The organism is Sphingosinicella soli, assembly GCF_014199685.1.
Taxonomy (GTDB): domain Bacteria; phylum Pseudomonadota; class Alphaproteobacteria; order Sphingomonadales; family Sphingomonadaceae; genus Sphingosinicella; species Sphingosinicella soli.
Genome location: NZ_JACHNZ010000008.1, coordinates 56029 through 100182, shown reverse-complemented (window position 1 = coordinate 100182; position 44154 = coordinate 56029). Strand labels below are relative to the sequence as shown.

The window sequence follows — 44154 nt, the reverse complement described above, 5'->3', positions numbered from 1 at the left end:
AGGCCTCACCCCATATGAATATGTCTGCAAAATATGGTCCGAGCAGCCAAAACGGTTTATCAGAGAACCGCACCATCAAAACGAGGGACTAAACAGATACAAAAGTCGCGAAGTCGCGGCGTGATGCCGCGCGCCCCATAGAGATGCCGATCGGCAAACCCCATGGCCTGTGAATGCCGGTCATGCGCGGCGTTCTCGCTGGCCGGCCGGGTCAGCGAGGCCAAGGCGCTGCTTGATGCGATCAACGTCGGCGGGCTGCTCGATGCGGGGCAGGGCGAGGATGCGCAGATGGCGGGGCGCGCCATTCTGGATGTCGTGCTGAAACGCCTGACCGACGGCGTCGAGGACGCGCGCCGGCTGCCTGCGTGCGGTGCGCTCAGCCGGGAGGACCGAGCGTCTTGAGATAGGCGACGAGGTCGTTGATCTGCTCGGGCGAAAATTCGAACGACGGCATGTCGCCGTGTCCGACGAAAACCCCCTCCGCGAACGCTTCGGCGATGTACTCGGGCGGATAGTTCGTGAACAGAGTCGCGAACGAAGGCGCCGAGGCATCGGCGCTTTTCTGCCCCGGCTGCGTGGCGTGGCAGCGCGTGCAGTTCGCTTCGGCGAGGGATTGGCCGCGCGTGATGGCGGGAACGTCGCGCGACAGCTCGGAGGGGGGCGGCGGGTTGCCTTCGGGCAGCCGCAGAGCGGGGGAGGGCTGCGGGATCAGCGGGTCGGCCGTCTCGCTTGTTTCGCTCGGCGCCGGAGGCTCCGGCTCTTTCTTCTTCTCGCACGCGGCAAGGACAAGCGTGCCCGCCGCCGCTACGATTGCAAGCCTTGCCGTAACGCCCCGAATTCCAAAACGCATACCTGTCTCCTCGCGCCTACAATGCCGTCTGCGCGCGCCGCGTCAACGGGGCGTTTGATATCGCCCGCGCTGAACCGCACCGGTCGCCGGACGGTTCGTCGCATCGCGCGGAACTCCCCGGACCCGGCCTCGTTGGTTGGGCACAGGAAAAGAAACGGAGGATTTCCATGCAGACAGCAACATCAGAAACCAACGACCTGATTTCTTCGGGAAAGGTCGACGGCACTGCGGTCTATGATCGCGAAGGCGAGCGCATCGGTTCGGTGAAATCGCTGATGATCGAAAAGCGCGGCGGCCGCGTTACCGACGCGGTTGTTTCCGTCGGCGGCTTTCTCGGAATCGGCGAAAAGTATCACAGCCTGCCGTGGCAGACGCTGAAGTACGATACCGATGTCGACGGCTATCGCCTCGATGTGACCGAAGACCAGCTTCGCAGCGGCCCGACGTTCGACGAGACGAACAGCGATTCGGCGCTCGATCGCGACTATCAGACCCGGGTCTATTCGCACTACGGCGTGAACCCCTACTGGTAAGCGCCGCAATGGACTGGAACAGTCCGTTGAAATGAACAGCGGCTCGCAGGCATCGCCTGCGGGCCGCTGTTTGCATTCGCGGCCGACGCCGCTTATTCCGCTGTCTCATGCGTGTTCCCGTCCTGCTGCTGCTCGCCATCGCCGCCTGCGGCAATACCGCTCCACCCGTCATCGAACCTGTTTCGATCGAAAGCACCGCCGTCCCCTTCGACGCGCGTGATGCTGCGCGCTTGGGGGAAGGGCGCCTGCGCTATGCGGGCGGTGTCGTGCTTCGGTCCTCCGCGTCGTGGTTCGGGGGCCTGTCCGCGCTTCGCTGCCCGGATCGCTGCTACGCCGTGGGCGACGTTGGCATCATGCTGAGCTTCGACCGCGTCGAGCGCGAGGGTCGGCTGGTGGGCATCGAGAATGTTCGCGGCGGCGCGCTTCTCGATCGCGACGGCGACCCCGGCGACAAGGCTTCGCGCGATGCCGAATCGCTCGTGCTCAGCCCCGGCGGGGCCGAAGCGCTTGTCGGGTTCGAGCGCACGAACGCGCTGTGGATCGTTCCGCTGGGTCAGCCGGAATGGCGCGCCCGGCAGGTGTATGCGCTGCCGGAAATGAAGGACTGGCCGAACAACGGCGGCCCCGAGACGCTCGTGATGCTGCCCGGCGGCGTTCCGCTCGTCATCGCGGAGGAAGCGGCGGACGGCGGCGACCGCCCCGGCATCGCCATCGGCGCGCTGAAGCGGCCGGACGGCACGCGCGCCAACCTCGCCTTCCGCTACCGCCCGCCCGAGACGTTCTCGCCGACCGACGCGGCGCTGCGCGACGACGCGCACCTCATCATCCTCAATCGCGCCTTCTCGCCGCTCACCGGCGTGGCGATGGCGCTTGTCGAGGTGCCGCTTGCCGACATCAGAGAGGGCGCCACCGTGCAGGGCCGCGAGATCGCCCGCCTGCGCCCGCCCGTCAGCATCGACAACATGGAAGGGATCGATATCCGCCGCGAGGGCGACCGGACGTTCCTCTACCTTGTCAGCGACGATAATTTCAACGCGGCGCAGCGCACGCTGCTGCTCAAGTTCGAGTTGCTGCCCGAATAGAAAAAGGGCCGGCGGAGTGTATCCGCCGGCCCTTTTCGAATGTCTGGAGAGCGCTGCTCAGGCGGCGACGGCCTCGGCGCTCAGCTTTTTCTTGATATCGCGCTTCAGGCGGCGCGCCTTCAGGCTCAGCTTCTCGTCACGGGTCTTGATCAGCCAGTTGTCGAGCCCGCCGTTGTGCTCGACAGAGCGCAGGCCGTGCGTCGAAACCTTCAGGCGGACGGTGCGCCCGAGCGAGTCGGAAATCAGCGACACGTTCTGAAGGTTGGGCAGGAACACCCGTTTGGTCTTGTTGTTGGCGTGGGACACATTGTGGCCCACCTGGCGACCTTTGCCGGTCAGTTCGCAAACGCGCGACATCGTTTTCGTCCTCGAATCTCGTGTTTCAGCCGTGGCTTGAAAGTGGGCACCTATAAGGTAGCGGCGGGAGGTCGTCAACCGCGCTCATCCGCCGCCGAGCTTCGAAAGCACGAAGGCGAACAGAAAGCCGATCACCGCTCCCCGGTGCTGTTCCGACATATCGCAGCGCGCGGCGAAAGTCTCGCGGGGCAGTGCGCGCGAAGCGCTCTTTCATCGCCCGCGCATCCGTTCTAGACGGGTGCGCATGCCTCTGTTCGCAATCCACTGCATCGACAAGCCTTCGAGCGGCGATCTCCGGGCGGCGACTCGTCCCGCGCATCTCGAGCACCTGGATCGCGCCGGCGACCGGATCCGCATCGCGGGCCCCCTGCTCGACGAGGAAGGCCGCCCGATCGGATCGCTGGTCATCATCGATTGCGGGGATCGCAGGGCCGCGATCCAGTATGCGGCGGATGATCCCTATGCGCTTGCCGGGCTGTTCGCTTCGGTGGCGGTGACGGCCTGGCGGCAGGTTCTTCCGAAATAACCGCCGCGCTGCGGGGCGGGGCCAGAGACGAATCGTGACGTCATGACGTTGACGCTACGGGCGCACTACGGCACATGCGCCCTATCTGGTCTGTAAGCGTTTCTCTTTCATCAGCCCCACGACGCAGCGGATCTTCATGGACGTCCTTCGTCATTTCGGTTTGAAGCACGTGCTGTTCCGGCAGGAACCGCACGGCCAGCTCTATCTGCATCATGCCTTTGAAACGGCGCTGTCCGCGATCGTGGAGTCCGTGCTGGCGTGCGAGGGGGTGGTCCTCTCCGGCGCGGCGGGTATGGGCAAGTCGCAGCTGCTCGCGGCGGCGTCGCGGGAACTGGCGGCGCGCGGGGTTTCAACCGTCAGCTTTGCAGGCCCGGCGCTTGCCGCGCAGGCCGATTTCACCAATCGCGACGCCGTGCTGATCGATGAGGCCGACGGCGCTGCGCCGCGCGCGCTCGATGCCGTTCTCGATCGCGCCGCGCGGCACCGCGCCACGGTGGTTCTGGCCGGGGTTGACGGTTCCCGGCTACCGCAGCAGGCGCGGAGCGTCCGTCTTGCGCCGATGGCGGCCCGCGAAGCTGCGGATTTCCTCGTCGATGCCTCCGCCGCGGCCGGACGCCCGGATCTGTTCACGGTCGCCGCGCAGGAAGCGATCGTGGAGGCGGTTTCGGGCAATCCGCGCGTGCTGAAGCAAATCGCGGGCGCCGCGCTTCTGGAGGCGATGTTCGAAGGCGGGCTCGTCGTCGAGCAGCGCCATGTGCTGGCCGCGATCGCCGGGCGCCTGCCGCTGCCCGCCGCCGAGCCTGATTATGTTCTCGATGCGCCGCGCCCCGCGCCCCGCGCCGCGCCGCCTCAGCCCATTGCGCTCGCCGATCCGGCGCCCGCGCCGCAATCGCCGCCGCAGCCGATGATGCCGTGGGTGGAGGCGAAGCCCCGCCGCCGTTTCGGCGCGCGCGGTTTCGTTGCGGCGACCGGCGCGCTCAGCCTGCTGATCGCGGCGGCGCTGGCCTATGCCGTCGATACGTTCGGCTGGGACCGGATCGCCGCCTTCCTGCATCTTCCCGACGTCGCGAAGCCTGCTGCGGTCGACCGGAGCCCGGTGATGGAGGGGGCGGTGATCGAGGGCCCCGTGGCCGGCTTCTCGGAGCCTGAACTCGCCGTGCTGCCCGAGGCCGCCGACATTATCGACGAGCCCGTTCCGCTTCCCGAGCCGCTCCCTGCGCTCACCGAGAGGTTTCCCGACGGCAGCGTCGTGGTGGCGCCGCCGCTGCCCGATGCTGCGACGCCGGGCTACCGTCCGCCCTCGGCCACACTCCCCACGATATCCGCAGCCGTCCGCGCGGGGATCGCCAACCCGTCCATCGGCAGGACGCCGAGCGCCGCCGCAGCGCTGCCCCGGGAAGGTCCGGCCATCGAAGGCCGCGAGTCGCTCGCCGATCCGGCCGGGCACGCGATCGAGGCCGCACCGCTCCCCGCGCTCGACGATTAGAAAAAGTTAACAAAAGGTAAATTTCGCCTTGGCCACCGCGATCGCGGTGGTATCAATGCACCATGCACATGCTGCACCGCGTCGGACGTTTTTTCAGGATCACCAACGGCTTCGAAGCGGGGGTCATCATCTATGCGCTCGCGCTCGGCGCGGCGATGCGCGGTGAAGCCTATCTCAAGACATATCCGGGCGGATTGGGCTGGGCGCTCTTTGCCGCCTGCCTGCTCGCCGTGCTCATGGCCGGTGCGGCGCTCGTCGATGGGGTTCGCGCGGCAAATCTGGAACTGGCCGTCGAGCGCCGGCTGCGGCGCGTGACGCGGTCTGCGCGCGGCCTACGGGGCTGATCGCAAGCCCGTCGGTTTTCCGCGCCAGCACGAAGTGAATGCCGCCGAGCGCGGGCAGCAGCCGTGTCAGCGGCCGGTCCAGCCATTTAAGTCCGCGCACCGGCGGCGCCACCAGCGCGGTTTTCCACGCGACCGGCTCGAACATCGCCTCGCGCAGCACCGCGCCCAGACCGTTTCGGCCGAACGGATGCCCCTGTCCGAACGGGGTCGATTCGAAGTGCGTCCACATGCCCGCGCGGTTCGGCACGATCAGGATGAGTTCGCCCGCAGGCGCAAGCACGCGCCAGAGTTCGCGCAGCAGCTTCGGCGCGTTCGTGAATTCAAGCGCGTGGACGAGCAGCGCCTGATCGAAAAGCGCCTCGACGAACGGCAGTTCGGTCTCGCGCGCGCTCACGGCGCAGGAAGGCCCGCGACGCGGCCACGCCCGCGCGCCCTGATCGGCGGGCATCACCATGCACAGGCGCTCGATGCGCGCGGGGTCGAGGCCCTGCAGCAGCGGCGCGGGATAGCCGAGCGCCAGCAGCCGGGCAGAGGCGTCGGTGCGCACGACAGGCGCGATGATCTGCGCGAGCAGCCGCGCCGTCCGGCGCCCGTCCGCTCCGCCGTAATAGGCCCTCAGCGTATCGAGGCCCGGTCTCATCGATCAGCGTCTCATCACGGTGTCGGCGTCACCGCTCCACGCACAGCGCGATGCCCATGCCGCCGCCGATGCACAGCGTGGCGAGGCCCTTTTTCGCGTCGCGGCGCTGCATCTCGTGGAGCAGCGTGGTGAGGATGCGCGCGCCCGATGCGCCGATCGGGTGGCCGATGGCGATGGCGCCGCCGTTGACGTTCAGTTTTTCGGGATCGAAGCCGAGTTCCTGCCCCACGCACAGCGCCTGCGCGGCGAAGGCTTCATTGGCTTCGATCAGATCGAGATCGCCGACGCTCCATCCGGCCTTCTCCAGGGCCTTGCGCGAAGCCGGAACCGGGCCGATGCCCATGAACGCGGGGTCGACGCCCGCGCTCGCCCACGATGCGACGCGCGCCAGCACCTTCGCGCCGCGCTTCGCGGCTTCGTCGGCCGACATCAGCACCAGCGCCGCCGCGCCGTCGTTGAGCCCGCTGGCGTTCGCCGCCGTCACCGTGCCGTCTTTCTTGAACGCGGGCTTCAGGCCCTGCAGGCCTTCGATGGTGGCGCCCGCGCGGATATATTCGTCCTCGCTCACCACCGTGTCGCCCTTGCGGCCCTTGATCGTGACGGGCACGATCTCGTCCTTGAAGCGGCCCGCCGCGCGCGCGGCTTCGGCCTTGTTCTGCGATCCCACGGCGAAGGCGTCCTGCGCGTCGCGGTTCACCTGATACTTCTCGGCGAGGTTCTCGGCGGTGATGCCCATGTGATAGCCGTTGAAGGCATCCCAAAGGCCGTCCTTTATCATCGTGTCGACGAATTCGATCGCGCCCATCTTCTGCCCGCCGCGCAGGTACTGCGCGTGCGGCGACAGGCTCATCGATTCCTGCCCGCCCGCGATCATGATGCTGCCGTCGCCGTTCTGGATCGCCTGCGCGGCGAGCGCGACGGCGCGGAGCCCCGATCCGCACACCTGGTTGACGCTCCATGCGGGCGTTTCCTGCGCGATGCCCGCAGCGATCGCGGCCTGCCGCGCCGGGTTCTGCCCCTGCGCGGCGGTCAGCACCTGCCCGAGAATCACTTCGGAGACCTCATCGCCGCCGACGCCCGCTTCGGCGAGCGCTGCGGCAATGGCGATGCGCCCGAGTTCGTGCGCGGGGGTGCTCGCAAAGCTGCCGAGAAAACTGCCGACCGGGGTGCGTTTGGCGGCGACGATGACTGCGTCCATGAGGAATCCTTTCCGATTTCCCGGCCTATGTAGTGCGCCTCAGCCTGTCAGCCAATCGGCGAGCGGTTGCCAGAGCTGCGCGCGCGCGTTTGATCCCACCATCATGCCGACATGCCCGGCGTCGATCAGCCGCGTCTCGCCGAAGGGTTCGACCGTGATCGCGGGCACCAGCCGGTCGGTTCGCGAGACGATGTTGAGCGTCGGTTTCACGGGCGGGCCGATGGTTTCCCCGCCCACGCGCCAGCCGCCTTCGATGGGCACGTTGGCGCCGAAGAAGTCCTCGAAGCATTCGCGCGCCGCCGGAATCGTCAGCGGCGCGCCGGTGTTCGCCCAGTCCTCCAGCGCGATGAACAGCCGCGCGGCCTCCGAATCGGGGTCGAGCGCGGCGAAGCGCTCGTACTTGGCGACCGCCCCGGCCGCATCGAGCGACCAGAATGCGGGCTGGATGAGATCCATCGGCATGCCGCGCAGCGCAGGCAGCGAAGGCGCGATGCCCTGCCAGTATGCCGAAAGCGCCTGCCGCCGCGCCGCCGGATAGCCCGCGAAATCCCAGGGTGCGGCAATCGTCGCCACGCGCCGCACCAGCGGGTGCGACGCGGCGGCAAGCGCCATCGTGCCGCCGAGGCAATAGCCGACGAGATCGAGCGGCTCGCCGATCGCGTCCAGCAGCGGCCGCAGCCGCGCGATCACGTAGCCGCCCACTGAAAGCGGGGCCTCCGCCGCGCCCGGCGCCTGCCAGTCCACGAGCAGCGGCCGCACGCCGCGCCCGGCCAGATGCCGCAGCAGCGAGCGCTGCGCCGTCAGGTCGAGCACGTCGGCGGTGTTGATGAGCGAGGGCACGAACACGGCAGGCCTGCCGCTGCCGCCGTAGTCGCGCAGCACGGCGCTGCCCGAGGATGCGACCACGGGCATGTCCGGCAGATCGCGCCGCCAGCGGGCGTTCTGGTAGGCGGCAAGCGCGCCGAGGAAGCGTTCCATGCGCGCCCGGTCCGCGCCGATCGCCTGCCGGGCATGGTCAAGGAACAGCGGCAGCGGGTGCGGTCCGCGCGCGCTCGATGCCGCGTGTTGCTGCGCAGCATCGCCGCGTGCTATGGATTTCGCACGCGCAGCATCGAGGTCGTTCATGTCCGACGAAGAATCCAAAGCCGACCCGATCATCATCAAGAAATACGCCAACCGGCGCCTGTATAACACCGGCTCGTCGAGCTACATCACACTCGATCACCTGGGCGAGATGACGCGCGCGGGCGTGGACTTCAAGGTCGTCGATGCGAAGTCGGGGGATGATATCACCCGCTCGGTGCTCACGCAGATCATCATGGACGAGGAAAATCGCGGCCAGACCATGCTGCCGACGCCGTTCCTGCGCCAGCTGATCTCGATGTACGGCGATTCGATGCAGTCGATGGTGCCGCCGTATCTCGAAGCGTCGATGGCCGCGCTGCGCCGCAACCAGGAACAGTTCCGCAAATCGATGGCAGGCGCGTTCAATCCCCTCGAATCCATCGCCAAACAGAACATGGCGATGTTCGAGGCCGCCGCCACCATGATGACCGGCAAGGTCGGCGCCGAGAGCGCAGCGCCTGCCGACGAGGCCTCCGAACTTTCCGACCTCAAGCGCGAAATGGCGGCACTTCAGGCCAAGCTGGACAAACTCGCCAAGTCTTAAAGTTCTCCTCCCCCTGGCAGGGGGAGGCCGGGTGGGGGTCGATGGCGCGGCGCCTGCCAGACCCTCCCCAACCCCTCCCTGACAGGGAGGAGCGAGGTGTTACCGCCCCATCGCCAGGAACTTCGCCCGCCGGTCGTCGCGCACGGCGTCCGCGCTGAGGCCGTCCATCGTGGCGAGCTGGGTTTCCACTGCATCGCCGAGCATCTTGATCGCCGCCTGCGGGCTCCTGTGCGCGCCGCCCACGGGTTCGGGAACGATCACGTCGATCAGGTTCAGGCCCTTCAGATCCTGCGCGGTCTGCTTCATCGCCGCCGCCGCGTCCGCCGCCTTGTCGGACGTGCGCCACAGGATGGAGGCGCAGCCTTCGGGCGAGATCACCGCATAGACGGAGTGTTCGAGCATGATGATGCGGTTTGCTGTCGCCAGCGCCACCGCGCCGCCCGATCCGCCTTCGCCGACGATCGCGGCGACCATCGGCGTGCCGAGCTTCAGGCAGGCTTCGGTCGAGCGTGCGATCGCTTCGGCCTGGCCGCGCTCCTCGGCGTGGATGCCGGGAAAGGCGCCGGAGGTGTCGACGAAGCTGATGACAGGCAGCCCGAAGCGGTCGGCCATGTCCATCAGGCGCACCGCCTTGCGGTAGCCTTCGGGCTTCGCCATGCCGAAATTGTGCTTCAGGCGGCTCGCGGTGTCGGAGCCTTTTTCGTGCCCCATCACCATCACCGGGCGACCTCGGAAGCGCCCGGGACCGCCGATGATCGCGCAGTCCTCGCCGAACTTGCGGTCGCCCGCGAGCGGCGTGAAATCGGTGATGAGCGCGGCGGTGATGTCTTTCAGGTGCGGCCGCGCCGGGTGTCGGGCGACCTGCGTTTTCTGCCACGGCGTCAGCTTGGCGTAGATCGCCTTCAGTTGCGCCTCGACCTTGGCTTCCAGCTTCTTCACCTCGGCATCGATGTTGACCGCGCCCTGGCCGGCCGATGCCTTCAGTTCCTTGATGCGCGTCTCCAGTTCGGCGACGGGCTTCTCGAATTCGAGATACGTAATCATCGCCCCCGCCTAATCGTCTTGGCGCGCGCCCGCAAGCGGATGCGCGCGGTTGACGAGTTCAACGAGATGCGCGGACTGAACATGCGTGTAGATCTGCGTGGTCGCGATGTCGGCGTGGCCCAGCATCGATTGCAGCGCGCGAAGGTCGGCGCCGCCTTCAAGAAGATGCGTCGCGAAGGCATGGCGCAGCACGTGCGGGCTGACCTTCAGGGGCGAAATCCCGGCGGCGGCGGCAAGGCGTTTCACGATCTGGAACAGCCGCACGCGCGACATGTGCGTGCTGCCCGAAGGGAACAGAAACTTCGCCCCCGGCGCCAGCGTCTTCGCCCACGCGTCCACGGCCTCTCCGGCGCGCGAGGACACGGGCACCATGCGTTCCTTGTCGCCTTTGCCTTTCAGCACAGCATAGGGCGTCCCCGGCTTGATCGCGGCGCGGGGGAGGGAGACGAGTTCGGTCGCGCGCAGTCCCGATCCGTAGAGCAGTTCGATGAGCGCCTTCTGCCGCAGTCCTGCCGGACCGGTCGCAGCCTCCTCCTCGACGACCGCGAAGATACGGTCCACCTCTTCGCGCGACAGCGTTTTGGGAAGCGGCCGGCCTTTGGCGGGCGCGCCGAGATCGCCTGCGGGATTGTCGGCGCGCAGCCCTTCGGAAACGAGGAACGCGAAAAAGCGCCGGACCGCCGAGAGCTTGCGGGCAAGGCTCGTTGCCGCAAGATCGCGCCATTCGTGGATCAGCGCTTCGAGCGCGCGGGCATCGGCCTCGGCGAATTTGCCGCCGAGCGCTTCGCTCGCCTGCGCAAGATCGCGGCTGTAGGCGGAAATCGTGTTGGCTGCCGCGCCCCGCTCGGCGGCCATCATGTCGAGGAACAGCGCAATCGCGCGCCGATCGTCGGGCAGGCTCAATTCCGCGTGACCGCCTCGACCGCCATCATCCGCGCCTCGCGCGCGAACCCTGCGCGGTTCAGCGCGCCGACGACGACCGAAAGCTGCGCGGGCGATACCCCCGCCCAGCTCGATTGTAGCCCGATTCCGGCCAGGATCGCCACCTCGCCGCGCCGTTTTTCAACGGCGGCGGAGGCGATCCGCCGCGTGTAGCGATTGTCGAGCGACCCGACACCGAGGTCTTCGGCAAGGCCGCTCCAGCCGCCGCCGGGTTGCAGGGCCTGCATGGCCGCAGCGAACATCGCGCCCTTGCGGTCGGCAGACTTGCCCGAAAGCGCACCGTGCCAGTCGCGCGCTTCGCCGACGTCGCCGTTCGCGATGCGTCCCGTGCTGTCGGCAAGCGCCAGATAGGGCCAGGCTTCGCGCCGCGCCTTCTCCGGGCCGTTCGCCAGCACCGGCCACCATGCGAGCGCCTGGCGTATATAGCCGGCGGAGAGCATCGATTCGATCAGTTCAGGCGCATCGTCCGCCTGCGCGGCGGCGGGCGGAATGCGCGCGGCGGCGGCTGCCGTGCGCACAAGCGCGCCGTAGCGCGCCTGCGGTGTTTCCGCGGCCTCCCAGATGCGCCGCATCGCGGCGATGCGCTCCTCGGCGTTCCGTCCCGCATAGGCGGCGCGGATGTCGGCGATGGCATCTTCGCCGTCGGCGCCCGGCTCGATCGCGGCGATTCGCGCGGCGGCGAGGGCGGCAAGCTCGCGCGCCGATGCGATGCCGTAGGCGGCGGCGATCGGTGCCGCCTCGGAACGCTGCGCGATCGAAAGCCCCGGCGCGCGCATCATCCAGCCCGCAAGCATGGCGGAGGGGCGGGCCAGCAAGGGCTCGGGAATTGCGATGCCTGCCCCTGCGGCAAGGCCGAATCGATAGGCGCTCAGCGATTTCGCCTCGTCCCAGTCGATATTGGCGCCGCGACCTTCGCCCGACACCACGGTTGCTGCGCGCTCGGCGAGCACGATGTCGATCATCGGCATGGCGCGGCGGGCGCGCAGCCGGTCGAACTGCGCGGCGGCGGTGATGTCGTCGCCTTCAAGGCCGGCGCAGATCGCGTTCGCGGCGTCCCAGAACGGCAGCTTCGAAAACGCCCTCGCATTCGGCGCGAGCGGGCACAGCGCGGGAATGTCGGCGGCGGCCAGATGCACCTGGCTCGCCACCGCATACAGCCGGGGCGTGTAGCGATCGAGCGGCAGCGCATCGACGAGCAGCTTGGCGCCGTCCACCTCGCCCATGCGCAGCAGCAGCAGCGCGCGCTCGGCGAGCCAGTCGGCGGGGCGCACGCCGTCGGGCGTCGGCACGCGCGAAAGCAGCGCGCGGCGCAGAACGATATGCCCCCAGCGCGAGGCGAGGGGCGGCCTGGTGCGCTGCAACAGCCCGTTCAGAAAGCGCCCGTCGCTGCCCTCGAACGCGCCCATGCCATAGCCGCCGAGCCGCGCGGTGAGCGGCCCCGCGATATCGAAGCTGCCGGCCCGCGCAGGGCCGCTGGCGAACGGATCGACAGTCGCGGGGGTTGCCGCGATCGGAAGCCCGGCGGCTGTTCCGTCGGGGTTCTGCTGCGGCGTGTCTCCGCCGGGCGTGTCGGCCTGTGTGTCCGCCGGACGCGGCGGCGGCGGCGCTTCGGGCGGCGCGGCGCCGAATACGTCGGGCAGCAGCGATTTCGGTGCGTCCTGTCCGAAGGCCGCCGTTGCCGCCAGCGCGGCGAGCGCGCCGCTAAAGACCCAGGGTTTCATTCGAAACCGGTTGCTCTACGCGCTGTGTCTGATGGGGAACATCGATGAACATCAGAATGGCGCCGCCGATGACGACGATGGCGGCAATGATGACAAACAGCCAGAATAACAGGCGGGACAATCGCATCTCCGGGGCAGTCGCGTTGGTTTCATTCCGCTGCAGGCCTGAACGCGGCGGAGCGCGCTTGGCCTTCGGCGAGGCGCCTGTGTATAGCGAGTGCGATGAACGCTTGCGAACCAAAAAACGCCGCCCCGTCGCAGGGTCGCCGCAGGCGCGGTCTCAGCCGTTCGGTTGTGCTCGTGGGGCTGATGGGCGCGGGCAAGACCACGATCGGCCGCCGCCTTGCCAAGCGTCTGGGCCTCGATTTCGTCGATGCCGACGAAGCGATCGAAGAGGCTGCGGGGCTTTCCGTGTCGGAAATTTTCGCGCGCTACGGCGAGGCGCAGTTCCGCGAAGGCGAGCGCCGCGTGATCGCGCGGCTGATCTCCGGCCCGCCCAAGGTGATCGCGACGGGCGGCGGCGCGTTCGTCGATGCCCAGACACGCGCGCGCGTGCTCGAAAGCGCGATTGCAGTCTGGCTCGATGCCGACATCGACACGCTTGTCGAGCGGGTTTCCAAGCGCGATCATCGCCCGCTGCTCCGGGACAAAGACGCCGGGCAGGTGCTCCGTGATCTCGCGGCGGTGCGCAATCCCTTCTATGCGCAGGCGCAGATCCGCATATCGAGCGAACCGGCGCCGCATCATGTTGCTGTCGATGCCATTGTGGCGGAACTCCGCCGTCTGGGGGAATCCGCGTGAAGGAAGTGGTTCGGGTCGAACTGGGCGCGCGCGCCTATGATATCGTCATCGCGCCGGGCATCCTCGCCGATGCGGGGCGGGAAATCGGGCGTCCGAAAAGCGGTCGGCCGCAGCTTGTCGTCACCGACGAAACCGTCGCCGCCGCGCATCTGGAACGGCTGGCTTCCGCTCTGGATCGCCCGCTCGATCCCGTCATCTTCCCGGCGGGCGAGGCGACGAAAACCTGGCGCTCGCTCGAATCCCTCGTCGAGCGCATCCTGTCGGCGGGCGTGGAGCGCGGCGATGCCGTCATCGCCTTCGGCGGCGGCGTCATCGGCGATCTCACCGGCTTTGCCGCAGCCGTGGCGCGGCGCGGCTGCGAATTCGTGCAGATTCCCACCACGCTGCTCGCGCAGGTCGATTCGTCGGTGGGCGGCAAGACGGCGATCAACGCGGCGGCGGGCAAGAACCTTGTCGGCGCCTTCCACCAGCCCTCCCGCGTGCTCATCGATCCCGAACTGCTCGACACGCTCGGCCCCCGCGACATGCGCGCGGGCTATGCGGAGGTCGTCAAATACGGCCTCCTCGGCGACGCAGCGTTCTTCGCTTGGTGCGAGGCGAACGCCGCCGCGCTCCTCGCCGGAGACCGCGCCGCGCAGGTTCACGCCATCGCGCACAGCTGCCGCATGAAGGCCGCGATCGTTGCGGAAGACGAGCGCGAAACGAGCGGCCGCCGCGCGCTCCTCAACCTCGGCCACACCTTCGGCCACGCCTTCGAGGCGGAAACCGGCTTCTCCGATCGGCTGCTGCACGGCGAAGCCGTCGCGATGGGCATGGTCATGGCCTTCGCCTTCTCGGCGGAACGCGGCATCTGCAGCGCGCAGGACGCCGCCCGCGCGCAGGCCCACCTCGCCGCGTCAGGATTGCCCGTCAGCCCGGCAGGCTTCGGCTTCACCGTCGAAGCGCTCGTCCACCACATGCAGCAGGACAAGAAAGCCGCAGGCGGCACCACCCCCTTCGTCCTCGCCCGCAGCATCGGCGACGCCTATCTCGACAAAACCATAGCGCTGGCGGACGTGGAGGCCTTCCTCGCGCCGAGGCTGTAGGAGAAATGCAACAGCAATAACCGTCACCCTGAACTTGTTTCAGGGTCCATACGGCGGTTCAGCGGCGCTGCCCTATGGATGCTGAAACGCGTTCAGCATGACGGTGACGGGGAACGACGTCTGCGCTGTCACTCCAGCGCCTCCCGTCCTATTTTGCAAGCCCCGTCACGCCATCCGGTTCGTGCCCGGCCGCACCGTCGCGCTGTGCGTCGCCGCGATCGCTGTCGATCGCGTTCGGATCGTGTCGAGGAAGTGCCAGTCGCACTGCGCGGCATCGGGCGTCAGCGATAGCGTCATGTAACCCCGGCGTTCCGTCTCGCACCATTTGAGTTCGGGGTTCGCGGCGACAAGTGCCGCTGCAACGTCGCTGGGCGCCGCGCCGCGCATATAGCTCTCCATGCCCGGAGAGGTCACGCCCTGCACGCCGAACTCGACGCCCGCAGGCGATCCGTTGTTGGCAAGGTCGAAGGCCCAGGCGTTGTGCGTGTCTCCGGCGAGGTTCAGCAGGTTCGCGCCCGCCGCCTGCGCTGCGCCGAGATAGCGCGCCCGCGCCGCCGGATAGCCGCCCCACGCGTCGAAGTTGAAGGGCAGGCCGATCTTTCCGGCCAGAACGCCCGCATCGAAACGCTGCTTCACATAGTCGGACGGCGTCCCGCCGAGCCACGACGCGTTCGCGCCCGCAGGTGTCTTCGTTTCGCCCGCCAGCACTTGCTGGGCGACCACCTGCCACCGCGTGCCCGCCTTCACCGAACGGCCGAGCGTGTCCCCGAGAAACGCTTCCTGCGGCGCGCCGAGCAATTGCCGCGCGGGGTCCGCCCAAACCGTGTCGCGAAACGCCGCGAGCGCCTTGGCCGGATCGTCCGCCAGCGTGAAGGCGTCGGCAAGCTCAAGCTGCCGGTCGCGGCCCTCGACGCGCGTATCGAGCCGGATCAGCGTCGCGAGGTCGCCGATCTCATAGGCTTCGTAAGCTGCGTCCGACATCGGCAGCCAGTGGCGGTACGCAGCCTTCGCCGCCGCCTTGCGCGTTTCCCAGGGGCCTTCGGTTTCGCTCTGGTGGTTCTCCGCGCCGTCCTTCCACGCGTCGTTCGTGAACTCGTGGTCATCCCAGATCGAGATCATCGGAAAGCGCTGGTGCAGCATCTGAAGATCGCGGTCGCGGCGGTAGGCGGCGTAGCGGGCATGGTAGTCGGCGGGCGTCACGATTTCGCCCGCCGGGTCGATGATGCGTCCGGGCATCGCTTCGGAAGCGCTCGGATAGGTGCCGCGCGCGTATTCGTAGATATAGTCGCCGAGGTGGACGACAAGGTCGATGTCCTGCCGCTCCGCCGCGTGCGCATAGGCGTTGAACAGGCCGAAGGGCAGGTTTGAGCAGGAAAAGACCGCGATGTTGAAGCGCCCCGTGCGCCCTGCGGGCAGCGTCCGCGTTCGGCCCGTCGGGGATGTTTCGCTGCTCGCCGTGCGGAATCGGTAATAATACCAGCGCCCCGGCTCCAGCCCTTCGGCAAGCGCGCGAACGCAGTAATCGCTCGCCGCGTCCGCAACCGCCTCGCGCCGCGCGACGATCCGCGTGAAGCCCGAATCCTCGGCGATTTCGGCGGTCAGTGCCGCAGCGTCGCCCGCAGGCACATAGCGCGTCCACAGCAGGATGCTGGTCTGCGAGGGCTCGCCGCTCGCGACATTGTGCGTGAAGCCGCGACTGAGCGCTGCGGCCCAGGCGCGTCCCGGAAGCACGGCGCCTATACCGGCGATGCCGGTGAAGAGATCACGGCGGCGAAGGTGGATGCTCATGGTGGCGCGTTCCCCTATGGCGGTCGGCAGCCTGTTAGGCCCGGAATGTGACAGGCAGATCACGGTATCCAAGCTCCGAAACCTGCTGGCTTTGAATTCCGGCCGTGCTGGGGCACACTGCGCAAAAGGCGAACGTGCCGGGGAGAGAGAGAATGGCCACCGCGATCCAGATGCCGTCGGTGCAGAGCACGGTTTCGGATGAAGAATGGAATGCCCGCGTGGATCTTGCCGCGGCATACCGCCTCGTCGCGCTTTACGGCTGGGACGACATCATCTTCACGCATCTGTCGGTGCGCGTGCCGGGGCCGGAACATCATTTCCTCATCAACCCGTACAATCTGATGTTCGAGGAGATCACGGCATCGAGCCTCGTGAAGATCGACATTCACGGCAACGCCGTAGGCGATACGCCCTACATCACGAATCCGGCCGGGTTCGTGATCCACTCGGCGATCCACATGGCGCGCGAGGACGCGAAGGCCGTGGTGCATCTCCACACGCCCTACGGGCAGGCGGTTTCGGCGATGGAATTCGGCCTGCTGCCGCACACGCAGACCGCGATGGCCGTGTATCACGATATCGCCTACCACGACTATGAAGGCATCGCGACCGACCTCGAGGAACGCGAACGGCTGGTCGCGGACATCGGCACGAAGAAGGCGATGATCCTGCGCAATCACGGCACGCTCACCGTGGGTGAAACCGTGGCCGATGCGTTCATGCGTATGTATATTCTCGAACGCGCCTGCGAGGCGCAGGTCCACATGCTCTCGGCGGGCCGGGAGAACCTGAACGCGCCGCCGCAGGGCACGCCCGAGAAGGTGAAGGGCCAGTCGAGCGGGGAGGGGATGACGATGCTCAACCGGATGCTGGCGTGGCCTGCGCTGCTCAGAAAGCTGGACCGGATCGACCCGTCCTTCCGGAACTGACGCTGCGGCGTTGAATGCGGGGCCCGCGCCCCATAAGGTGCGCCCGGCATGGACAATCTCACACACTCGCTCGCCGGATGGGCGCTCGGCGAAGCGGGCCTGAAGCGCAAGACGGGGCTCGGCGTCGCCACCCTCGTCATCGCGGCCAACCTGCCCGACGTTGATATCATCGGGCTCGCCTTCGATGAAAATCTGGCGTTCCGCCGCGGCATCACCCACGGGCCGCTGGCATGGGTCATCATGATTCCCGCCCTGGCGCTGGCCATGCAGGCTTTCGATCGCTGGCAGACGCGGCGCGGCACACGGCCGGCCGCCCGCCCGCCCGTGCATTTCGGCTGGCTGCTCGCGCTCTCGGCCATCGGCGTGCTGTCGCACCCGGCGCTCGATTTTCTGAACGTCTACGGCATCCGATTCCTGATGCCGCTCACCGAGCGCTGGTTCTACGGCGACACGCTGTTCATCATCGATCTCTGGGTGTGGATCGCCCTCGGCCTCGGCGTGTTTCTGTCGCGGCGACGAAAGCGCGAAGCCCCGGCGCGTGCGGCGCTCGTCGCGGTCGCGCTCTACATCGGGTTCATGGGCTACGGCAGCCATGTCGCCGAGCAGCGCACGGCCGTCGCGGTGCGTGAAGCGGGCTACGGTTCGACCCGGCAGGTGGTGGCGAGCCCGCCGCCGATCAATCCGTTTCGCCGGGATATGATCTACGACGTCGGCGGTCGCTACGGCCACGGAGAGGCGAACCTTCTCCCGTTCAGCCTGTCGATCGACGCGCCGTTCGAAACGAACATGGATGATCCGGCGATCGCTGCGGCGGCGCGCACCAGCAAGCAGGCTGCGGATTTCCTTTACTGGTCGCGCCTGCCGTTTGCCGAGGTGACGCGCAGCGACGGCACGGCGCGTGTCACGCTCGGCGACGCGCGGTTCACCGATCAGCGCGGCACGAGCATGTTTCGTGTCGAGGTGGACGTGCCGGAAGACGCGCAGTGACGGAACTGCCGCCTGTCCCGCTCGGCCCCGTTGTGCTGTGGGCCGATCTGGCAGGCATCTTCGTCGCGGCGCTGGGCGGGGCGCTGCTCGCCGTGCGGCACAAGCTCGATGTGTTCGGCGTGTTCGTTCTGGCGATCGTGACCGGCCTTGCAGGCGGCATGGCGCGGGACGTGCTGATCGGCGCGACGCCTGTTGCCGCGCTCTCGCACCCCGGCTATCTGCCCGCCGCGCTTGCCGCAGGGGCCGTGGTGTTCTTCGGGCACCGGCTGATCGAACGCGCGAGCCAGCCTGTCATGCTGTTCGATGCGATGGCGCTCGGCTTCTTCGCCGTGGCGGGCGCGCGCAAGGCGCTGACGTTCGGCCTCGATCCGCTGGCCGCCGTGCTGCTCGGCGTGCTCACGGCCGTCGGCGGCGGCGCACTTCGCGACGTTCTGCTCGCCGAGGTGCCGAGGGTGCTGAAAGTCGGGGAGCTCTACGCGCTCGCCGCGATGTTCGGCGCGGCGATCGTCGTCGGGGGCGATGCGCTCGGCCTGCCGTCCGCCGCCGTGGGGATCGTCGGCGCGCTGGCGACCTTTGCGCTGCGCATGGTGAGCGTCCGCTTCGGGGTCACGGCGCCGCGTGCGCCGGGGAGCGAATAACGTCCGGGCCACCAAGATTTAGAGAGGGAGGCGAGCGTGCGGAACATCGATTTCAGTTCGTGGGAAAGCCTGCTCGTAACGCTGTTCGGGCTCGCGATCGTCACGCTCCTGGGCGTCGGCATCCGGCTCCTGATGATGGTCACGATCCAGCAGCGCCGGGAGCGCATGAACCGGCAGATCAACGAGCGTCTGCGCACATTGATCGCGGCCTACAAAGTTCTCGGTGGGTCGTTCACGGGCACGCTGACCGTCGATCCGGCGCATCTGCGCGAGCTGCGCAATCGCGAAGGCGCCGATGCAACCGGCGGGTCGGACCGCGCGCGGCGCATTCGCGATGCCGTGGAGGCCGCGCTGTCGGATATCATCCTGCTCGGCACCGAAGACCAGGTCGGCCTTGCCGAGCACGCGGCGCGCGAGCTGGTCGCCGGACGCCCCGTTCACACGCATGATCTTGTCGTATCGCTTCGGAGCTTTATCCGCGAGGCGCTCGACCTTGATGCCATTCCGGCGGGGCTTGTCATCCCGATGCAGGGCCCCGCGCGCCCATCAGGCTCCGGCGGGCGCGGCGGCAAGGATGGCGGCGGACGCGGCGGTGGCGGCGGCGGAGGGATGGGCGGCGGCGGCCTTGCCGACGACACGCCTGCAACCGGCGACCCGTCCCGAACCTGAACCCGCCGCAGCCTTGTCGCCTAATCGGCGACCTTCACCACGGCCTTGCCGAAATTCCTGCCCTCAAGAAGCCCGATGAAAGCCTCGGGCGCGTTCTCCAGGCCTTCGGTTATATCCTCGCGGTAGACGAACGGCGTCTCGCTCTGCCAGCGGGTCATGTCGGCGGCGAATTTGGGCATGGTTTCGGCCCAGTAGTCGCTGACGATGAAGCCTTCGAGGTGGAGGCGCTTCACGAGCACGGCGCGCATCAGTTCGGCCATCAGGATATCGCCGGAAAGCTCATCGCGGCTTGCGGCGTTGTAACCGGCGATGAGGCCGCAGACGGGGACGCGAGCGAAGTCGTTCAGGCGCGGGAGCACGGTTTCCCAGACCTTGCCGCCGACGTTTTCGAAATAGATGTCAATGCCCTTGGGAGCGGCGGCTTTCAGGGCGGCGCCGAGGTTCGCGTCGTGGTGATCGAGGCAGGCGTCGAAGCCGAGTTCGTTCACCGCGAAATCGCACTTCGCCTTGCCGCCCGCGATGCCGACGACGCGACAATCCAGACGCTGCGCGATCTGTCCCACGACCGATCCGACAGCGCCCGAGGCGGCGGCGACGCAGACGGTTTCGCCCGCCTTCGGTTGGCCGATCCGCATGAGGCCGGTGTAGGCGGTGAGGCCGGGCATGCCGAGCAGCCCGAGATGGTAGGAGAGCGGGAAGGGGCCTTTGGGCAGCGCGCGCAACTCGGCGGCGGGGAGCACCCAGTGCGATTGCCAGCCGGAGCGGCCCGCGACGATGTCGCCGGGCTTGAAGCGGCTGTCGCGCGATTCGATGACCTCGCCGACGGTTTCACCCTCCATGACACCGCCCACCGGCACCGGCGCGGCGTAGGAGGCGCCTTCGGACATGCGACCGCGCATGTAGGGATCGAGCGACATCCACAGCGTGCGGGCGAGCACCTGGCCATCGGTCGGCGCGGAAACCTCGGCCTCCACCAGCCTGAAGTTCTCTGCCGTCGGCGCGCCTTGCGGGCGGCTGGCGAGTGTCCATTGCTGCGAGATGGTCATGGCGGGTCTCCCTAAGGTGTTCGGGGCACCGTAGCGGAATTCGCCGCGCCTCGCCGCTAGCGATTTTGACGCCTCAGGCGCGCAGGAAATGCCAGATGAGAAGCGCCCAGCCCGCGATCATCAGCACGCCGCCGATCGGCGTCACCGCGCCGAGCCAGCGCGGGAGGCCGAGCGCCATCAGGTAAAGCGTGCCCGAAAAGACGATCGCGCCGGCGGACATCGCCCACGCGGCGGTCGGCGCGCGGGCCATCACGGTGAGCGCGGCGGCGGCATGGCCAAGGCCGTAGAGCGCGCCGGTCGCCACCCACGCCTTCGCCTGCGCGTCGGTCATGGCATGCGCGCCGAACGCGCCGACGATCACCGCGAGGAGACCGTTCAGCGCCGCCAGCGCGCCGAGCATCAGTTGGCGGCCCGCATCAGCTCGCGCGCGATGACGACGCGCATGATCTCGTTGGTGCCTTCAAGGATCTGGTGGACGCGCAGGTCGCGGTACAGCTTCTCGATCGGATAGTCCTGCAAATAGCCGTAACCGCCGAACATCTGCAGCGCGCGGTCCACGACCGACATGCCGGTGTCGGTGGCGAAGCGCTTCGCCATTGCCGAGAACTTGGTCTTGTCGGGCGATTTCGCCGTCACCTTCGCGGCGGCGGCGTAGAGCAGGATGCGCGCGGCTTGAAGCTCCGTCTCCATGTCGGCGAGGCGGAACTGCGTGTTCTGGAAATCGGCGATGGCCTTGCCGAACTGGCTGCGCTGACGTGTGTAGGCGATCGCCTCGTCGATCGCGCGCTGCGCGCCGCCCAGGCTGCACGCGCCGATGTTGAGGCGGCCGCCGTCGAGGCCCGCCATCGCGATCTTGAAGCCGTCGCCCTCGCCGCCGACGAGGTTTTCCACCGGCACGCGCACGCCGTCGAAATTGACCTGCGCGGTCGGCTGCGCGCGCCAGCCCATCTTCTTTTCGTTCGCGCCGAAGCTGACGCCCGGCATGTCCTTCTCGATGACGAGGCAGGAAATGCCCTTGGGCCCCTCGCCGCCGGTGCGGACCATCGTGACGTAAACCTCGTTCTCGCCCGCGCCCGAAATGAAGGCCTTCGATCCGGTGACGACATAGTGGTCGCCCTCGCGCACCGCCTTGGTCTTCAGCGCCGCCGCGTCCGATCCCGAACCCGGTTCGGTGAGGCAATAGCTCGCGATCCGGTCCATCGAGACGAGGCTCGGCAGATACTTCGCCTTCACGGTGTCGCCGCCGAAGCCGTCGATCATCCACGAGGCCATGTTGTGGATGGAGATGAAGGCGGAAACGGCGGGGCAGCCATAAGCCATCGCTTCCATGATGAGCGCGGATTCGAGGCGCCCGAGGCCGATGCCGCCGGACTCTTCGGACACATAGATCGCCGCGAAACCAAGCTCGGCTGCGGATTTGATCGTGTCGCGCGGGAAGACGTGGTCTTCGTCCCACTTCGCCGCGAAGGGCGTGATGGCGTCGGCGGTGAAGCGCTGCGCCATTTCCTGGATCGCGCGCTGGTCGTCGGTGAGGTCGAACTGGGTCATAGGCTGGTTCCTATAATGGCCTCGGCCTCGATTTCCACCTTCCATTCCGGGCGCAGCAGCGCGGCGACCACGACCATCGTGGAGGCAGGGCGGATATCGGAGAAAACGGCCCCGTGAGCGCGGCCCACGGCATCGGCATCGGCGGCATCGGTAAGGTAAATGCGCGTGCGCACGACGTCCGCCGCACTGCCGCCGAGCTGCTCGATCGCGGCAACGATGACCGCAAGGCAGCGCGCGGTCTGCGCCTCCGCGCCGCCCGGCGTGGAACTGCCGTCGGGCTCGACGGGCGCGGTCCCCGAAACGAGAATGCGGTCCCCCACGCGCACGGCGCGGGAGAAGCCGATCGTGGCCTCGAAGGGAGAGCCTGAGCTGGCTTTGGTTCGTATCGTCATGGTTCCTCGCTTGCCCCTCTCCCCGGCGGAGAGAGGGAGCCTTCTACTTCCCCCTCGCCCCTTTGGGGAGAGGGCCGGGGAGAGGGGGCTCAGGGCTTACCCCATCGTGGGGATGACGAAGGCGTTGCTGCCGTCGGGCGAGCCGTCGGGCCAGCGCTGGGTGATGGTTTTCACCTTGGTCCAGAATTTCACGCCTTCCATGCCGTGCTGGTTGGTGTCGCCGAACGCCGAGCGCTTCCAGCCGCCGAACGTGTGGTAGGCGACCGGCACGGGGATCGGCACGTTGATGCCGACCATGCCGACGTTGACGCGCGCCGCGAACTCGCGCGCGGCGTGGCCGTTGCGCGTGAAGATGGCGACGCCGTTGCCGTACTGGTGCTCCGCCGCGAGCGCGAGCGCGTCTTCGAAGCCGTCGGCGCGGACGATCTGCAGCACGGGGCCGAAGATTTCCTCCTGATAGGTGCGCATGTTCGTCTTCACGCGGTCGAACAGGCTCGGCCCGACGAAGAAGCCGTCCTCGTGGCCCTGCAGGCTGAAGCCGCGCCCGTCGACGACAAGCTCCGCGCCTTCATCGACGCCCATCTGGATATAGTTCTCGATCTTCGCCTTGTGCGCGGCGGTCACGACCGGGCCGTAGTGCGCCTCGGCATCGGTGGAAACGCCGACACGCAGCGCGGCGATCGCCGGGAGCAGCTTTTCGCGCAAGGCCCCGGCGGTCTTCTCGCCCACCGGCACCACGACCGGAAGCGCCATGCAGCGCTCGCCCGCCGAGCCGAAGGCAGCGCCCGCGAGATCGTTCACGACCTGGTCGAGATCGGCGTCGGGCATCACGATGCCGTGGTTCTTCGCGCCGCCCATCGCCTGTACGCGCTTACCGGCGGCCGCGCCGCGCTGGTAGACATAGTGCGCGATGTCCGACGAGCCGACGAAGCTGACCGCGTGAATGTCGCTGTGGTCGAGGATGGCGTCCACCGCGCTCTTGTCGCCGTGAACGACGTTGAGCACGCCCGCCGGAAGCCCGGCTTCCATCATCAGCTTGGCGAGTTCCACCGGCACCGAGGGGTCGCGCTCCGAGGGTTTCAGGATGAAGCTGTTGCCGACCGCGATGGCGACGCCGAACATCCACATCGGGATCATGCCCGGGAAGTTGAACGGCGTGATGCCCGCAACGACGCCGAGCGGCTGGCGCATCGAATAGACGTCGATGCCGGGGCCTGCGCCCTGCGTGTATTCGCCCTTCAGTGCGTGCGGGATGCCGCAGGCGAATTCGATGACCTCGAGCCCGCGCTGGATATCGCCCTTCGAATCGGCGATCACCTTGCCGTGCTCCGACGAGAGCAGCTCGGCGAGACGGTTCATGTCGCGCTCGATGAGGCGCTTGTATTCGAACATCACGCGCGCGCGGCGCTGCGGGTTGGTCGCGGCCCAGCCGATCTGCGCGGCTTTCGCCACCTCGACCGCGCGGGCGATCTCGGCGTCGGTCGCGAACTGCACGCGCGCCTGCACCTTGCCGGTGTTGGGGTTGAACACGTCGCCGAAGCGGCCGCTGGTGCTGCGGACGCTCTCGCCGCCGATGAAAAGGTCGATTTCGCGCAAGGTGCCGGACATGCTGTTTCCCCAAGGATAGGCCGTAAGTGGCGTTGGCGCGCTTATCCGCCTTCGGCCTTCGTGGAGCAATTCCCCAGATTCGCATTACGCCACTGCGATTTTGCAGTATGGATGGATAGTGAACTGGGACGACCTGCGCATTTTCCTGTGCGTCGCGCGCACGCAGCGGCTGAACGCGGCGGCGCGCGAGCTGGGCGTCGACGCGACCACGATCGGCCGCCGTCTGGCGCGGCTGGAGCGCGACGTTGATGCGACCCTCTTCGAGCAGGGCCCGGCGGGCTATGTGCTGACGGAGCGCGGCCGCGCGCTTGTCGAGCACGCGGAATCCGCCGAGCAGGCGGCGCTGCGCTTCGGCGGCGATGTTTCCGGGGAAGCCGGGCCGGGCGGCACGGTGCGCGTCAGCGTGGTCGAGGGTTTCGGCACATGGATCGTGGCGCGCGCGCTGCCTGATTTCCACCGCCGCCATCCGCGCATCGTCATCGATCTCGTTGCGGGCAGCGGCGTGCTGAGCCCGTCGCGGCGCGAGGCCGATGTCGCGATCATGCTCGCCCGCCCGCAGCACGGCCCGCTGGTGGCGCGCAGGCTCACCGATTACCGGCTCGGCCTCTACGCAAGCCCGTCCTATATCCAGAGCGCGGGAATGCCCGCCGCGCGCGCCGATCTCCTCGATCACAGCATCGTGGGCTATGTGCCCGATCACATCTTCACGCCGGAACTCGATTATCTCGGCGAGGTGCTGCCCGGCCTTGAGCCCGCGATCCGCAGCACCAGCATCAACGCGCAGTGGGAAATGGTCGCGGGCGGCGGCGGCATCGGCGTGCTGCCGCGCTTCATGGCCGCCGAAGACCCCCGCCTCGTACCCGTCCTCGCACAGGACGTTTCCATCCGCCGCAGCTTCTGGCTGGTGATGCACCGCGACATGCGCCGCTTCGCCCGCATCGCAGCCTTTTCGGCATGGATCGACGAGGTGGTGGCGCGGCGCCGGGACGTGCTGCTGTAGGGCGTGTGGGGATTCAGCCCAGGACGGGCTGCAAACGGCGGCTTTCTCCGCTTCCGGTGCTCACGTACCCTCAGGTACGCTGCGCGCCGGTTCTCGAAATCCACCATTTTCGCTCCGCCCTGAACTGAATCCCCACACACCCTGGAACGAGGCTTTTCGCGGCGGCTGCCGATTTGACGTTCCGATCAAGGCTTCTATCGGGGCGCGGGAAGGTCCGCGCGCCCTCCGCCGAGGGGGTGGTTCCGCGTGTAAAGCCGGATGTAGAGCCGGCCTGCCGCGAGATCGGCGCGGGCGCGGGAATCGAGTTGCAGTTCGGAACGGCCCTCGCGCTCACCGGGGCGCAGCAGGCCGGCGATGACGGGGCCGGGTTTCCCGTCCTCGGTGCGTTGCAGCGTCAGCGCGACGGGCGCATCGCCGTTCAGCCTGCCGAGGCGGGCGTCGTAGATCAGCCGTGCGGTCAGCGGTTCGAACGTGAAGGAAACGTCGGCGCGCGGACCGTCGCCTGCGGTCCGCACCTTGAAATGCACCGGCGTCGGCGCCTTGCCGCCCGCGAGCGGCGGCGTGCTGAACGGCGCCGTGCGCGGCTGCGCGGCCTGTTCCCAGCCGTAGGCGATGCCGAGCAGCCTTGCCTCGTCGAAGGGTTTGCCGAGCAGATCGAGCCCCACGGGCAGTGCGTTCACGCTGAGCCCCAGCGGGATCGACAGCGCCGGAAGCCCCGTCACCGCGCTCATCGCGCAGGTGCCCGTCCCGAACATCTCCGCGCCCCAGATCGGCGGCGGCTGCAGCGCGCTTGGATAGGCGAGCACGTCGACGCCGGCCTTCGCCATCGCATCGAGCAGCATGCGCCGCGCTTCGGCGCGTTTCGCGATCGCTTCGGCATAGGCTTTTTCGTCGCGCGCCTCGGCGGGGTTGCGCAGCTTCAGGCGGGCATCGACCGCCTCGTGGACGAGGCCCTTGCCGGTGATATCGGAAACCGACGTGATCGGGGCGCCGGGATGGCGCGCAAGATAGTCCGCAAAATCATACCGGAATTCGTGCGCGATCACGCTTGCCGCTTTCAGCACCGGCTCGATGTCCGCGATCGTCACATCGACAAGCGCTGCGCCTTCGGCCTTCATCGCCTCGAGTGCGGCAAGCGTTTTGTCGCGCATCGCCCCGTCCATCAGTTCCGTGGTCATCAGCGCGCGCAGCACGCCGATGCGCGCACCCTTGAGTTCGGGGCGGAGCCCTGCGCGATAGGCGGGGGCGGGGCGGCCGGTCATGGCCCCTGTCACCGCGTCCGCCGGATCGGCGCCCACGGTTGCATCCAGCATGATCGCAAGGTCGGTGACGCTGCGCGCCAGCGGTCCCGCCTCGTCCTGCGTCGAAGACAGCGGCATCACCCCCGAGCGGCTCGAAAGACCCGCCGATCCGCGCATGCCGAACAGGCTCTGATACGCGGCGGGGATGCGGATCGATCCGCACGTGTCGCTGCCCATTCCGGCGGCCGCGAAGCTCGCGCCGATGCCTGCGCCGGTGCCGCCGCTCGATCCGCCCGGAGAGCGGCGCGGATCATAGGGATTGCGCGTCTCGCCGCTCAGTGAAGAGACGTTGGTGACGCTCATGGCAAGCTCGTGCATCGCCGTCTTGCCCAGGATCACCGCCCCCGCCTCGCGCAGGCGGCGGACCTGAAAGGCGTCGGCGGTCGCGCGGTAGGTGGCGAGCGCGAGCGTTCCGTCGGAGGTCGGCAGCCCTGCGACGGCGAAATTGTCCTTGATGAGCACGGGGATGCCGTGAAGCGGCCCGCGCGGGCCTTTTTCGGCGCGCTCGCGGTCGAGCCGGGCGGCATCCTCCAGGGCGTCGGGGTTGAGCGTGATGACCGCGTTCAGCTTCGGGCCCTTCCGGTCGTACGCCGTGATCCGGTCGAGATAGGCCTGAACAAGCGCGCGCGCCGTGGTGCCGCCCGCCGTCATCGCCTCCTGCAGTTCGGAAATCGACTTTTCCGCCACTTCGAATCGGGCGGGTTCCGCGGTCGCGGGCGTAGCGGCGAGCAGCAGTGCGCCCAGCGCGGGGATAAAGGTCTTCATCGTGCCGAGCCCCCCAGCAATGTCATCAGCGTGCGACGATAGCCCGCGCCGCGCGCATGTCATCAGCCGGGCTCATGCTTTCTTGTGATTGACACATCCTGACAAGAAAATGATGATCCCGATCAGGATAGCCGCTTGGGCTTGAACGGGGAGGCGGCGATGAAGGCAGCATTGGTGTTGGGCATGGCGCTTGCGGTCGGTTTCGCGCCGGTCGCGCAGGCGCAGGAGTCGCCCGCCGGCAAGGTCGACATGCGCTGGGGCGAGCGGATCCCGCTGCGCGACGGCGTCAAGCTCAGCGCCACCGTCTATCTTCCCAGGGGGCAGGCGGCCGCCGCGCCCTGCATCTTCACGCTGACGCCGTATATCGCGCAGAGCTACCATGATCGGGGCATGTATTTCGCCGCGCACGGCCTGCCGTTCCTCACCGTCGATACGCGCGGGCGCGGCAACTCCGAAGGCGAATTCCGCCCGCTCATCCAGGAAGCGCAGGATGGTCACGACGTTGTCGAATGGCTTGCGAAGCAGCCCTATTGCAACGGCAAGGTTTCGATGTGGGGCGGGTCGTACGCGGGTTACAATCAATGGGCGGCCGCGAAAGAGGGGTCCGCGCATCTCGCCACGATCGTTCCCGTCGCCTCGCCCTATCCGGGCGCCGATTTCCCGGCGCGCAACAATATCGCGTATCCGTATCTGATGCAGTGGCTGACGTTCACCGACGGCAAGACCTCGCAGGGCAATATCTTCGGCGATTCCGATTTCTGGACATCGATTTCCCGCGAGCGCTTCGAAAAGGGCGAGGCGTTCAGCACGCTACCGCGCATTCTGGGCGGCGAGCAGAAAACGCTGGTCGAATGGATTTCGCATCCCGAGGTTGATGCCTGGTACGACAGCTTCGCGCCCACCGACGCCCAGTTCCGCGCGTTCGACATACCGATTCTCTCGATCACGGGCAGCTACGACGGCGATCAGCCCGGCGCGTTCGCGTTCTACAAGCAGCACATGAAGCTCGGCTCGGCGAAGGCGCGCGCGAACCATTATCTCATCGTCGGCCCGTGGGATCACGCGGGCACGCGCACGCCCAGAGCCGATGTCGGGGGGCTCACGTTCGGCCCGGCGAGCCTTGTCGATCTGCCGAAACTGCATGTCGAATGGTACAAATGGGCGATGGCGGGCGGCGCGAAGCCGGACTTCCTGAAAAAGCGCGTCGCTTACTACGTCATGGGCGCCGAACGCTGGCGTTATGCCGATACGCTTGAAGCCGTGACGGCGGAGGAAAAGCCCTTCTTCCTCGATTCCGTCGCCAACGCCGACCGTGTCATGGCATCGGGATCGCTCTCTCCGGCTGCGGCGGGCAAAGGCGGCGCAGACAGCTATGTCTACGATCCGCGCGACGTGTCGGGCGCGGCGCTCGAAGCGAGCCTCGACCCGAGCCGTCTGAACGATCAGACGCTCGTGCTCGCCCGGGACGGCAAGCAGCTCGTCTATCACAGCGCGCCGTTCGACAAGCCTACGGAAGTCTCCGGCTTCTTCCGCCTTTCGGCGTGGATCGCGATCGACAAGCCGGACACGGATTTCCAGGCGGCGGTCTACGAGATCACCAGCGACGGCGGCAGCATCATGCTCACCAACGATGTGCTGCGGGCGCGCTATCGCGAGTCGCTGCGCGAAGCAAAGCTGGTCACGTCGAAGGCGCCGCTGCGCTACGATTTCGACAAGTTCACCTTCGTTTCACGGCAGATCGCGAAGGGCAGCCGCCTGCGTCTCGTGGTGGGGCCGATCAATTCGATCCACATGCAGAAGAACTACAACTCGGGCGGCGTCGTCTCGGATGAAACGATGGCGGACGCGCGGCCTGTCACCGTGAAGCTGCTCCACGACAAGGCGCACCCGAGCGCGCTCTACATTCCCTTCGGCCAGCCCGAATAGGGGGTCAGCGCGCGTTCTGCCTGGCGAACCACGGTTCCAGAAGGGCGATCGCGCGCTCCACCCGGTCGGTTGAAACGGCAAAGCTGATGCGCATGAAGTGGTGGCCTTCCACCGGATCGAAATCGATGCCGGGCGCGGTGGCGATGCCTGTGTCTTCAAGGATGCGCATGCAGAACGCCATGCTGTCGTCGGTCAGGTGGCCGATGTCGGCATAGATGTAGAATGCGCCGTCGGGCGGGGCGATGCGGCGCAGCCCCATTTTCGGCAGCGCTTCCAGCAGCAGCGCGCGGTTGCGGGCGTAGGTGGCGATATGCCCGTCCAGCTCGTCGCGGCATTCGAAGGCTATGAGGCCCGCGTGCTGCGACAGCGACGGTGGCGTCAGGAACAGGTTGCCCATGCGCGCGCGCGCCGCGCCGATCAGGTCCGGCGGCACCACCAGCCAGCCGAGCCGCCAGCCCGCCATGCTGAAATACTTGGAAAAGCTGTTGACCACGAGCGTATCGGCGGAAAATTCCAGCAGCGAACGCGCCGGGCCGACATAGCTTATGCCGTGATAGATCTCGTCGGAAATGATGCGGATGCCCCGGCGGCGGCAAACCTCTGCAATCGCGGCGAGTTCGTCCGGGGGGATGATCGTGCCGGTCGGGTTGGCGGGGCTTGCGACGATCAGGCCGTCGGGCGCCGGGTCGATTGCCTCGATCGCGGCGGCCGTCACCTGATACCGCTCCGCCTCGCCGCAGGGCAGCTCCACCGGCACCATGTGCAGCGCTTTCAGCGTGTTGCGGTATGCGACATAGCCGGGCCGGGCGAGCGCGACGCGCGCACCGGGGGCGAACAGGCACGACAGCGCCATCACGAAGGCGGGTGAGGCGCCGTTCGTCAGGATGATCTGCTCGGGGTCGAGCGGGATGCCGTACGTTTCCTGATAGTGGCGCGCGATGCGCGTCTTGAGCGGGATGCTCTCCCAGTATCCCATGCCGTCCGTATCGAGGATGCGGTGCGCCCCGGCGATCGCCTCTGCGGGCGCGCCGGTCGAAGGCTGGCCGAACTCCATATGGATGACCTCGCGTCCCTCCGCCGAAAGGCGGTGGGCGAGGCGGCTGACGGCAAGGGCGTGAAAAGGATCGATTTCGGCGGTCATGGCTGCGGGTTAGAGAGGCGCGGGGATACGCGCAAGGGGGAGGGTGTCGTGCGCCCTTCTCTCCGGCTAAGGTGTTGTTGAACAATGTGCGCCATGAACCCGGATGGTTGTGGCGGAGACGGGAATCGGTGTTGGAAGATCGAGTGGCGCGAACCAGCGGTATCGACGGGGGCAATCGGTGAAACAGGCGATCCTCGGCTCCCTGCGCACGCTCGGCGGTTTCGCGGCGGCGCGCGCGCTGACGGCGGGCAAGCTGCGCATTCTCTGCTACCACGGGCTGTGGACGCTGGATGCGCCGCCGTTCGGCAACCGTCTGTTCATGCCGCATCGGCAGTTCGCCGATCGCATGACGTGGCTCGCGGGCTCGCCGTATCCGGTGTTGCCGCTCGGCGAAGCGGTCGACATGCTTGCCGACGATGCGCTGCCGAAGGGCGCGACCGTCATCACCATCGACGACGGCTGGTCCTCCACCTACACGCACATGCTGCCTGCGCTTGAAGCCTGCGGGCTTCCCGCGACCGTCTATGTCTCGACCTATTATGTCGAAAACGACGGCCCGGTGGCGAACGTGGCCGCCAACTATCTCGCCGAGCGCGCGCCTGCGGGCACATACGACCTCGCCGGTGTCCTTCCGGGCCTCGACGCGCCGCTCGTGCTCGGCGACGCCGCGAGCCGCGACCGGGCGGGAGACCTGCTGCGCACCGCCGTGGACGATGTCGGCTTCCAGCCGCGCATGGTCGGCCTCGCCGAAGTGGCGAACCGGCTCGGCGTCGGTACGGAGCCGTGGTGGTCGCAGCGCCAGTTCCACCTGATGCGCCCCGAAGAGGTGCAGGATGCCGCCCGCCGGGGCCTCGATATCCAGCTCCACACGCACCGCCACAAGGGCCTGCACCGCTACATCGACGCCCTGCCGCAGGAGCTTGCCGACAACCGCGCCTCGCTCGCCGCCATGCTCGGCGGCGCGCATCAGGACCATTTCTGCTACCCGAGCGGCGGTTTCGACGCGCGCGGGGAGGCGATGCTCGCCGAGGCGGGGATCAAATCCGCAACGCTCGTCACCGAAGGCTTGAACGCGCCGGGCACGAACCCATATCGCTTGCGGCGGTTCCTGGACGGCCGGACGGTGAGCGAAGCAAGCATCGACGCCTATCTCTCCGGTATCCTCGACATCGCCGAGCGGCTGCGCTAGACGCGCGCCAAATCCGAAAGATCAAGTGAGAAGGCGCCGACGGCATGGCATCCTACCAGTACAGTTATGTGATGAAGGGCCTCACGAAGACCTTTCCCGGCGCGCCGAAGCCGGTTCTGAAAGACATCCACCTGCAGTTTCTGCCGGGCACCAAGATCGCCATCATCGGCGTGAACGGCGCGGGCAAGTCCACGCTGATGAAGATCATGGCGGGCTACGACAAGGAGTATCAGGGTGAGGCCTGGGCCGCCGAAGGCGTGCGCGTCGGCTATCTGTCGCAGGAGCCGCAGCTCGATCCGACGAAGACCGTGAAGGAAAACGTCATGGACGGCGTCCGCCCGGTCGCCGACATGATGGACCGTTTCAACGAAATCTCCACGATCATGGCCGATCCGCCCGAAGACGCGGATTTCGATGCGCTGATGACCGAAATGGGCGAGCTTCAGGAAAAGATCGACGCGGTCGACGGCTGGACGCTCGACAACCAGCTCGAAATCGCGATGGACGCGCTGCGCTGCCCGCCGGGCGATGCGGGTGTCGAGAACCTCTCGGGCGGCGAGAAGCGCCGCGTGGCGCTGTGCCGACTGCTTCTTGAAAAGCCCGAAGTGCTGCTGCTCGACGAGCCCACGAACCACCTCGACGCCGAAAGCGTCCAGTGGCTGGAACGGCATCTGATCGACTATGCGGGCAACGTCATCCTCGTGACCCACGATCGCTACTTCCTCGACAACGTCGTCGGCTGGGTGCTGGAGCTTGATCGCGGTCGCGGTCTGCCGTTCGAAGGCAACTACTCCAAATGGCTTGAGGCGAAAGCCAAGCGCCTGGAGCAGGAAGACCGCGAGGACGAGGGCCGCCAGAAAGCCATCAAGGAAGAGCTGGACTGGATCCGCCAGTCGCCCAAGGCGCGCCAGACCAAGTCCAAGGCGCGCATCAAGGCCTTCGACGAACTCGTCGAAAAGCAGAACGATCGTCGCCCCGGCGCCGCGCAGATTCTCATCCAGGTGCCGGAACGTCTCGGCAGCACGGTGATCGAAGCCAAGGGCCTCACCAAGGCCTACGGCGACAAGCTGCTCTTCGAAAACCTTGAATTCACCCTGCCGCCGGGCGGCATCGTCGGTGTCATCGGCCCCAACGGCGCCGGCAAGTCGACGCTGTTCAAGCTCATCACCGGTCAGGAAACGCCCGACGGCGGTTCGATCAAGGTCGGTGATACGGTGAAGCTCGGCTACGTCGACCAGAGCCGCGATCATCTCGATGCGAGCAAGAACGTCTGGGAAGAAGTCTCCGGCGGCAACGAGCGTTTCTATTTCGGCAAGCACGACATCTCGACGCGCGCCTATGTCGGCGCCTTCAACTTCAAGGGTGTCGATCAGCAGAAGAAGGTCGGCCAGCTTTCAGGCGGTGAGCGCAACCGCGTTCACATGGCGAAGATGCTGCAGAAGGGCGGCAACGTGCTGCTGCTCGACGAGCCGACCAACGATCTCGACGTCGAAACCCTGCGCGCGCTCGAAGAGGCGCTGGAGAACTTCGCAGGCTGCGCCGTGGTCATCAGCCACGACCGCTTCTTCCTCGATCGCCTCGCCACGCACATCCTCGCGTTCGAGGGCGACAGCCACGTCGAATGGTTCGAAGGCAATTTCGAAAGCTACGAAGAAGACAAGCGCCGCCGCCTCGGCGACGAAGCCGACCGCCCGCACCGCATGAGCTACAAGAAGCTCACGCGGTAAGGACGATTAGGCGCAGGCCTTGATATCGCCCGCGCTGAGGCCGGTGGTGTTGGTGATGTTCTTGAGCGTCAGTTCGCGCGCGATAAACGCCGACGTGTAGGTGATGTCGCGTTCCACGAAGATCGGCGCGATGCTTTTCAATATACTGTTGCTGACGGGAAAGAACCACGGCGTGTACCGATAGGTCACTTCGGCGACCAGAATATTGTTCGGATCGGTGACCATCATCCCGTTCACGTCGTCGATCGAGGCATCGTCCTTGCCTTCGCCCTGGTCGCCGATCTCGCTCGCCCGGGCGAGCTGGCCTTCGCAGCGCTGCCAGCGGATCCAGTGTCCATCATCGTCACTGTTGCGCGTAATCGAGCTGAGAACGATTCGTCCGTTCGTATCGAAATCGTCGAACGATGCGGACATCTGCGAGCCCATGAACAGTGCGTTGATGTTCGCTTCATCGATGCTGGAGCGGTAGCGGGCCGCAAGGTCCGCAGTGGAGGTCGCGATCCGCGAAAGCTGCTGGTGCGTGAGCGCGAGATGCACAAGCTCAAGACCGCCGAGCAGCGTCACCATCAGAAGCGGCAACGCGAGTGCGAACTCCATGAACGCCACGCCCGATTCATCGTCGCGAAGGTTTTTGGATGTTCTCCGTAGGGCACGAATCCGTTTCGTCGTCATGACGGAATGCAGACCTCTTCGGGCGGGGGAATCTCGATATTGCTGAAGGGCTCGTTCTTGATCACGGCGTTCGCCTGGATGGTCATGTTGTCTTTGCCCCCGTTGATAATGGAGGAGGTCAGCTTGAAGATCATCGGGTAGGTAACGGTGACGCCGTAATAGAGAATGTCTTCGGCGTTGCCGAGGCCGTCGGAACCCATATCCGCGTCCCAATTGCCGTTGCCGTTGATGTCGAGAAAACAGTCGCCGGGACCGGGGCTTTCGCCGTCTGGAATCAGCGTCGTCGGCGGCTCGGGCTGCCCTACGGCACCGAAGGCGGTATAGCTCTTTCGTTCGATCTCTGCCGAGGCGCCTTTGATCTGGCCGATTTTGCTGTTCAGTATCGCGTCGAGTTCTTCAGCCGTTGAGCCGCCGGTCGCAGCCAGACGCGAAACTTCACGCAGCGATCCCTCCACGTTCGATTTCGCATAAGCCAGATAACCGAGTTCGATGCCGCCCATCAGCAGCGTCATCATCGGCAGGCTGAGCAGCGCGAACTCGATGATGTAGCTGCCGCGCTCATCCCGGCGCAGGCGACGAAGCGGATTGGGCAGATGCTTCATGGCGCGGCCTATTTCGACACGCGCAGATAACCGATGTTCTGCGCAATCTTCTGGAAGGCCTCGTTCAGATCTTCGGCGGTCTCCGCGACATAGTAATCGTCTTCCGAAGTTGCGCAGTCGCGGATCGCGTTCTTGTCGGTCGTGCCGATCGAGGTGGAGAAGGCTACGGTCGAAACTTTGACGCCCTGCTTCTTGGCCGCTTCGCAGATCATGCGGAAGCGTGCGCGATGCTCGACCTTGGGTTCGGTTGTGTTGGATCGCGTTCTGTGATCCCACAGATACTGGCCATAAGCCGAATAGCTGATGCCGGGATCGATTTCGCCATCGGACATGAAGACGATGTAGCGGTTGACACCCCGTTCCTCGCCCGTGTGTCCGGGCGCAAGGTAAGTGCTGTCGTTGGGGAACGGCGCGCCGGGGCTGATAAGCGCCAGACCCCAGTACATGCCGAGTTCGTGATAAGTGCCGCCGGCAGGTTCGAGTGCGTCGAGATAGCTGCCCAGCGCCGTTACGCCGTCGGCATCGATCTGCGTAAGCAGCTTGGCCTCGTTCGGGCAGTTCTTGTTGGGCCCGGTCGTGGCCACGCCGTCCTTGTAGTGGCCTGCCGTTGTCAGGCTCGAGTAGCTCGTATCATAACGCACAGCCTTGCTCGTGTAGGTGCTGCTGTCGTTCTGCATACGCCAGTTGAGGTTGGCCCAGGGTTGCTTCGTAATGTCCATGAACGTCGCGTTCGGCCGATACTTGTTGCCGGTCACGGTAACGCCGCCGACTGAGGAACTCGCCCAGGGCGGCGCGAAGTACGGTCGCCATTTCGGTGCGACCTGTCCTTCTACTTCTACTCCCGGCGCGGCGTCGATGACATCCCATGCACCCTCAGGGATGGTGTTGTAGGGGGCGCTCGATGCGTTGATGGTCTTAACCGTGCTGCGGGCCTCGACGCAACCTTTCCACGCATAGGGGTTGGTAGGCGTCGTTTCAGCAAGCCCGGCCGAGACGAACGCGTCCAGGTGCAGATTTTCATCGTCGTAAGTGCCCGTCACGGCATAATTCTTCCAGGCGTATTTTCCGCTCACGGTCGCCATGTAGGGCTCGCCGATATTCGTAGAATACGGTTCACCCGAATAATCGATGTAGTCGGGGTCTTCAGCGTAGAGCAGCTTGCCGACGTTGACGCCCTGCGAATAGGGAACGATGCCGACGCGCACGCGAAGCCCGCTGCTGCTCAGCTGATCTTGAAGATCTTTGAGGATATCGAGAAATTCCTTGGAGGCGTCCCGCAGCGCGATCATGCGCTCATCGTCGCTTCCGCTGTTTTTATCGACGTCCCACCGCATCGATCCGGTCACGTCAACGACGAGCACCACATCGACGTTCACGCCCGACCGGCGCGCCGAACATTCGGCGTTGAGGTTCATCGACTGGATGCCGGTGATCTTCAGAAGCTGCGTCGGCATTGCCGTCGCCAGCGTAATGGTCAGTTCGCCTTCGTCGTCGATCTGGGCTGTACGCGTGATCTCGCCGGTGTCGAACTTGCCTTCCGGAAAGTTGTAATCCAGGAACTTCTGGATTTCCAGATCCGCCGTCGAACCGGAAATCACGGATCCGCCGCCGTCCGTGTCGTCCTTCATCATCACCTTGCGCCCCGCAAGCGCGGCGGCATCGCATGCCTGCGCGAGCCTTGCCTCGGCCATGTAGGCGCGGGTGAGGTCTACGCCGCCGCCGATCGCGCCGACGAGGGGAATGATGGAAGCCGCCACGATGGCGAGTGCATTGCCTTTCTGGTTGCGCGCAATGCGTGAAAGAAAGGTCGACGACTGCATGGCATTCATGCGATTGCCCGGCGTATTGCTGCCCAGCGACATAGTGTTCACCCCCGAAGTGCGCAGCTCGCAAAAGTGCGCATGACCAAGGATGCATAACGGGAAATGCCTAAGAAGCTGTTGAGACGGCTGGTTAATGGCTGATCAAACCGGCGGAAATCCGCGCGTTGCCGAAACGACTTCCGAAATGGAAGCAATTGTGCGGACGGAAGACCGGGATCGGTACGTCGCGACGCTGTTCGCTCCGGCCGCCGCGAGGCCGGGTCTGTTCGCGCTTCACGCCTTCGATCTCGCGCTCGCCGAGGTGGTGCGCACCACGACCGAACCGCAGATCGGCATGATCCGGCTCGCCTGGTGGCGGGACAGCGTGCAGGGCGTTCGCGAAAACCCGGTCGCGGGGCAGCCCGTCCTCGCCGCTGTTGCGGCTGCGGCGCTGGATCCGGCGCTGCTCGCGGCGCTGGCCGAGGCTCATATGGATGCGCTCGACGGCGCGGGCCTCGGCGAAAGCGGCGCGCGGCTTTTCGGCTGCGGAGCTGCGCTGCTCGGCGCGGAAGATGTGGGCGGGCTCGCCGAAGCGGGTCGCTTCTGGGCCCACGCGAGCGCGCGCCGCCGGGGGGCGGAAGCCGACCTTCCCGCTCTTCAACGATGGTCGTTTGCGCCCGTCGTGCGGCCTGTCACGGCGCTTGCGGCGGTTGCCCGGCGCGATGCTGCGGGCAAGCGGGAACCGCGCGGCGCGGCGGGGCGGCAGTTCGCCATCCTGCGGCATGTGCTGACGGGCCGGGTCTGACAGTGCGAGCGTGACAGGGTCGAAACGAACCCGCTAGGCTAAGGCTTCGAATCGCATCGAGGGGGCAGGGATGACGATGGTTTGGCGCTGGGCGGTCGGCGGAATCGCGGTGACATTGCTTGTGGCGGCGGCAGTCGTGGTGAGCGGGGAGGACGAGCCTGCAACCGCGCCGCTTCCCGAAGCGCCGCCGGCCGTTGCCGCCGCTGCGCTGCCCGAACCCCCGCAGGCGAGCGAGGCGACGCGCGAGGAAAAACGCTTCCGCCGCTACGACCGCGACCGCAACGCCAGCGTCAGCCGCGAGGAGTATCTTCGCGCGCGTCGGCAATCGTTCGACAGGTTCGATACGGACGGCGACGGCGTGCTCAGCTTCGCGGAATATGCGGTGAAGCAGAACGCGCGCTTCGATGATGCCGATGCCGACAGGTCCGGCGAACTCACGGCCGCGGAGTTCGAAAAGACACGCACGGTGCGGGCCGCCGCGAAGCCCAAGCCGGAATGCAACTGCGCGGATTAGGGTGCGGCGATCCAGCCATCGAGATCGGCAAGCGCCCGCTCCGCGTAGGCAGCCTTGCGCGACTTCTTGGGAACGCGCGCGTCGAACGGCGGGAACAGGCCGAAGTTCACGTTCATCGGCTGGTACGTCTCGGCCACCGCCTCGCCGGTGATGTGCGCGAGCAGCGCGCCGAGCGCGGTCGTGCGCGGCGGCAGGTCCGGCGTCTGCCCGAGCGCGTCGGCGGCGGCGAAGCGGCCCGCCAGCAGGCCGACGGACGCGCTTTCGATATAGCCTTCGCAGCCGGTGATCTGCCCGGCGAAGCGGATGCGCGGATCGGATTTCAGGCGCAGCATGCCGTCGAGCAGCACGGGGGACTTGATGAACGTGTTGCGGTGCAGCCCGCCGAGCCGCGCGAACTCGGCGTTCTCCAGCCCCGGTATCGTGCGAAAGATGCGCACCTGCTCGGCATGGCGCAGTTTGGTCTGGAAGCCGACCATGTTCCACAGCGTGGCGGAGGCATTGTCCTGCCGAAGCTGGACGACGGCATAGGCCTTCTTGCCCGAACGCGGATTGGTGAGGCCGACCGGCTTCATCGGCCCGAAGCGCAAGGTTTGCGGGCCTCTTTCCGCCATCACTTCGATGGGCATGCAGCCTTCGAAATAGGGGGTGCTGGCCTCCCATTCCTTGAACACGGTCTTTTCGCCGGTCATCAGCGCCTCGATGAAGGCGCCGTACTGCGCTTCGTCCATCGGGCAGTTGATGTAGTCCTTGCCGTCGCCCTTGTCGTAGCGCGACTGGAACCACGCCGTCTCCATGTCGATGCTGTCGCGGTGCACGATCGGCGCGATCGCGTCGAAGAAGGCGAGGGCGTCCTCGCCCGTCTGCGCGCGGATCGCTTCGGCGAGCGGCGCGGCCGTCAGCGGCCCGGTGGCGATGATCGTCTGGCCCCATTCGGGCGGCGGCAGACCGTCCACGCGTTCGCGGCGGATTTCGATCAGCGGTTCCGCTTCGATCGCGGCGGTGACGCGCGCCGAAAAATCATCCCGGTCCACGGCAAGCGCCGAGCCCGCAGGCACGCGCGCGGCATCGCCGCAGGTGAGGATCAGCGAGCCGAGCCGCCGCATCTCCTCGTGCAGCACGCCCACCGCGCTCGCATTCGGGTCATCCGATCGGAAACTGTTCGAGCAGACGAGTTCGGCAAGCCCGTCGGTATGATGCGCGTCGGTCCCCTGCACGGGGCGCATTTCGTGGAGGACGACGGGAACGCCCGCACGGGCGAGCTGCCATGCGGCCTCCGAACCGGCGAGGCCGCCGCCGATGACGTGAACGGTTTTCAACATAGCGCGGGGATATGGAGAAGGCGCGCCGACGTCCAGTGTTGCGTGGCGGGCCGCTCTTTGCGATGAGCGGCACAATGTCGCGCCGCATCCTGATCGTCACGGGCCTGTACCCGCCAAACGCGCCGACCGCGACGGTGCGCGCGCCGAAGTTCGCGCGTTTCCTGCTCGATCGCGGTCACGACGTTCGCGTGCTTTCCGGGCAGAACCTGCAGTTCCCGGCGGCGGTCGATCCCGAGATTCCCGCCGGGCGCATCACCGCCGTGCCTTATGTGCGGCGCGGGCGGGCGGCGCCGATGACGGAGGCGGATCAGCCCGTGCCGGGCGCGAAGGCCGGTGAGGAAACCGCCGCGCAGCCGGGCGGGCTGCGGCGGCTGATCTGGCAGCTTTCCTACCTCCCCGATCCGCATATCACGTGGATCGACCCGGCGGTTGAAGCCGCGCTGGCGTGGGACTGGAAGCCCGATGCGATTTTCTCCACCGGCCCGCCGCATTCGAGCCATCTGGCGGCGGCGAAGCTGTCGCGGGCATGGGGCGTGCCGTTCGTCGCCGAGCTGCGCGACCTGTGGGCCGACAACATCTACCAGAACGAAAGCGTCATCGCGAACCGCGTGAACCGCTGGCTGGAACGCCGCGCGCTTGCGAAAGCGGCGGCGCTGGTCGCAGTGACCGAGGGCAGCGCCGCGATTCTGGCGCGGCGCTACGGCAAGCCGGTGGTCTGCGCGGCGAACGGCTACGATCCCGCCGATTTCGAAGGACTGGAGGACGTGCCCGCGCTCGATCCCGAGCGGCTGACCATCGTGCATGCCGGTTCCACCTACAACGGCGGGCGCTCGCCCGAGCCGCTGCTCGCCGCGCTCGCGCTGCTGAAGCCCGATCCCGCGAAGCTCGCGGTGCATTTCTGGGGCGAAGACAGCCACGTGCCGATGGCGATGGCCGAGCGCACGGGCGTCGCGCATCTGGTGCAGGCGCACCCGCCCATCGGGCGCGGCGAGGTGCTGCGCATCGAGCGCGCGGCGGACGTGCTGCTGCTGCTGCGCTTTTCCACAGAGGGCGAGAAGCACGTCGTCGCGGGCAAGCTCTACGAATATGTCGGCGCCCGCCGCCCGGTGCTGTGCCATGGCCAGCAGGAAGGCGAGGCGGCGGACATCATCCGGCGCACGGGGATCGGCCTTGTCAGCAACGATCCGGCAGCGGTTGCCCAGTGGCTGTCGCAAAAGCTGGCCGAACGCGCGAACGGTCGTCTCCCCGACCTTCCCACGGGCGCGGCAGACGGCCTGACGCGCGCGGCACAGTTCGAGAAGGTGGAGGCTATTCTTTCCGTGCTGGCTTGATCTGTCATGATTTGTCATGATACATCTTCCTGACGGAGAAAGATCATGTCGACAATCGCTCGTGAAAAATTCGCTACGCAGGTCAACACCGAAATCCTGTCGGAAGTGCGCGAACTTGCGCAGCGCGAGGGCCGCCAGATTCAGGCGCTTGTGGATGAGGCGTTGGCCGATCTTGTGGAAAAGCATAATCGCGCCAAGCCGCGCGCCCATGTGATGGCCGCCTATCAGGGCAGCCATGCCCGCTTTGCCGAGCTTTACAAGAATCTTGCGAAGTGACCGATTATCTGACGCTGGCCGATGTGCTGGCGATGCATCAGGATCAGGTCGAACGCTATGGCGGCGCTCACGGGCTGCGCGATCCCGGCCTGCTCGAAGCGGCGCTGTTTCGTCCGCAAACCGGCTATTACGCCGATCTGATAGAGGAAGCGGCGGCACTTTGGGAAAGCATGGCGCAAAACCACCCCTTCGTGGATGGAAACAAGCGTACGGCTTTCGCGGCGATGTACACGTTCCTCGCGATCAACGGGGCGAATTTGAACGCCGAAGCCGATGAAACCTTCCGGTTCATCAGCGGGCTCTACGAAACGGGCACCTTCCGCTTCGAGGAGCTTGTGGTGTGGCTGCGCGCGCATGTCGCGCAGCCATAGTCACCCAATCGTAACGCTGGCCTTCATGCGCGCGCGCATGTAGAGACTAACGGCATAACCCTATAAAATCCCCTAGAGCGTACAGGAAACCGAGTGGACGCCCCAGAGACCAGCGGCGCCGAGCCGTCCGATATCCGCCCCATCTCGATCGTTGAGGAGATGAAGACGAGCTATCTCGATTACGCGATGAGCGTGATCGTAGCGCGCGCGCTGCCCGACGTTCGCGACGGTCTGAAGCCCGTCCATCGCCGCATTCTCTACACCGCCTACGAAAACGGCTTCACGTCGAACAAGCCGTATCGCAAGTCGGCCCGCATCGTCGGTGACGTGATGGGTAAATACCACCCGCACGGCGACAGCGCGATCTACGACGCCTTGGTCCGCATGGCGCAGGATTGGTCGCTGCGCGTACCGCTGATCGACGGACAGGGCAATTTCGGCTCGATGGACCCGGATGCCGCCGCCGCGATGCGCTACACCGAATCGCGCCTCGCCAAGGTCACCGACGAGCTGCTGACCGATCTCGACAAGGATACGGTCGATTTCGTCCCGAACTACGACGGCTCCGAGAGCGAGCCTTCGGTGCTGCCGGCGCGCTTCCCGAACCTGCTGGTGAACGGCGCGGGCGGCATCGCGGTCGGCATGGCGACCAACATCCCGCCGCACAACCTCGGCGAGGTCGTGGCGGCGGCGGTGGCGTTCATCGACAATCCGGCGATCACCGTCGAGGAGCTGATGGAGTTCGTGCCCGCGCCGGACTTCCCCACGGGCGCGATGGTGATGGGCAGGGGCGGCCTGCTCAGCGCTTACACGACCGGGCGCGGCTCGGTGATCATGCGCGCGCGCAGTATCGTCGAGGATCGGCGCGGCGACCGCCGCCAGATCGTGCTCACCGAAATCCCCTTCCAGGTCGGCAAGGCGGGCCTCGTCGAGAAGATCGCCGAAGCGGTGAAGGACAAGCGCATCGAGGGCGTGTCCGACATTCGCGACGAATCGAACCGCGAAGGCGTGCGCGTCGTCATCGAGCTGAAGCGCGACGCGACGCCCGAGGTGGTGCTCAATCAGGTCTACCGCTTCACACCGGCGCAAACGAGCTTTTCGTTCAACATGCTGGCGATCCGCGGCGGCAGGCCCGAGCTGCTGAACCTCCGCGACATCATCGCGGCGTTCATCACGTTCCGCGAAGAGGTCATCACCCGCCGCTCGAAGTTCGAGCTGAACAAGGCGCGCGACCGCGCCCATATCCTGCTCGGCCTCGTCGTCGCGGTGTCGAACCTCGACGAGGTCGTGCGCATCATCCGGGGCAGTTCCAACCCCGCAGAGGCGCGCGAAACGCTGATGGCGCGCGAATGGGCGATGGGCGAAATACGCCCCTATCTGGAACTCGTCGAGGCCGTGGAAGGCGCCGTCTACGGCGACACCTACCGCATGAGCGAGACGCAGGTTCGCGCCATCCTCGATCTCCGCCTGCACCGCCTCACCCAGCTCGGCCGCGACGAGATCGGCGCCGAGCTCAAGGAGCTGGCGGTTTCGATCGCCGAACTGCTCGCCATCCTCGGCGACCGCGCGAAGCTCTACGCGGTGATGCGCGAGGAACTCGTCGCCGTCTCGGAAAGCTACGCGACGCCCCGGCGCACGGAAATCGTGCCCTACCTCGACGATATCGATGATGAAGACCTCATCGAGCGCGAGGAGATGGTCGTCACCGTCACGATGGGCGGCTACATCAAGCGCACGCCGCTCGATAGCTTCCGCGCGCAGCGGCGCGGCGGCAAGGGCCGCTCGGGCATGAACACCAAGGATGAAGACGCGATCACGAACCTGTTCGTGACGCTGACGCACACGCCCGTGCTGTTCTTCTCCACGGCGGGCAAGGTCTATCGCATGAAGGTGTGGAAGCTGCCCGAAGGCGCTCCGCAGGCGCGCGGCCGCGCGATGGCGAACCTGCTGCCGCTTGCGGACGGCGAAGTCATCTCCACCGTGCTTCCGCTCCCCGAGGACGAGGCGGAGTGGGGCAAGCTCCACGTCATGTTCGCGACCGCGAAGGGCACCGTGCGCCGCAATTCGATGGATGCGTTCACCAACGTCCCCTCGAACGGCAAGATCGCGATGCGCTTCGACGAGGGCTCGGACGACCGCCTGATCGGCGTCGCGCTGCTCACGGAGGACGACGACGTGCTGCTCGCCACGCGGCAGGGCAAGGCGATCCGCTTCGAATCGACCGCCGTGCGCGAGTTCCAGAGCCGCACGTCCACCGGCGTGCGCGGCATGACGCTGAAAGGCGATGACGAGGTCATCTCGCTCTCCATCCTGCACGGCTTCCCGGCGACCCCGGACGAGCGGGAGGCGTATCTCCGCGCTGCGCCGTGGAAGGAAAACGAAAACGAACCGACGCTCCCGCCCGAGCGCATGGCCGCGTTCGCAGAGGCCGAGGAATTCATCCTCACCGTCTGCGCGAACGGCTACGGCAAGCGGACGTCTGCCTACGAATACCGCCGCACGAACCGGGGCGGGCAGGGCATCGGCAACATCGACAACATCGCCCGCAACGGCCCCGTCGTGGCGAGCTTCCCGGCGCATGACGGTGAGCAGCTCATGCTCGTCACCGATCAGGCGAAGATGATCCGCCTCGGGCTCGACACGCTTCGCGTCATCGGCCGCAACAGCGCGGGTGTGCGGCTGTTCAACGTGGCGGACAACGAACATGTCGTTTCCGCCGCGAAGATCGAAACCGACGGCGAGGAAGACGAAGCCGAAGCCGAAACCGAAGCGGAATCCGCACCCACGGCGGAATGAGCCCCACCGCCTTCAAGATCCTCACGCAAGAGGAATGGCAGCGGCTGAACGCCGAAGGCACATTCGAAGGCACGCCCGTCGATCTGGCGGACGGCTACATCCACCTGTCCGCGCCCGATCAGGTGGCGGAAACCGCGGCCAAGCACTTCGCGGGGCGAGACGATCTCGTGCTCGTCGAAGTCGATCTGGCGAAACTGGAAGGCGTAAAGTGGGAACACTCGCGCGGCGGGCAGCTGTTCCCCCACGTCTACGGCGCACTCCCTCTCACCGCCGTGATACGCGCAGAACCGCTATAACCCCCTCGCCCCACCCGGGAGAGGGCCGGGGAGAGGGGGCAAACAAAAACCGTTACCGCTCCTCGGCGTCCAGCGTCTGCCGAACCCCCACGAATATCAGGATCTGCCCCGCCGCGTAGAGCGGCCAGATGAAGAGCGCGGCCTGATCCGGGTCCATGCGCCCGCCGAGGCGCGCGAAAATGAAGGCGTCGGAGACGAGGAACAGAATCGCGCCGATCCCCGTGCGATAGCGCGAGAAGCGGCTTGTCCACGCCGCAGCGGCCATTGCCGCGAGCAGGGCGCTGTAGAGTGCGATCCCCGCGTTCGCCGCTGGCCCGGCGATCAGGTAGAGGAACGGCGCGCAGAGCAGCAGCGCAAACGCCGCCCCGCGCTGGCTCAGCGGCATCGGCGCGCCGCGCCGGTTGCGCAGGTAGAGCCAGATCGCGAACACGTGTCCGG

General features: G+C 66.8%; 46 protein-coding genes (1 of these 46 only partly in view). 24 read left to right on the top strand and 22 right to left on the bottom strand.

The window, feature by feature from the left end:
* Nucleotides 1-162: 162 nt before the first annotated feature.
* Nucleotides 163-402 carry a hypothetical protein gene (locus GGQ98_RS05060; RefSeq protein ID WP_184066063.1) on the top strand — a complete coding sequence of 80 codons (240 nt, stop codon included), beginning with the start codon at nt 163-165 and terminating at the stop codon, nt 400-402.
* Here GGQ98_RS05060 and GGQ98_RS05055 read toward each other — a convergent pair.
* A complete protein-coding gene (locus GGQ98_RS05055) occupies nt 377-850 on the bottom strand; it encodes a c-type cytochrome (protein ID WP_184066061.1) in 474 nt (157 codons plus the stop codon). The genes GGQ98_RS05060 and GGQ98_RS05055 overlap by 26 nt on opposite strands.
* A 167-nt stretch (nt 851-1017) precedes the next feature.
* On the opposite strand from GGQ98_RS05055, the gene GGQ98_RS05050 reads away from it, so the two are divergent.
* Nucleotides 1018-1383: a PRC-barrel domain-containing protein gene (locus tag GGQ98_RS05050; RefSeq protein WP_184066058.1), complete on the top strand. Its 366-nt coding sequence runs from the start codon at nt 1018-1020 to the stop codon at nt 1381-1383.
* 107 nt (nt 1384-1490) lie between these two features.
* Nucleotides 1491-2465, top strand: coding sequence for an esterase-like activity of phytase family protein (locus GGQ98_RS05045; RefSeq protein WP_184066055.1), 975 nt, complete (start codon nt 1491-1493; stop codon nt 2463-2465).
* 57 nt (nt 2466-2522) lie between these two features.
* On the opposite strand, the gene rpmB is transcribed toward GGQ98_RS05045, so the two are convergent.
* Entirely contained in the window at nt 2523-2822 is a 300-nt protein-coding gene (gene rpmB / locus GGQ98_RS05040; protein WP_184066052.1) for a 50S ribosomal protein L28, read from the bottom strand.
* Nucleotides 2823-3066: 244 nt separating this feature from the next.
* Between rpmB and GGQ98_RS05035 the strand changes: the two genes are divergently transcribed.
* From GGQ98_RS05035 to GGQ98_RS05025, 3 genes are all read left to right on the top strand, one after another.
* Nucleotides 3067-3348 (top strand): YciI family protein, encoded by a 282-nt coding sequence (locus GGQ98_RS05035; RefSeq protein ID WP_184066050.1) that lies wholly within the window; start codon nt 3067-3069, stop codon nt 3346-3348.
* 136 nt (nt 3349-3484) lie between these two features.
* Nucleotides 3485-4834, top strand: coding sequence for a hypothetical protein (locus GGQ98_RS05030; RefSeq protein ID WP_184066047.1), 1350 nt, complete (start codon nt 3485-3487; stop codon nt 4832-4834).
* A 62-nt stretch (nt 4835-4896) separates the two neighbouring features.
* A complete protein-coding gene (locus GGQ98_RS05025; RefSeq protein WP_341534138.1) occupies nt 4897-5178 on the top strand; it encodes a hypothetical protein in 282 nt (93 codons plus the stop codon).
* Here the strand turns inward: GGQ98_RS05025 and GGQ98_RS05020 are convergent.
* From GGQ98_RS05020 to GGQ98_RS05010, 3 genes are read right to left on the bottom strand one after another with little or no spacing between them, the layout of a single operon-like run.
* Nucleotides 5069-5818: a class I SAM-dependent methyltransferase gene (locus GGQ98_RS05020; RefSeq protein ID WP_184066044.1), complete on the bottom strand. Its 750-nt coding sequence runs from the start codon at nt 5816-5818 to the stop codon at nt 5069-5071. The genes GGQ98_RS05025 and GGQ98_RS05020 overlap by 110 nt on opposite strands.
* A gap of 28 nt (nt 5819-5846) precedes the next feature.
* Complete coding sequence (locus tag GGQ98_RS05015) at nt 5847-7016, bottom strand: acetyl-CoA C-acetyltransferase (RefSeq protein ID WP_184066041.1); 1170 nt, start codon at nt 7014-7016, stop codon at nt 5847-5849.
* Between the two features lie 39 nt (nt 7017-7055).
* Entirely contained in the window at nt 7056-8141 is a 1086-nt protein-coding gene (locus GGQ98_RS05010) for an alpha/beta fold hydrolase (protein ID WP_184066020.1), read from the bottom strand.
* On the opposite strand from GGQ98_RS05010, the gene phaR reads away from it, so the two are divergent.
* A complete protein-coding gene (phaR, locus tag GGQ98_RS05005; protein WP_184066017.1) occupies nt 8140-8685 on the top strand; it encodes a polyhydroxyalkanoate synthesis repressor PhaR in 546 nt (181 codons plus the stop codon). The two genes, GGQ98_RS05010 and phaR, sit on opposite strands and share 2 nt — an antisense overlap.
* A 99-nt stretch (nt 8686-8784) precedes the next feature.
* Here phaR and GGQ98_RS05000 read toward each other — a convergent pair whose 3' ends face one another.
* From GGQ98_RS05000 to GGQ98_RS04985, 4 genes are read right to left on the bottom strand one after another with little or no spacing between them, the layout of a single operon-like run.
* On the bottom strand, nt 8785-9729 hold the full coding sequence (locus GGQ98_RS05000) for an acetyl-CoA carboxylase carboxyltransferase subunit alpha (protein ID WP_184066015.1): 945 nt from the start codon (nt 9727-9729) through the stop codon (nt 8785-8787).
* 9 nt (nt 9730-9738) lie between these two features.
* Nucleotides 9739-10626, bottom strand: a complete 888-nt coding sequence (locus GGQ98_RS04995) for a tyrosine recombinase (RefSeq protein ID WP_184066089.1) — start codon at nt 10624-10626, stop codon at nt 9739-9741.
* Nucleotides 10627-10628: 2 nt separating this feature from the next.
* Nucleotides 10629-12392, bottom strand: coding sequence for a hypothetical protein (locus GGQ98_RS04990; RefSeq protein WP_184066013.1), 1764 nt, complete (start codon nt 12390-12392; stop codon nt 10629-10631).
* Nucleotides 12373-12513, bottom strand: a complete 141-nt coding sequence (locus GGQ98_RS04985) for a hypothetical protein (RefSeq protein WP_184066010.1) — start codon at nt 12511-12513, stop codon at nt 12373-12375. Before GGQ98_RS04985 ends, GGQ98_RS04990 begins: the two co-directional genes overlap by 20 nt.
* A 101-nt stretch (nt 12514-12614) precedes the next feature.
* Between GGQ98_RS04985 and GGQ98_RS04980 the strand changes: the two genes are divergently transcribed.
* On the top strand, nt 12615-13193 hold the full coding sequence (locus GGQ98_RS04980; protein ID WP_184066007.1) for a shikimate kinase: 579 nt from the start codon (nt 12615-12617) through the stop codon (nt 13191-13193).
* Nucleotides 13190-14278: a 3-dehydroquinate synthase gene (gene aroB, locus GGQ98_RS04975; protein ID WP_184066004.1), complete on the top strand. Its 1089-nt coding sequence runs from the start codon at nt 13190-13192 to the stop codon at nt 14276-14278. Before GGQ98_RS04980 ends, aroB begins: the two co-directional genes overlap by 4 nt.
* A gap of 165 nt (nt 14279-14443) precedes the next feature.
* Here aroB and GGQ98_RS04970 read toward each other — a convergent pair whose 3' ends face one another.
* On the bottom strand, nt 14444-16066 hold the full coding sequence (locus tag GGQ98_RS04970) for an alkaline phosphatase D family protein (RefSeq protein WP_184066001.1): 1623 nt from the start codon (nt 16064-16066) through the stop codon (nt 14444-14446).
* Between the two features lie 152 nt (nt 16067-16218).
* Between GGQ98_RS04970 and GGQ98_RS04965 the strand changes: the two genes are divergently transcribed.
* Genes GGQ98_RS04965 through GGQ98_RS04950 form a run of 4 tightly spaced genes read left to right on the top strand, consistent with a single transcriptional unit; the run spans nt 16219 to nt 19289 of the window.
* Nucleotides 16219-16995 carry a class II aldolase/adducin family protein gene (locus tag GGQ98_RS04965; protein ID WP_184065996.1) on the top strand — a complete coding sequence of 259 codons (777 nt, stop codon included), beginning with the start codon at nt 16219-16221 and terminating at the stop codon, nt 16993-16995.
* Between the two features lie 48 nt (nt 16996-17043).
* Nucleotides 17044-17982 carry a metal-dependent hydrolase gene (locus GGQ98_RS04960; RefSeq protein ID WP_184065993.1) on the top strand — a complete coding sequence of 313 codons (939 nt, stop codon included), beginning with the start codon at nt 17044-17046 and terminating at the stop codon, nt 17980-17982.
* A complete protein-coding gene (locus tag GGQ98_RS04955; protein ID WP_184065990.1) occupies nt 17979-18620 on the top strand; it encodes a TRIC cation channel family protein in 642 nt (213 codons plus the stop codon). Before GGQ98_RS04960 ends, GGQ98_RS04955 begins: the two co-directional genes overlap by 4 nt.
* A 36-nt stretch (nt 18621-18656) precedes the next feature.
* Nucleotides 18657-19289, top strand: a complete 633-nt coding sequence (locus GGQ98_RS04950) for a hypothetical protein (RefSeq protein ID WP_184065987.1) — start codon at nt 18657-18659, stop codon at nt 19287-19289.
* Nucleotides 19290-19309: 20 nt separating this feature from the next.
* Here GGQ98_RS04950 and GGQ98_RS04945 read toward each other — a convergent pair whose 3' ends face one another.
* The 5 genes from GGQ98_RS04945 to GGQ98_RS04925 all read right to left on the bottom strand — a co-directional run bounded on the left by GGQ98_RS04945 (nt 19310) and on the right by GGQ98_RS04925 (nt 23883).
* Nucleotides 19310-20335: an NADP-dependent oxidoreductase gene (locus tag GGQ98_RS04945; RefSeq protein WP_184065984.1), complete on the bottom strand. Its 1026-nt coding sequence runs from the start codon at nt 20333-20335 to the stop codon at nt 19310-19312.
* A gap of 73 nt (nt 20336-20408) precedes the next feature.
* The gene (locus GGQ98_RS04940) at nt 20409-20735 is read right to left on the bottom strand and encodes a DUF423 domain-containing protein (protein ID WP_184065981.1); all 327 of its coding nucleotides are present in this window, start codon (nt 20733-20735) and stop codon (nt 20409-20411) included.
* The gene (locus GGQ98_RS04935) at nt 20735-21883 is read right to left on the bottom strand and encodes an acyl-CoA dehydrogenase family protein (RefSeq protein WP_184065978.1); all 1149 of its coding nucleotides are present in this window, start codon (nt 21881-21883) and stop codon (nt 20735-20737) included. Before GGQ98_RS04935 ends, GGQ98_RS04940 begins: the two co-directional genes overlap by 1 nt.
* Nucleotides 21880-22275 (bottom strand): RidA family protein, encoded by a 396-nt coding sequence (locus GGQ98_RS04930; RefSeq protein WP_184065975.1) that lies wholly within the window; start codon nt 22273-22275, stop codon nt 21880-21882. The genes GGQ98_RS04935 and GGQ98_RS04930 overlap by 4 nt, the downstream gene beginning before the upstream one ends.
* 96 nt (nt 22276-22371) lie before the next feature.
* Nucleotides 22372-23883 carry a CoA-acylating methylmalonate-semialdehyde dehydrogenase gene (locus tag GGQ98_RS04925; protein WP_184065971.1) on the bottom strand — a complete coding sequence of 504 codons (1512 nt, stop codon included), beginning with the start codon at nt 23881-23883 and terminating at the stop codon, nt 22372-22374.
* Between the two features lie 118 nt (nt 23884-24001).
* Here GGQ98_RS04925 and GGQ98_RS04920 point away from each other — a divergent pair, with 118 nt between their 5' ends.
* On the top strand, nt 24002-24883 hold the full coding sequence (locus GGQ98_RS04920; RefSeq protein ID WP_341534137.1) for a LysR family transcriptional regulator: 882 nt from the start codon (nt 24002-24004) through the stop codon (nt 24881-24883).
* 194 nt (nt 24884-25077) lie between these two features.
* On the opposite strand, the gene GGQ98_RS04915 is transcribed toward GGQ98_RS04920, so the two are convergent.
* Nucleotides 25078-26949: an amidase gene (locus tag GGQ98_RS04915; protein WP_184065968.1), complete on the bottom strand. Its 1872-nt coding sequence runs from the start codon at nt 26947-26949 to the stop codon at nt 25078-25080.
* A 159-nt stretch (nt 26950-27108) separates the two neighbouring features.
* Here GGQ98_RS04915 and GGQ98_RS04910 point away from each other — a divergent pair, with 159 nt between their 5' ends.
* On the top strand, nt 27109-28875 hold the full coding sequence (locus tag GGQ98_RS04910) for a CocE/NonD family hydrolase (RefSeq protein WP_184065965.1): 1767 nt from the start codon (nt 27109-27111) through the stop codon (nt 28873-28875).
* 4 nt (nt 28876-28879) lie between these two features.
* On the opposite strand, the gene GGQ98_RS04905 is transcribed toward GGQ98_RS04910, so the two are convergent.
* Complete coding sequence (locus tag GGQ98_RS04905; protein WP_184065962.1) at nt 28880-30016, bottom strand: pyridoxal phosphate-dependent aminotransferase; 1137 nt, start codon at nt 30014-30016, stop codon at nt 28880-28882.
* Between the two features lie 178 nt (nt 30017-30194).
* On the opposite strand from GGQ98_RS04905, the gene GGQ98_RS04900 reads away from it, so the two are divergent.
* Together GGQ98_RS04900 and ettA are read left to right on the top strand one after the other, a co-directional pair.
* Nucleotides 30195-31205: a polysaccharide deacetylase family protein gene (locus GGQ98_RS04900; protein ID WP_184065959.1), complete on the top strand. Its 1011-nt coding sequence runs from the start codon at nt 30195-30197 to the stop codon at nt 31203-31205.
* Nucleotides 31206-31249: 44 nt separating this feature from the next.
* A complete protein-coding gene (ettA, locus tag GGQ98_RS04895) occupies nt 31250-32932 on the top strand; it encodes an energy-dependent translational throttle protein EttA (protein ID WP_184065956.1) in 1683 nt (560 codons plus the stop codon).
* A 6-nt stretch (nt 32933-32938) separates the two neighbouring features.
* On the opposite strand, the gene GGQ98_RS04890 is transcribed toward ettA, so the two are convergent.
* From GGQ98_RS04890 to GGQ98_RS04880, 3 genes are all read right to left on the bottom strand, one after another.
* A complete protein-coding gene (locus GGQ98_RS04890; protein WP_184065953.1) occupies nt 32939-33529 on the bottom strand; it encodes a TadE/TadG family type IV pilus assembly protein in 591 nt (196 codons plus the stop codon).
* A 71-nt stretch (nt 33530-33600) separates the two neighbouring features.
* The gene (locus GGQ98_RS04885) at nt 33601-34206 is read right to left on the bottom strand and encodes a TadE/TadG family type IV pilus assembly protein (protein WP_184065950.1); all 606 of its coding nucleotides are present in this window, start codon (nt 34204-34206) and stop codon (nt 33601-33603) included.
* 8 nt (nt 34207-34214) lie between these two features.
* The gene (locus GGQ98_RS04880; protein WP_184065947.1) at nt 34215-36068 is read right to left on the bottom strand and encodes a TadE/TadG family type IV pilus assembly protein; all 1854 of its coding nucleotides are present in this window, start codon (nt 36066-36068) and stop codon (nt 34215-34217) included.
* 94 nt (nt 36069-36162) lie between these two features.
* Between GGQ98_RS04880 and GGQ98_RS04875 the strand changes: the two genes are divergently transcribed.
* Together GGQ98_RS04875 and GGQ98_RS04870 are read left to right on the top strand one after the other, a co-directional pair.
* On the top strand, nt 36163-36813 hold the full coding sequence (locus GGQ98_RS04875; protein ID WP_184065944.1) for a squalene/phytoene synthase family protein: 651 nt from the start codon (nt 36163-36165) through the stop codon (nt 36811-36813).
* A 70-nt stretch (nt 36814-36883) separates the two neighbouring features.
* Entirely contained in the window at nt 36884-37327 is a 444-nt protein-coding gene (locus GGQ98_RS04870; RefSeq protein ID WP_243451704.1) for an EF-hand domain-containing protein, read from the top strand.
* Here the strand turns inward: GGQ98_RS04870 and trmFO are convergent.
* Entirely contained in the window at nt 37324-38646 is a 1323-nt protein-coding gene (gene trmFO / locus GGQ98_RS04865) for a methylenetetrahydrofolate--tRNA-(uracil(54)-C(5))-methyltransferase (FADH(2)-oxidizing) TrmFO (protein ID WP_184065941.1), read from the bottom strand. The genes GGQ98_RS04870 and trmFO overlap by 4 nt on opposite strands.
* Before the next feature lie 74 nt (nt 38647-38720).
* Here trmFO and GGQ98_RS04860 point away from each other — a divergent pair, with 74 nt between their 5' ends.
* From GGQ98_RS04860 to GGQ98_RS04840, 5 genes are all read left to right on the top strand, one after another.
* Entirely contained in the window at nt 38721-39977 is a 1257-nt protein-coding gene (locus tag GGQ98_RS04860; RefSeq protein ID WP_184065939.1) for a glycosyltransferase, read from the top strand.
* Between the two features lie 45 nt (nt 39978-40022).
* Nucleotides 40023-40253, top strand: a complete 231-nt coding sequence (locus GGQ98_RS04855; RefSeq protein WP_184065935.1) for a hypothetical protein — start codon at nt 40023-40025, stop codon at nt 40251-40253.
* Nucleotides 40250-40624, top strand: coding sequence for a type II toxin-antitoxin system death-on-curing family toxin (locus GGQ98_RS04850; RefSeq protein ID WP_184065932.1), 375 nt, complete (start codon nt 40250-40252; stop codon nt 40622-40624). The genes GGQ98_RS04855 and GGQ98_RS04850 overlap by 4 nt, the downstream gene beginning before the upstream one ends.
* A 93-nt stretch (nt 40625-40717) precedes the next feature.
* Entirely contained in the window at nt 40718-43420 is a 2703-nt protein-coding gene (gene gyrA, locus GGQ98_RS04845) for a DNA gyrase subunit A (protein ID WP_341534136.1), read from the top strand.
* Nucleotides 43417-43716: a DUF952 domain-containing protein gene (locus GGQ98_RS04840; RefSeq protein WP_184065929.1), complete on the top strand. Its 300-nt coding sequence runs from the start codon at nt 43417-43419 to the stop codon at nt 43714-43716. Before gyrA ends, GGQ98_RS04840 begins: the two co-directional genes overlap by 4 nt.
* Before the next feature lie 52 nt (nt 43717-43768).
* Here GGQ98_RS04840 and GGQ98_RS04835 read toward each other — a convergent pair whose 3' ends face one another.
* Nucleotides 43769-44154 carry the 3' portion of a lysoplasmalogenase family protein gene (locus GGQ98_RS04835; protein ID WP_184065927.1) on the bottom strand. 256 nt of this gene lie beyond the right edge of the window, so 386 of the gene's 642 nt are visible here — the last part of the coding sequence; its start codon lies off the right edge, out of view — the gene reads right to left on this strand; the stop codon is at nt 43769-43771.

Bases quoted from the DNA above. Each gene is read 5' to 3' on its own strand.
- GGQ98_RS05060 (WP_184066063.1), top strand. From the start codon at position 163: ATGGCCTGTGAATGCCGGTCATGCGCGGCGTTCTCGCTGGCCGGCCGG.
- GGQ98_RS05055 (WP_184066061.1), bottom strand. From the start codon at position 850: ATGCGTTTTGGAATTCGGGGCGTTACGGCAAGGCTTGCAATCGTAGCG.
- GGQ98_RS05050 (WP_184066058.1), top strand. From the start codon at position 1,018: ATGCAGACAGCAACATCAGAAACCAACGACCTGATTTCTTCGGGAAAG.
- GGQ98_RS05045 (WP_184066055.1), top strand. From the start codon at position 1,491: ATGCGTGTTCCCGTCCTGCTGCTGCTCGCCATCGCCGCCTGCGGCAAT.
- rpmB (WP_184066052.1), bottom strand. From the start codon at position 2,822: ATGTCGCGCGTTTGCGAACTGACCGGCAAAGGTCGCCAGGTGGGCCAC.
- GGQ98_RS05035 (WP_184066050.1), top strand. From the start codon at position 3,067: ATGCCTCTGTTCGCAATCCACTGCATCGACAAGCCTTCGAGCGGCGAT.
- GGQ98_RS05030 (WP_184066047.1), top strand. From the start codon at position 3,485: ATGGACGTCCTTCGTCATTTCGGTTTGAAGCACGTGCTGTTCCGGCAG.
- GGQ98_RS05025 (WP_341534138.1), top strand. From the start codon at position 4,897: ATGCACATGCTGCACCGCGTCGGACGTTTTTTCAGGATCACCAACGGC.
- GGQ98_RS05020 (WP_184066044.1), bottom strand. From the start codon at position 5,818: ATGAGACCGGGCCTCGATACGCTGAGGGCCTATTACGGCGGAGCGGAC.
- GGQ98_RS05015 (WP_184066041.1), bottom strand. From the start codon at position 7,016: ATGGACGCAGTCATCGTCGCCGCCAAACGCACCCCGGTCGGCAGTTTT.
- phaR (WP_184066017.1), top strand. From the start codon at position 8,140: ATGTCCGACGAAGAATCCAAAGCCGACCCGATCATCATCAAGAAATAC.
- GGQ98_RS05010 (WP_184066020.1), bottom strand. From the start codon at position 8,141: ATGAACGACCTCGATGCTGCGCGTGCGAAATCCATAGCACGCGGCGAT.
- GGQ98_RS05000 (WP_184066015.1), bottom strand. From the start codon at position 9,729: ATGATTACGTATCTCGAATTCGAGAAGCCCGTCGCCGAACTGGAGACG.
- GGQ98_RS04990 (WP_184066013.1), bottom strand. From the start codon at position 12,392: ATGAAACCCTGGGTCTTTAGCGGCGCGCTCGCCGCGCTGGCGGCAACG.
- GGQ98_RS04980 (WP_184066007.1), top strand. From the start codon at position 12,615: ATGAACGCTTGCGAACCAAAAAACGCCGCCCCGTCGCAGGGTCGCCGC.
- GGQ98_RS04970 (WP_184066001.1), bottom strand. From the start codon at position 16,066: ATGAGCATCCACCTTCGCCGCCGTGATCTCTTCACCGGCATCGCCGGT.
- GGQ98_RS04965 (WP_184065996.1), top strand. From the start codon at position 16,219: ATGGCCACCGCGATCCAGATGCCGTCGGTGCAGAGCACGGTTTCGGAT.
- GGQ98_RS04960 (WP_184065993.1), top strand. From the start codon at position 17,044: ATGGACAATCTCACACACTCGCTCGCCGGATGGGCGCTCGGCGAAGCG.
- GGQ98_RS04945 (WP_184065984.1), bottom strand. From the start codon at position 20,335: ATGACCATCTCGCAGCAATGGACACTCGCCAGCCGCCCGCAAGGCGCG.
- GGQ98_RS04940 (WP_184065981.1), bottom strand. From the start codon at position 20,735: ATGCTCGGCGCGCTGGCGGCGCTGAACGGTCTCCTCGCGGTGATCGTC.
- GGQ98_RS04935 (WP_184065978.1), bottom strand. From the start codon at position 21,883: ATGACCCAGTTCGACCTCACCGACGACCAGCGCGCGATCCAGGAAATG.
- GGQ98_RS04930 (WP_184065975.1), bottom strand. From the start codon at position 22,275: ATGACGATACGAACCAAAGCCAGCTCAGGCTCTCCCTTCGAGGCCACG.
- GGQ98_RS04925 (WP_184065971.1), bottom strand. From the start codon at position 23,883: ATGTCCGGCACCTTGCGCGAAATCGACCTTTTCATCGGCGGCGAGAGC.
- GGQ98_RS04915 (WP_184065968.1), bottom strand. From the start codon at position 26,949: ATGAAGACCTTTATCCCCGCGCTGGGCGCACTGCTGCTCGCCGCTACG.
- GGQ98_RS04910 (WP_184065965.1), top strand. From the start codon at position 27,109: ATGAAGGCAGCATTGGTGTTGGGCATGGCGCTTGCGGTCGGTTTCGCG.
- GGQ98_RS04905 (WP_184065962.1), bottom strand. From the start codon at position 30,016: ATGACCGCCGAAATCGATCCTTTTCACGCCCTTGCCGTCAGCCGCCTC.
- ettA (WP_184065956.1), top strand. From the start codon at position 31,250: ATGGCATCCTACCAGTACAGTTATGTGATGAAGGGCCTCACGAAGACC.
- GGQ98_RS04890 (WP_184065953.1), bottom strand. From the start codon at position 33,529: ATGGAGTTCGCACTCGCGTTGCCGCTTCTGATGGTGACGCTGCTCGGC.
- GGQ98_RS04885 (WP_184065950.1), bottom strand. From the start codon at position 34,206: ATGAAGCATCTGCCCAATCCGCTTCGTCGCCTGCGCCGGGATGAGCGC.
- GGQ98_RS04880 (WP_184065947.1), bottom strand. From the start codon at position 36,068: ATGTCGCTGGGCAGCAATACGCCGGGCAATCGCATGAATGCCATGCAG.
- GGQ98_RS04875 (WP_184065944.1), top strand. From the start codon at position 36,163: ATGGCTGATCAAACCGGCGGAAATCCGCGCGTTGCCGAAACGACTTCC.
- GGQ98_RS04870 (WP_243451704.1), top strand. From the start codon at position 36,884: ATGACGATGGTTTGGCGCTGGGCGGTCGGCGGAATCGCGGTGACATTG.
- trmFO (WP_184065941.1), bottom strand. From the start codon at position 38,646: ATGTTGAAAACCGTTCACGTCATCGGCGGCGGCCTCGCCGGTTCGGAG.
- GGQ98_RS04860 (WP_184065939.1), top strand. From the start codon at position 38,721: ATGTCGCGCCGCATCCTGATCGTCACGGGCCTGTACCCGCCAAACGCG.
- GGQ98_RS04855 (WP_184065935.1), top strand. From the start codon at position 40,023: ATGTCGACAATCGCTCGTGAAAAATTCGCTACGCAGGTCAACACCGAA.
- GGQ98_RS04840 (WP_184065929.1), top strand. From the start codon at position 43,417: ATGAGCCCCACCGCCTTCAAGATCCTCACGCAAGAGGAATGGCAGCGG.